Origin of the sequence: Vibrio sp. THAF190c, assembly GCF_009363355.1 — a bacterium.
Lineage (GTDB): Bacteria > Pseudomonadota > Gammaproteobacteria > Enterobacterales > Vibrionaceae > Vibrio > Vibrio fortis_A.
In genome coordinates, this window is the sequence record NZ_CP045339.1 from 403,700 (window position 1) to 461,370 (window position 57,671).

The window sequence follows — 57,671 nt, forward strand, 5'->3', positions numbered from 1 at the left end:
GAATGAGATTTTCTTCTGTTTTGGTTTGCCATGTAGCGCTTCGTGCATCATGTTTTTCGCCACAATATGACCCACGTAAACATTGCCTAATTCGTAACTCATAATAATCACCACAGATGTAATAAATTTTCTTTATGTGGTAATTTTACACCTAAAAACCCCAAAAACAAGACTTAAGTCACACTTTTTAGTAATTAATTTACATCAATAGTTAGATAGGCTCATTTATACCTACAAAAAAGCTCTACCGAAGTAGAGCTTCATTTTTAAACTATTTGCGCTGCAACTTTTATCTTGTAGCGTGGCTTGGTCTTATAACGCACTGACTCTTATAAAACAGACCAGTACAGATAATGCTGATTAGCTACGCTTAGGTTGACGATATGTTTTGCCTGCCGTTTGGTAAGTTTCTTTTTGCTTAACACCAAACATTGAGTCAAAGAACCATGCTGCGAATTTGATCAGATCATCGCCTTCGTTCATTACATGCTCAACAAACTCTTGCTCTTCACCCTGCTCATTCTCTTGCTGAGTAACATGGTAAATACGCTTTTCGTTTTCTACTTCAGCAAGCGCAAATTGACCACTCAATGACGCTGCTGCTTCTGCGACTTCAGTCTCTTCGCTGCTCTTTAGCAGTTCTAGAGCTTGAGGAAGCGTCTCAAGATCACAGATAGCCTTTACCAATGTTTCGAATTCTTTATGCTGCATGATTTATTTACCTATTAAATGAACCCGCACATTGTAAGAAACGGCGTCGTTAAACTCAATCATTACGATGCATACTGCTTCGAACGGCTACTCTCTTCGACGCCACGCTTAATTGAGGTAAACAGTACCAGCCCCATCACACTACCTGATACCAGATAGAACCAACCAAGTTGCACATGAGTCGTAACCCAAGTTTCAACTAAATAACCGCCTAACAACCCAGCCAAACACATCTGAATTGAGCCAGAGAGTGCAGATACCGCACCCGCTTGTTTTTTATGAGGTTCAAGAAGCATACTGATAGATAGTGGAAAAGAGATACCTTGTGCGATAGCCAACCAAGTAAATGCCCATACCAGATTAAAAATCGTCAGTTCACTCATTAATAACCAAGTACCAGCCGCAAAAATGATCGTTATCGCCGCTGCCATTAGTTGAGTCATTGAAAAGCGTTTATTGAAGATATTCAACAGCACACTACCCATCATCAGCCCAGCGGAAGGTACTATCATTAGTGAGCCGTAATCCGCGGCACTCAGCCCGAGTTGCTCTTGCATCAAAAACGGGAACAAAGACAATGTCACCAAACTGGCAAGATAACTCACCCAGTTATAGCTCGCACTACCAACCACTTGGCGATTTAACAGCAAACTGCCGTAATTCTTAATCACGCTTTTCCATTCAAAGCGGCTCTTACCGTAAGGTAGGGTCTCTGGCAGGACAAAGTACCCCAAGGTATAAATCGCCGACAAGTAAATCAGAACAAACAAGAACACCGATTCCCAACCTAAATGGAATGCAATCCAACCACCAAAAACCGGCGCAATGATAGGAATAATCGATGCCGTTAGTGAGATGTAAGAGAGCGCTTTGGTAAGTTGCCCGCCATCGTAGCTGTCTCTAAGTACGCTTCGTCCTAGTACCGAAGCACTACCAGCTCCCAAGCCTTGTAATAGACGACCAAACTCTAACGCGCCAACGCTATCTGAGAAGGTAAAACAGATCACTGTACCAATCAGATAAACGCCCTGACCAAGCAAAAATATTGGTCGACGACCGACCGCATCAGACATAGGACCATAAAAGAGCTGAGATGCACCAAACCCCACTAGAAAGAGTGTGACAAGAAGTTGAACATCGACCTGAGAAATACCCAGATCCGATGAAATTAGTGGCAGTGATGGTAGGTATATACTCACCCCAACCTGCCCAGTCGCAATGATCATCATCGCAAGGAGCAGTGGCGTCTTTTTAAAGTCAGATGCGTTCAATATCGTTCCTTTTGGCTTAAATTTATTCATATAATGAGTCTACATTCAAAGCTAAGCGATGATAATTAGCCAATTTGGAATTAGATTAAGTCTTACTGGGAACGAATATGGATTGGATACTGAACGTTAAGAGTTACATCAAAGTGGTTGAAGAAGGCAGTTTTAACGGTGCGGCTCGTTCGCTGAATACCACCAGCTCAGCCATCAGTAAGCGCGTTAATTGGTTAGAAGATCGCATTGGAACACAACTCCTGAAGCGCACTACTCGTTCTATCAGTCAGACTGAAGCTGGAGCCCTTTTTTATACTCGTTCAAAAGCGCAGTTAGAAAACTGGCAATCGATCGTAGATGAAACGCGCTCAGTAAATCAGACACCTGCAGGCTTACTGAAAATCGGCGCTACCATTGCGGTAGGTTCCAAGTTTCTGGTGCAATACCTTGATGACTTTTTGGAAAAATACCCGGATATCAAGGTTCAACTAATCACCACCACTCCTGGCCAAGTACCTGAGCTCAGACTAGATTTGGTCATTAGCCGTGAATTAGAACAGCTCAACTCACTTGCTTTTAAAAAGTCGCCACTGTTTGAGCACAAAGCGGGCTTTTATGCCGCACCGAACTACATAGAAAAGCATGGCACTCCACAAGATATTACAGAACTCGATCAACATAATTCGTTGGTATGGGGAGAGCGCCCTGACCGTGAAGTGAAATTGGCCACAGGCAAACGGATTACCCTTCGAGGAAACTTTGCAACCACTAACCCAGAAGCTCTCTTTCATGCAGCAAAGCGTGGTATTGGCATTCTGTTAACTAACGGCACCATCATCAAAGAAGAGCTCAAACAGGGTAACTTGGTTCGTATTCTGCCAGACGTCACTGCGGACGAACTGATGGTTTATGCCTACTACCCTAAACTCGACTATTCCCACACCTTGACCACGCTATTTCTGGATCACTTAAAAGAGCGTTTACGACAAGAAGGGAGCCCACTCTATTAATCGCTCTGTCCCCCCGAATCAGCGAGAAAAGTTCTCAACGCCATTTGAAATCTGATTAACAAACGCCATACTAACTAATATGCATATACTAAATTAGATAAGCAATGGCTAGGGGGTGCATATGGTATACGCCCATAATCGCACTGAAATTGAGCTCAAAACTGTCGGGCAACTCCTCGAATTGGATGGCTTGGATCTTCTGGAGTCTGCCGTTTTGAGCCTACATAGCGCTTACGATACCGACTACACAAGCCTCGTTGAACGTAAGTATTTTCCCGACCAGATCTCACCGATGATCATCGCCCACGATCACCACATCCATCACGATAGAATTAATCCTCTGCATCGTCAGCTCTATCAAGAAGCCGTGCGTCACCATCATCCAGATAGTCACGCTGCGAGACACGTTATTGACATTCTGCCGTCAGAGGCCTTTACCCAAGTTGTTCAGACGAACTATTTACTAGCAATCCCAACCAAAACGCCGAGCGGCGAAGTCATGGGGGTATTACTGTCATCATTTAAGACGCCTTTGGATCAAGAGATTCAGCAAGAGATGATTCAACACCATCAGATCTTCGCCAACATCATGACGCATACCCTTAGAGAAATGTGGTTCAATGATCGATCTGAGCAACTCGTTCACCAACTCAGTTACGAGGTTTCTCACGATAGCCTAACAGGCCTGCTCAATCGTTCTTGTTTGGCGGATACGTTGGAGTCAATTACTCAACAGAGCCACCCACCTTTCGCCTTGGCGATTCTCGACATAGACAGTTTTAAAGCCATCAACGACATGCACGGCAACTACATTGGCGACAAGGTATTACAGAAATTAGCCGACATTCTCAAAGCAGTGGTACCCGAGAAGAACCTAACATTCCGCACCGCAGGCAATGAATTTGCCTTTATCACCTATCATTCAGATCCATTCAGTGTTTGTGACGCCATCTTAAGAGAGCTCAAACATAGTCGTATCGGCAGCACCCTGCAACTCGACTTCAACGTCAGTATTGGGTTAGCCCGCTCCCAGGACGGAATGAAAGACATCGAACAACTCATCTTTAATACCAGCCTCGCTTTAAAGGCGTGTAAACAGGCCCCCAATACTCGTGTTAAGTGTTACGACACGCACCTCAGCGCTGCTTATCATCGTAAGGCAGAACTTGTCACTGCATTAAAAGACGAGCTTTCACTACCCATCGACCCACATTCAGAGCAAGGGTTATACGTTGCTGTTCAACCTATAGTGAGTGCTCAGTCCCAGCGCTGGGATTATTTTGAAGTCTTGGCGCGTTGGCGCACGAAAAAGCACGGAAACATCTCCCCTGTCGAGTTTATTGAAGTGGCTGAGGAGTCTGGGCTGATAGTCGAACTGGGAGAAAGAGTCATTGAACTCGCATGCCGAGCAAAAACACTTCTAGAGAAAGAAATAGGGTACTCAGTGAAGCTTGGTATCAACTGTTCAGCGCACGAGTTACATGACAGCCAACGCTACCTCAACTACTTGACCAAGATGATTAAACATTTTCACTTCGACAAGCGCGACTTTGTTATCGAGCTAACAGAGACGGTGCTGCTGTCCCCGACTGAAGGGACTAAAAATGTGCTCAGCACGATGAGACAACAAGGCTTCACTATCGCACTTGATGACTTTGGTACTGGATATTCGAGCTTGAACTATATTCATAGTTACCCCATTGATTGCATCAAGATCGATGCGACCTTCATACAAGGGTTGCTGACCAGTGATACTGCTGAGAGCGTCGTCTGGCTTATTGTACAACTAGCAAATCGCCTAGGGGTGTCGTTGGTTGCGGAGGGAGTTGAGCATAAAGAGCAGCTCGAAACATTGCACGCTATGGGATGCGATAAGATACAAGGCTTTTTCTTCTCTTGTCCCTTGCCCGCGCAAGACATGATCGCCAAAATCCAAGGGCGGCCAACTTCTGAGTTAACTTCTAACAAAGATGAGATAGAGCTGGAGTGAACAGCCAACAACAAACAAACAAAAGCCATAAACAAATAAACCGTGAATAGCTAACTATTCACGGTTTATGTTTGAGCTTCACGATGACTTAAATGTTAGCTTGCTTCTCTAACAAAGCATCAGCTTTATCGCGCAATGCAAAGAAGTCCGCTTTCTCTTTCTTAGGCACCGAGTTTGCCATCGGGATATTCGCTTTCATTGCGTCAACTGGACGACCGCGTTCGATCAACTCATAGTGAAGGTGTGGACCCGTCACTCGACCTGTCTTACCCGATAGACCAATACGCTGACCACGCGACACTTGCTGTCCTTTGCGCACCAAGATCTTGCTTAGATGCAGGTAGCGGGTTTTGTAAGTACTGCTGTGTTGAATAACCACATAGTTACCCGCGTAAGGGTGTTTGCGGGTCATAATAACCGTACCATCACCTGTCGACTGTACTGGCGTACCAATTGGTGTCGCAAAGTCAGTACCGTTATGAGGTGAAACGCGCCCCGTCACAGGGTGCAGACGCTTCGGATTGAAATGCGAGCTCAAGCGCCAGTTGCGGCTAACAGGGTATCGCTGGAAAGCTCTCTGTAGGCTGTCACCCTTCGCATCATAGTATTGACCATCGCTGTGCAGATAAGCGGAGACTAAACGCCCGCGATTAACGATCTTCACCGCTTCAATTTCACGTTTACCTGTCGCAACACCGTCAACATATTGAGCACGCTGCAATACTTCAAAGGTGTCGCCAGCACGTAGGTCACGGCTAAAGTTAAGCTTGTCTTTAAGGAGAGAAACAACTTGGTCAATCTCGACACTACTTAGACCGAGTTTATTCGCTGAGGTAGAGAAACTGCCATGTATAGCCCCCACCATTGGCTTCTGTTTCCACTCGCCAGGGATAGAGATATCTTCAAACTCATAGCTGCCATCTTCAAGGCGACGATAGACGACCTTGTCAGCAACGTTGAAGCTTAGCTCCATCTTCTCAAGATTGTTCGTCTCTTCATTGCGCCAAAAACGCAGCTGGTTACCCGGCTGAAGCGTATCAAGCGCTAGGTAGTTTAGATCCGTCTCCATAACGCTCATCATCGACTGATAAGAGAAGCCCAACTGAGTGAAAATGCCACTCAAGCTGTCGCCAGTTTGGATCTGATATTCGAATGCCGGTGGTTCAGCCACGTTATGCGATGGAGAGAGAATTGACTCAATCACGGTTGAGTCTGGCAAGTTGAGTTCAATGGTTCCAGTTAAACTCGACTGGGATGAATTGATTGCTACGCCGATTAAGGCGAATACAGGCAATCCCAAAATGGTTATCTTTTTTACGGGCGAAAGCGCAGCAAACGGAGATGAAAATAGTTTTGAATACACGGTAAACAGGTCTTTCTACGATATAAAGACCATAGGATATGCTTTTCAAACGCATAAATCATCAATACATTGTCATAATATGACGCTAATCTTACTCGATCATGCTAAGTCATTGAGTTATTGTCGCCGAACTTTCCTAATATCTATTCACTGCAGAAATAAAAAAGCAGAGGCATTACAGCCTCTGCTTTATCATCCTTTATAATCGCTAACCGCCGTTATGCATTCGCCGTTGATACTAAGCAGTTATCTTCGCCAAACTCATTCGGGATGTAGCTGTCAGCATTGGCGTCATTGACCCATTGCTGATCGTCCACTAAGTAACGGAATTGAAACTCTCCATCTTTTGGTAGACGTGTTTTAAACTTGTAGACTTTCCCTTTTGCCAACTTCTTCATTGGCGTGGCCTTCCAGTCCAGGAAATCAGCGACAATAGACACTGAGTTCGCTTCTTGAGCCTCCAGCTCAAAGGTCACTTCTACTTCATCTTTGGTTTTAAAAAAGCGTTTGTTAATCATTCGCAAGCTCCATTTGTAAAAATCGTCCAACACAAAACCGATTTTGTGTCTAAATTTCAGTCAACTATCTAAGATAATATGTAATTTAGCTCACATAAACAACAAAACAATGCACTATTAAAACCTTTAATGCACTTCAATTGATTGCTTATTTACCGTAAAGCTCAATATCACTTTCTCGTCAGGCGCCTCTGCGTAAGACTGCTGAGCACTGTGTTGGTTGAAGCTCACCAAACCCTGATAGCTATTTTGAGCTTCACCACCCGCATTTGTGATATCCAAAGTTTCTAATTGAATGCGGTCACCTAAAAGAAGCTCATCCACCAACACTACACGACTGCGTGCTTTATCAAATTTAAACAATGCTAGGTAATGAAACACGCCAGAACCTTGATTGGAAACCCACATCGGTGCGACAAACATCTGACCTTGTCCGACAGTGAGTGCAACAATCTTATCTGTAGCCACTTGCACCGTACCTCGCTCTGCACCGGAATCATATCGACCAGAGGCGATATGCTTAGAGTCCATATATTCATCAATAAATGCGAATGCTTGGGTCTCTGGCACTTTAATTGTCCAAGGGTTGGTTGCTTTTAAGTCAAACACCAACTCAACCACTGGGTCGTAACTCACCTGAGACGAGGGGAATTTGGCCAATATCTCTTCATCAGTCAAACTAAAGCGATATAGACCCGCAACAATCACAACCACCAGCATCACAATTGGGATCAACAGGATCAGGGGAATCGGTAAAATTTTCTTTTTCATGGACTTCTATTCTTTGATTTTCATCGACTTGTGCAGACCTTAAATGGCTTTAGTATAATTAGCAATATGAGCTTAATCAGAAAGCGAGTTGTGCATGAATACAAATAGTGCGAATGAAAAAGCTGTAAGAAGTTGTGAATGTCGTTGTGGTGCCACCAGTTTGGTCTGTCGTGGCGAGCCACTCAGAACCGCGGTATGCCATTGCTATGAATGCCAAAAAAGAACAGGAAGTGTGTTTGGCGTACAGGCTAGATTTGCTAGCGAACAAGTCACTCTCAGTGGAGAAGTCACCAGTTTTTCACGCATTAGCGATAGCGGCAATGAAGTCCACTATCAATTCTGCCCTAAATGCGGCACCACCATGTTGTTACAAACCACAGGAGCACCAGATGCTCTGATCGTTCCCCTTGGTCTTTTCAAAGAGCGCGACTTTCCTATCCCTAGTTTTTCCGTGTATGAAGAGCGCAAACATGGCTGGGTTAAGTTTGATTGTGAAATGGAACGCTTTAACTAAATCGCTATTGATTGCCTAAGATCAAACTCTATTAATGGACAACGCTAGCGTTAGATTTTGCTAGCGTTATAATCCGCCCCTTCTTTCATTCATCAGGCCACGCGCATGATCTCTAAACTCCCTCGTTGGATCGAATATGGTGCACTGCTGCTTGCCGGTTTGGCGGGAAGTGTTAATGCAATTGGCCTGCTTGGATTCCAACATCAAGCGATTTCACATCTATCAGGTACCCTCTCTTTATTAGGGAGTAGCCTACTCACACCCTCATTGATCTCTTGGCATCTACTGTTAATTGTTGTCAGTTTCATGCTTGGCGCCGCATTTAGTGGTTTCTTCATTGAGAATCAAGCACTCAAGCTGGGAAGACGTTATGGCGTGGCACTTTGTATTGAAGGGACGTTGCTATTCATAGCGTTATGGGCACTGCTTAATGGCTACGCTTATGGTCAATACTTCGCGTCAGCGGCGTGTGGACTGCAAAATGCGATGATCACCACCTATAGCGGCGCTATCATCCGCACCACTCACATGAGCGGCATCATTACTGACCTTGGCATTATGATTGGCGCTCGTTTAAAAGGGACGCCTTTCGATCGCCGTAAAGCAAAGCTGCTACTCTTTATCGTAGTCGGCTTCTTATCAGGCGGTTTGGTGGGTGCTTGTCTATTCCAAAAATTCGAGATCACTGCATTGGCTTTCCCTGCTTCTTTTGCATTTGTGATCGCGTTTGTCTACTGGCTATACCTCTACCGCCAAACGAATAAGCTAGATATTTTATAAAAAACTAGCAACATAACCAAAACAAAAGTAACATCTGCGAAACTTTATACTAGACTTTCTGGCAATGGCAGCATGCAGGTGGTGAATATTTACCGATCCACGATGAATAGTATTGCAAGTTAGCATAATACTATGTAGTCTTGCCGCCAATGAAAGAATACGGATGTTTAGTGCATAAAAATGCCAAGGATGTGGCTTTTTACGAGTAGATATACGAGAACTATACAATGTCTAACAACATGAACACTGCGAATACTGAAAAATCAAAAAGCAGTTTCTGGATTTTCTTAATCCCATCGCTCATCGGTTTATTCTTATTCATGGCGCCTATCAGCTATGAGGGTGATCTAACCATTCCTGTTGCAATCCTTGCAAAATCCATTCAAGCCGTTTTTGGTGATGTTTTGGTGCCTGCAATCACAGCGATTGTTGCTTTTATGGCGCTCGCGTCTATTTGCACTAAACTTTTCAAGCCTGCGTTTATTCAATCTAGCCCATTCCTAAACGGCCTATTCAACCCATCTCCATTATGGTTGGCTGTACGTGTTATCGGTGGTGCGGCTGCTGTGATGACGTTCTTCCAAGTCGGTCCAATGGCGGTATGGGAAGAAAATACTGGTGGACTAGTGCTTGAAGGCCTACTGCCAACACTGTTCTCTGTCTTCATCTTTGCTGGTCTTCTACTGCCACTGCTACTTAACTTTGGTCTACTAGAGTTGTTTGGCACACTACTAAGTAAAGTAATGCGCCCTATCTTCAACCTACCAGGCCGTAGCGCGATCGATTGTATGGCATCTTGGTTGGGTGACGGTAGTGTCGGTATCTTGCTAACTAGCAAGCAGTACGAAAACAAGTTCTACACTCAGCGTGAAGCTGCAGTTGTTGGTACTACGTTCTCTGCAGTTTCTATTACATTCAGCCTTGTGGTTATCGCACAAGTAGAGCTAGAGCACCTGTTCCTACCTTTCTACGCTGCGATCTGTTTAGCAGGTTTCGTTGCAGCAGTTGTGATTCCTCGCCTACCACCACTAAGCATGAAAAAAGACACGTTTATTGACGGCTCTAAACCACAAGAAGATGCTGACGCAATCCCTGCAGGTCACAGCACTTTCTCTTGGGGTCTTGAGCTAGCGGTAAATAAAGCATCTCAAGTGAAGTCAGCGAAAGGTGTCTTTGGTGAAGGCGTGCGTAATGCTGTAGATATGGTATTTGGCGTACTTCCTGTTGTTATGGGCTTAGGTACTATCGCTCTTATTATTGCTGAGTACACCTCCATCTTCGCTATTCTTGGTCAGCCTTTCATTCCATTCTTGGAGCTACTAGGCGTACCTGAAGCGGTAGCAGCATCTGAAACGATCGTAGTTGGTTTCGCTGATATGTTTATCCCAGCAATCCTTGCAGCTTCTATTGATAACGAGATGACACGTTTCGTGATTGCAGCGATGTCGGTAACACAGCTTATCTACATGTCTGAAGTCGGTGCACTACTACTTGGAAGTAAGATCCCAGTTAACATCTTTGAACTGTTTATCATTTTCATTCTGCGTACGTTGATTACACTTCCAGTTATTGCTGGTGTAGCACATATGATATTCTAATTACGCATTGTGCAAAGATATTCAAAGCCTCACTTAGCGTGAGGCTTTTTTATTTCCCGCCTATACTAAACCACTTGTATATTATTTGAACGACCGTTTCATTTATTGATTAAATTAAATTGATAAGCTTTAAAAATAATTAAGTAAGTAGCTCTTCCCACTAGGCATTGTAATCGCCCAAGCCTTATGCATCATGCCCGCGCAAACGATTAACAAACATGACACACAAGTCTATGAACTTAAATGAGAAATATATAAATTAACAATATATGGAATTTTGTGTTGTTTATTTTGTTGTGGTTTTGTAATCTTTTTTGTGAAAATATCTTCAAGTAAGGAATTTATTTGCCGATATATATAAAACAATAAAAACAAAAGTTAATTTGGTCTTCGCAAAGCCTGTGAGAAGGGGAATACTCAATGAAATTTAGCCATAAGGTGGTCGCAGCATCATCGGCCTTACTGCTAGTCACAGTATCACTACTGTCTATTCAGCAGCTATACACTGTTCGAGGTGCGGTTGAGAGTCACGTCAACGCCAGCCTCAAGGAGATGGTTGCAGGTGTAAAAAATACCGTTGTATCTGAAATGACGGCCAAAAAAGCACTTGCCCAATCGACAACCGAAGTTATCGAAATTGCACCGCAAGATCGTGACTACGTGAAAACTATTTTGGAAAAACCAAAACTAAAGAACAGCTTCTTGGCAGTGGGCTTCGGTTATGAAGCCAACGGATTTGTTATCGAAAATGATGACGGTTGGGATGCAGGGCCAGATTACGATCCTCGCGTTCGTCCTTGGTATATCGATGCGAAAACAAATAACTCTCTTGTTGTAACAGCTCCATACGTGGATGCATCAAGCAAGAAAGTCATCATCTCTGTGGGTACACCAGTTAAGGATAATGGCCAATTCACCGCTGGTATGTTCTACGACCTAGAGCTGACCAACTTAGCGACACTGGTAAACAAGGTGAACTTGTTTGACGCGGGTTACCTATTCCTAGTAACAGCTGACGGCACAACCATCGCGCACCCAGAAGCGAAAAATAACGGTGAGAAGCTATCAAGCTACCTACCACAAGCTTCTATTCGTGAAGGTTCACAGAGTATCGAGGTTGATGGTAAGTCTTACCTAGTAAGCTTTACGCCAATCCCAAGCGAAAACTGGTACGTGGGTGCAATCCTAGACGAAGAGATCGCTTTCCAGACAGTTTCTGAGCTGAAAAATAGCTCTATCATCTACTCTTTGATTGCTGTTGTTCTAAGTGTTATCGCACTAACCGTTCTGATTCGCGTGCTAATGCGCCCACTGGATGCTCTGAACGAAGCGATCAATGACGTTGCAAGCGGTCAAGGTGATCTGACTAAGCGTCTAGATACCAACACTGACAAAGAGTTCTCTGAACTTGCGAAAGGCTTCAACACCTTTACCGAGAACCTTCAGAAACAGATCATTCAATCAAAAGCGATTGGTGTTGAAATCAAACGCGGCACTGAAATCACCGTTCAAGGTGCTGAAGAGTCTGCACACGCGATGAGCACGCAACTTCAAGAGCTTGAACAGCTAGCAACCGCAATGAACGAGATGGCAGTTACGGCTACTGAAGTTGCTAACAACGCTCAAGGCGCAGCAGCAGCGGCTCGTGAAGCGGATGAAGCGACACTAGATGGTACGTCAGTAGTAAGCGATACAACGCAAGCGATTGACAACCTATCTTCTCGTATCGACCAAGCGGTAGCAGAAGTAGAAGTACTTGAGTCCGCGACAGCAAACATTGAAACGATCTTGAAAGTAATCAATGACATTGCTGACCAAACTAACCTACTGGCACTAAATGCGGCTATTGAAGCGGCACGTGCAGGTGAATCAGGTCGCGGCTTTGCAGTTGTAGCAGATGAAGTTCGTACTCTAGCCCAGCGCACACAAGAGTCGACTACTGAGATCCGCAACATGATCGAACAACTTCAAGCAGGTGCAAGCTCAGTATCGAACGCGATGAATCAAAGCAAAGACACAGCGACTGATGCGGTAGAGCGCGCTCAAGAAGCGAACTCGGCACTTGATCGTATCCGTGATGCAATTCAACGCATCTCTGATATGAACATTCAAATCGCATCTGCGGCTGAAGAGCAGAGCTTAGTAGCGGAAGAGATCAACAACAACACAGTTAAGATCAAAGACCTATCTACTCAGGTATCAGAGTCTGCACAGCAAGCGAACGAAGCGATGCAAGTTCAAACAGACAATGTTCGTCAACAAGATGAGCTATTGAACAAATTCATCGTGTAACTTGCGTTAGCGTGCAATGGTTTAATCACAGTTAGTTAATGAAAAAAACAAAGGCCGGTTTGATAATCAACCGGCCTTTTTAATACAACTAATATACTGTCTGAGTGTTCAGTTACGCCGATTCATCCTCAGGGGTAGCAAGCAGCATCAAACAACTGTTGGCTTCCACTTTCAGCGTTAGCGTCTTTTCATCGCTCTCAAACACTTTACCTGAAAGCGTATCCGTCACAGAGCCACACCAAGTCAGATTGGCGGTTTTACTGCGCTTAGACTTGTTAATCACCACAATGCCTTTATCGCCACGAACGAACACCAATAGATCATCATTCGCTTCTACGACACGCATTGTTTCTCCGTGCGTGCAGTTGTGGAACTGGATCATGCCGCGCATATATGGCGCTTTCCAATCGTTAAGCCAACGAGGCTGACCATCACGGTCTTTAATGCCACTGGTATCGAGCTCGCTGTAAATCAGAGGTACACCGCCATCACGTCCTAAGATGAAAGCAGTAGCCAACTTCTCAGCGTCTTCATCCATCATGTACTCAAGGAACACATCGTTATTTGGGATATCGTGTGTCACTGCAAAGGTAATTGCGCGAGTGTTCGAGAGGGCTTGTCCAAAACAGTATGGGTTAATCAACGACTTAAAGCTTCCCTTCTTATCAAACGCCTTAAAGATGGTATTGAACAACGGGAAATCGTAAGCACCTAAACGAGTATGCTTCAGGTATGGCTCCAGAAACAGCTCATACTCTTCTTCTGTTGCGCCACCATCGGTAATGATCTCGCCGAAGATATGCATTTGCTCGCAAATATCGTCCGTCCATACCTTACGTAGGTGAGCTAACGTCATGTGCTTAGCGGCATCGATACGGAAGCCTTTCACACCCATGGCTTTCAATGCCTTCAAGTAGCTACGCTGTTGCTCAACAACATTTTCATTGTCTAACAGAGTTGGTAAACCCGGATCGGTAGGGCCACCAGTAATACGACCATTCTGCACTTCCCACTTATCACGCCAGTTCTTAATGCCGAACGCTTCCACAAAGTCATTCTCATCAAATAGTGGCTGTGACAAATCACCGAACAGGCGAATCGATTCGTAATATTCAGGGTCTTGTTGGTAATCGTTGCGATCGCTTTGATTTGGGTACGTCAAGTCACTACGAATACTCGACTCATTCGCCATATGGTTAAACACCACATCAACGTAGGTTCTTAGACCATGCTGTCTTAAGGTATCGACCATTGCAGCAAAGTCTTGGGTGTCACCCAACTGGTTGTCGATGACACGATAATCTTGGGGTTGGTAGCGCTGCCACCATTGGGTTGGTTTCTGTTGTGGTTTGTTCTTGTCACTACGTAGCGACTTCATTGCTGGTGAAACCAATACCGATTTGTAGCCTAATTCTTGAATCAGTGCAGCGCTATCCGCGATGTCTGCATAACGCCAATCGAAGGCGTGTAAAATAACATCCGTGGCTGGTTGGTTTAACATTGCTGAACTCTCCATGTGGTTCTCCTACCAAACTCAGTCGCAACCTTAAACTACAGAGTAAAAGACGAAGGTTGCAGATAAATTCTCTCTAAGAATGGCGTTCATTATATTGCTATGCCTAAGTTTTCCATCCTCCTACCTAGCAAGGGCTTAGGGGGATAAAACAGGGCGTAGCCTAAAATATCGCACAACATTTGGGATGAAGAACTCCGCCATATTTGAGTAAAACTGGCTTTAGGTATCAAAAAAGGAGCGTATTTACGCTCCTTTATATTCCATTACATGCTTAATGACTAGGTACGGTACAGTACTTTGACTACATGCCAGCCAAACTTGGTTTTCACTAAGTGAGGTACCAATGTTTCTCCGGTAAAGCACACTTTATCGAACTGAGGTACCATTTGGCCCTTTTTGAACTCACCTAAGTCGCCGCCTTTTTTTCCTGATGGGCAGGTTGAATACTTCTTAGCAAGAGTCTGAAATTTAGCACCTTTTTTCAGTTGCTTAATGATGTCTTCTGCCTGTTCTTTATGCTTCACTAAAATATGAAGCGCTGCTGCGGTTCTTGCCATGATCTTTCTCATTGTGTTGCGATGCGGGGATTTTAACTCAAGACTGACCAATCTTCACTCCATTAAGCTCGGCTAAACCCAAAACAACGGTAAAATTGATTAAGTCCCTTGCCGCAGTGCGTGATTCCATTTACATTGCTTTTTATAAATAAAAAAACAACGACGAAATCAGGAGACAACAATGGCGAAAACGATCAGTAAGGCGAGCCAGTCTCAGGGGATGCTTATGTTTAAGCTATCTTTGACGCAGAGTTTTGCAATCGGCACGTTGAAAGTAAGAGAGATCGTTCCCTTTCAACCAATGACTCAACTGCCCTACTCGCACCACCATGTTATCGGCACTGTCACCATTCGTGACTTGACCGTTCCTGTCATTGATATGTCGGCCGCGGTAGGCTTCCGTCCAATTTCACCTCAAGAGTACCAAAGCTGTGTTTTGATCGTCACAGACTGCTTGAGAACCGTTGTTGCATTCTTAGTCCGTTCTATCGATAAAATCATCGAGTGTGATTGGCGCAGTATCGAATCACCACCATCAAGTGTTGGTCAAAATGTATTTGTGACTGGTATTACACGCTATGAAGATCGCATCGTACAGATGCTGGATGTCGAGCTACTGCTATCCAAAATCTACCCAGAATATGAGAATGCTCAGATCCCAATGTTGACCGACGTTGAACGTGAGCGACTCAAAGCTCTGAACATTCTTTTGGTTGATGACTCACTCATCGCCAGAAAGCAGCTCTCTGATGCGCTCGACAGTATCAATATTCCTTATAGCATCTGTAACAACGGCATGGACGCACTGAAAATGATGCGTGAACAAGCGCAACGTGGGCAAGCGATCGACCTTCTGGTAAGTGATATTGAGATGCCAGGATTAGATGGCTATGAACTAGCCTTTGAAGTGCAAAACGATGATTCGCTGCGCCATGCTTACTGCATCTTACATACCTCATTATCAAGTGAAATCTGTGTTGATAGAGCCCAGCAGGTAGGTGCACACGAAGCACTAGAAAAGTTTAATGCCGGTGAGCTGATAGAAGCGATGCTTAAAGGCGCAAAATCGTTAGAAAATACACCTAAAAAGCAGCAAATTACGATTTAACGGTGAGAATCAGCTCACCGCTATCTTAAACTTTATTTCTTCGGCATTGGGTAGCTTTTACTCACAAATTCTACCTCTTCCACACCTTCGATAAAATTGGTTAGCGACGCCAATGCATACAGAGTGTTGGCGACTAAGTTGGCGTATTTGAACAAGATATCAGCAGGTGATTTTTTGCCGCTATGTTCGATCGCCACCAGCGCTCTTACCACTTTCTTTGCTTGGCAACGCGCCAAGTGCAACTCACTGGCTACTCGACAACCTCCTGGTAATACAAAGCCTGAGAAACCACCCTCTAAGCGTTCACGTATCGCATGATAATCGGTTTTAAGTTCACTCAACTCTAACTCAGTGATCGCCAGCTTTCCTCGAACCGAACCATTCAAGTGATAAACATTCGGCTACAGGCGAGTTAATACGTCGCGTACTTGTGGTTCAAGATCCATGGTAAGAACTAAGCCTATGCGACAACAAAGCTCATCGGAAAGGATCTCAAAGTCGCACGCTGGACTCTCTTCGTAAATAAACGGATAACAGAACTCATCCCAATCTCGGCTTACTGGTTTCACTTAATGCTCCTAATAGGTATCTCGCGCACACTATTAGATAATACCTTGGCAAAAGCAAACATAAACCCAACCTTAGGTGCATAAAAAAGGCCCTCACCACAAGCGAGAGCCATTTATCAATCAAGCAAAAGCTCAGACTATTCGTTTGATACTTTTTTGTGACCTTCTTGTAGGTGAACGAAGTCTACCAGATCATCGCCAGACACTTGGTATGCTTGACCAAAGCCTTTAACGAACAGGCCGTTTTCAGCTTTAAGGTTAAACAGTGAGAAATCTTGAAGTTGGCTTAGACCATCAATGATCTCGCCAAAACGGTCCTTCATTTGTCCGATAACTTGAGTCCAAAGCTCACTCTCACGCTCAACGACTGATGCCGTTGCATCAAACGTTAGACGCTTGCGTGCATAAAGCTGCTTTGAGCTCTCTTCGTCTTCGATCATCATCAATGACACGTTCGGGTTCGCTTTCAGATTGCGAGCGTGACGTGCGATATCAGAAATTAAAACAAAATAGCCCTCTTGGTTTTGAACAAACGGCGCGTAGCTCACGTTTGGACGACCTTCTTCATCAACAGTAGCCAGTTGCAGCGTACGACGCTCTTGACGGAACTCTTTGATTTCAGGACCTAAACGACCTTGAAGACGTTCTTGTTTTACTTGCTGTTCCATGGTGATTCCTTTATTTACTTTCTCTAAATTATTATATTTTTAGCCAAGGAGAAACTCCGATGCCTCTCCTTGGTTCGCTCTAATCGTTGCTTATCTCAAGTCGTGAAACTTGAGAATTAGCCTTGCGCCTTCAACGCGTTGAAGCGTTCTACTTGGTCAGCAATAAGCTCACGTTTCTCATCACGGCCTAGGTAGATCTTAAAGATGTTTTCGCCAGTCTCACTGAAGAAACCAAAGTAGTGACTCTCACGCCCCATGAATGGTTTGCTTACTAACGCCACATGTTTAACGTTGTCTAGTTTAAGGTGACCATGAAGCTCGCCCTCTTTGCCCATTAGGTTGTAGTAACCACGCGCCACTTTGCCTTTAGGGAAAGGCGCTTTAACTTCAAAGATTGAACCGAACGAATGCACGATCGTCGTTACTGGACCCCAGCCAACAAGACCTTCAAGGATCTCTTGAGCACGAGAGCCGTCTAGCATCACAGACATATCGCCTGGAAATGCAGCGACGACTTCTGCTTCTGTCACGTTCAGCTTTTCAGCAATAGCTGTAGGAAGTAGCTTTGGTTCTTCTTCAAGAATACGAGCGACGCTTTGCTCTAATGTTTCGATCATCTCTACCGTTGTATCTGTCATTGAATTCATTTCCATTATTAATTATGCGTGTTTCTTTACAGCATGAGGGTGATGAGCAGGACGCGACGGTCTTGCTTGTGGATTCGCTTCAAAGTATTCCGCATTCAAAACTTGAATAACGCTTTGCGCTAATGTCACAGCCCAAAAGCTGCCCGCAATGGTTAAAGTTAAGTAGTCTTCAGACAATTCGACCAGTCCGTTACTTTGCCAATGCGAAAATAGAGGTTTTAAATAGTCAAACGTGTCTTGTCCCATGAAGGTCGGCAGTAAGCTTCTGCGTACCACTCCAGAATCAAAACCCGCTTTAAGTGAAGAGAAAATAGGTTCAAGCTCGCTTTGCTTAGTCATCATGGCGATTGGAAGCTCACCACGCTTAACCGAGTCCATGTAGGTCTCTAGCGTTCGATGCTGCATTATGCCGTGACCACCGACATTACCACCGGCACCACAACCAATAGGCAGTACTTCGGCGTATGTCTTAGCTAAGCTGTTGTAGATGCTGCGTTCACGATTGTCGCGAGCCCAATGGTTCACACTCAGTTTCTTAACCTTGTGTTTTTCCATAAACTCGACGCCTGCCAAATACATGCTCGCTTTATCAGGTGTTGTCGCAGGAGGCGGAATCTTACCTTTATCAACCAAGTTCAGCATTGGTGCATCACCACCCACGATCAATTGGTATAGATCAATACCGTGTGCGCCTGTCGACATGTAATCGTGTAAGTCTTGCTCGAAGACATCCATGGTTTGATGTGGCAAACCATAAAGTAAGTCAAGTACGATTGGTGCTTGCTCGGTTTTACTCAACGAGCTGATTCTCTCTAGAACCACTTCGCGATCATCTAACCTTTTTGCACTGCGACGAACTTTGGTATTGAAGCTTTGAATACCAAAAGAAAATCGGTTGAAGCCACCTTCTAGCGCTCGGTCGAACATTTCATCACTGAAACGGTTAATTCTCCCTTCGAGAGTCATTTCCACGTCGTTCGCCAATGGGAAATGCTCACGAATCGCTTTGCCCAAAAGTTCAACTTGCATTGCAGACAAATCCGTTGGAGTGCCTCCACCAATGTAAACCGCATGGAAAAGACCAGATTGAGCCCAAGGTGTTTTCGCTTTTTGCTTCAACTCACAAAGCAAGGCTTCGAAATAATCGTCAACAAGTTTGCGGCTGGCTGCGTTCTGGAAAAAATTACAAAAAGTACAACGCACTCGGCAAAAAGGAATGTGGATATACAAACAACGTTTATCCTGTTTCTTTCCTTCCGTTAGCATCAATTCGTCGAACAAATTCAACTTATTATCTTGAGCAATTGGAGTCGCACTTCCACCAGCGTGTGCCGAGTGCTTTTTTGCAAACGCAAAACGCAGCGGATCTGGCGTTGAAACACCCAAAATAGATTCGTCAAATTTATAAATATCGAGAGTCATATAAATTACCTAAACGCTTACCGAGCCAAGCTTGGAAGACTATTCGCTAAAAACTGAGAGAATCATAAATAGCCTGAAATGATAATGCAATTGATAATTGATCTTATTTAGATTCTAGGCAATAATCGGTGCCAGATTTTCGTTTAGGTGAAGGGTTAATTGTGAACGTTCCAAGGTATGTCATAGCGGGGGGAGCCTCATTGGTGATTCATGCTGCGTTGTTGTTTGTCGCGCAAGAATCAAAGGTATTTGCTATGCCAGCTGGCGCAGAATCTAAAACTGTTGCTCTGAACTTTAAGCCACAAACTCAACGATCCGTTGAACGTGAAGAAACGGTCACCGAACCCGTTGAATCAGAAGTCACTCCTGAACCTGAAATTACAGAAACGCCTGTAGAACCCACACCACCTCCAGTAGCAGAACCGAAAAAGGTTCAGCCGAAAAAAGAAGCAATTACTAACAAACCAAAACCTGAGCCAAAAAAAGAGCTCGTCAAAAAGCCTGAGCCTAAACCGCCAGTTAAAAAACAGGTAAAGAAAAAACCTGTACAGAAAAAGCCCGTCGAAAAAAAAGTGGTTGAAAAGAAACCTGAGCCGGTTAAGCCACAACCGGACAAGAAAATCGCTGAGAAAAAAGTTAAGCGTAGCGAACACAGTGAAGCGCAACTTCAACCTGTAAACCAAGGTGTATCAAACTCTCAACCGGTATTGGTTAACAAGCCACGCTTTAGTGCTCGTCCGGTGCAACCTGTTTACCCAAGGCAAGCTAGACGCAGAGGCGTAGAGGGTGTCGCAACCTATGAGATTTGGCTTGATGAAGACGGCAAGCAAGTTAAGCAAGCATTAGTGAACTCTTCAGGTGCACTACTTCTTGATAAGGCCGCACTCGACGCAATCAAAAAATGGAAATTTTCACCACACACCGTAAATGGTCGAGCGATCGCTCACCGTGTACGAGTACCTGTTCGTTTTAACTTGGACTAAGAAATGCAACAAATCAGTTATGTACAAGAGCAATTGGGCCTAATGACGTGGCCATTGCTTATCTGCTCAGCGCTTACTGCAATGATCATCGTTGAGCGTATTTTCCAAGTGATGCTGAGTATCGGTGTTGGACGCCGCGCTATTCGTAAAGAGCTTCACCAGATCTCACCAACCAACACTCATCAAATTGAAACGCTAGCGGCTGACTTATCCAACAAGCGACCACTGCTTTACAAAGGCGTTTCGATGGTACTGGCTCATCACTCTTTTTCTAAGGGGTTACGTGAAGACGCAGCTGGAATCTGGCTTCAAGAGAAACGCCACCAGTTACATGCAGGTTTACGACTGCTTGGTTTGATCGGCGTTATCAGCCCACTTATCGGCCTACTGGGTACCGTTCTTGGATTAATCGAGATGTTTAAAGGCGTTGCTGCAACAACGGGCAGTATCACACCCAATGACCTAGCCGATGGACTCGGCCTTGCGATGCGCACCACCGCAGCAGGCTTGATCATCGCTCTTCCTGCCATTTCAGGTGCACAACTGTTAGGGCTATGGGCCGACAGAGTATTGGCTAAATTGGAACACACTCTGAACTACGTCAACGTGTGGCTAGAAGGTATGTCGATGCAACCAACCACGACTCAAGTTACCGCATCACAGCAGACCGCTACAACGGAAGGTGTGCGCTAGTCATGATCAAAGTCTCTCAGAATCACAATGCATCAAGCTTAACGCCTGATCTGACACCTCTTTTGGACATCATCTTTATCGTAATGGTGTTCTTGCTTCTTACCGCTTCCGTGAAGTTGGAGTCATTGGACGTTGAGTTACCGAGTAATGACAGCAGCAATGTGTCTGAGGTGCATAAAGACTCGATCAGCGTAAACCTGCTTAACCGCGAACCCTACTGGGCAATCAACGGTAAAGAGTACATTGATTGGGAGAACTTTAAGTTGGCGCTACTTGAAGAAGTCGGTTCTGGTGATAACAAGAAGCCAATCATCATTGGTGCGGACAAAACCGCGGATGTGCAGAACCTAGTTAAGTTGCTCTCCTTCCTACAGGACAACGGTATCCCAGCAACGCAACTACTGACTGAAGGCGAATAAACAGCTGACGTTAGGCGGCAAACCTCAAAGGCGTAGGCACCAATCTACGCCTCGTAAAGATTTCAAATCATGTCGGCCATATATGCGAACCGACAAAAACAGACAATAAGAATAGAATTATGAATACAATTAAAGAGCTCAATCACAATCATTCAATTAAAAAGCCGCTTAAGAAGGGGCTACTTTCGATGGCAGCGCTTTTAGGTTTCTCCCTCGCAACTCATTCAGCGATTGCGGCCGACGATGCGCACCAACAACGCATTATCAGTGCCGGTAGTGCAGTCACGGAACTCGTATTGGCACTTGGCGCCGAAGATCAATTGGTCGCAATTGATGTTACTAGCCGTTTCCCGCAATCAGACAAACTTCCTAAAATTGGCTACCACCGTAATCTATCAGCAGAAGGGCTTATTGCTCTGCAACCGACGACTCTTATCGGCTCTGATGAAATGGGTCCAGATACAGCAATATCTCAACTGAAATCTGCAGGGGTTGATGTTGAAATCGTTAACACCGAAGCAAGCGTAGAGGGCCTACTTAAGCGTATCGACCAAATCGCTGAGATCACGCATACAGAAGAGAACTCTAAAGCGGTAAAAGAGAGCGTGAATAAGAAAATCGCTGCGCTTGAAGCTAACCAAGTTCCTCAAAATGAAGCTAAGAAAGTGCTGTTCTTATTACTCCACGAAGGTCGCCCAGCGAACGTTGCGGGCAGTGAGACCTCTCCAAACGCGATCATCGAGCTTGCGGGTGGTATTAACCCAGCGGCTGAAAGCTTAACGTCTTATAAACCACTGTCTATGGAATCTATGGTTGAGATGCAACCAGACGTTATTCTTGTTAGTGGCCGTAGCTACCAAAAAATGGGCGGAGCAGACGCTATTTTGAAATCACTACCAATGCTAGCGGCTACGCCAGCGGGTATGAACAAGCAGATCATCACCGTCAACGGTAGCGCACTAGTTGGTGGCCTTGGCTTAGCGAGTCTTGCCGAAGCAAAACGTTTAAACGCACGTATTTATCCACAATAACTTACTGATTGTGCGTTTAGTTTAAGGCTCTCATTATGCTGTTAAGAACCGTACCTTTAAAAACATCAATGCTAGGCTTTGGTATCGCCCTAGTCTTCATTGCCCTGTTTTCGATTACTGTTGGACCAATGAACATTAGCTTGAGCGACAGTGCGGCAAGCTTGTTCAATCCAAACAATGAACTCGCGCCTCACATCAACCTGGTGATCCAAGAGATTCGATTGCCACGAACCATTCTGTGCATGGTGATTGGTGCCATACTAGCGCTATGTGGCGCAGTGATGCAGGGGCTGTTCAGAAACCCATTAGCAGAGCCGGGAATCATTGGTGTTTCCGCTGGTGCTGCTTTAGGTGCTGCGTTAGCAATCGTTCTTTTTTCTGAACTGAGCCTTAACTACCCAGGTTTCATGAACTTTGCAGCAGTACCAGTGTTCGCCTTTCTTGGTGGCGCATTAACGACACTTTTAGTTTATAAGCTGGGTACAGGTAAATTCGGTACTTCCGTGACCATCATGCTGCTGGCAGGTGTCGCAATTAGTGCCCTGTCTGGTGCTGGTATCGGTTTTTTAAACTTCATCGCTGATGATCAAATGCTGAGAGATCTCTCATTGTGGTCGATGGGGTCATTGGCGGGCGCTAAATGGTCTGGAATTGCATTGGCCCTTGTCACCTTGGTTGTATTGTTTATCTTGTTCTATCGCCAAGCTATGTCGTTAAATGCACTACTCCTTGGTGAGTCAGAAGCGCAACACTTAGGTATTCCCGTTCAAAAGCTCAAACGCCAATTGATCTTACTGACTGCGGCAGGCGTCGGCATTACGGTAAGTCTCTCAGGTATGATTGGATTCATTGGGTTAGTGATTCCTCACCTGGGTCGCATGCTTGCTGGTCCTGATCACCGTGTACTACTCCCTCTATCCGCAGTCCTAGGCGCACTATTACTCACAGCCGCTGACATGTTCTCACGTGTGGTACTGGCACCAGCCGAGCTGCCCGTTGGTATCGTGACTGCCATTATCGGCGCACCGTTTTTCCTATATCTACTCTTCCAACAAAAAGGGAGAATTCTGTAATGCACTCCCCAGCCTTAAAAGCCAGCGACATTCATGTAAAGTTTGGCAGCAAAGTGATTCTAGATAATGTCTCTATCGAGATTGAAGCGGGTAAAGTAACAACACTTCTTGGCCCGAATGGTGCCGGAAAAAGCACGTTACTCAAAGCGTTATGTCAAGAGATCGAAAGCCAAGGTAACATCAATTACTTTGGCCGAGACAGAGCACTATGGTCACCGAGCACACTGGCGAAGCATTTAGCGATGCTCCCACAACACAGCACGCTCACTTTTCCATTCCTAGCCAATGAAGTGGTTGAACTTGGTGGCATTCCACTACAAGAATCCAATCGAGCACTGACTAAAATCGCACAAGAGAAAATGGATACGGCGGACGTGTCTCATCTTGCTGCTCGTCTCTACCCATCACTTTCTGGTGGTGAAAAGCAGCGTGTGCATCTAGCGCGCGTGTTGACTCAACTGCATCACTCAGGTGATCAATGTGTATTGATGCTCGACGAGCCCACTTCAGCGCTCGATCTCGCTCATCAACACAACACACTGAAAATCGCTCGTAAAATGGCAGACGAACAAAACGCGGCAGTCATTGTGGTGCTACACGACTTGAACCTGGCCGCGCAGTATTCTGATCGTTTAGTCGTATTGAAAAGCGGGCAGTTAGTGTGTGATGGAACACCATGGGAAGCACTAAAGCCAGAGATGATTGAAGATGTCTACGGGTATCGGAGTATTGTTGAAAAACACCCTACTATGAGCTTCCCTCAAGTCCACCCTGCTGGCTAATAAACAAAAAGAGCACCTTACGGTGCTCTTTTTAGTTTCTAAAGGCTTAAAACGCCATTCACGGCCATTTAAGCTATTGTCCAGATTAACAATAGGTATTATTGCTAGAGATTTACATAATACTGAACGATTCCATGTACCTAATCAGGTACCTCTAAACGTTAGTCACCTCGCTGCTTTTGAAGCCACAATGAGAGCCAAATGATTGTTGACCACAAAAACAGCAGGCACAAAAAAAGCTCCTAATAAGGAGCTTTTCTTTCAATGGATTATTTGCTCATTTGAATTAGAGACTTACCAATTAACCATTCTAGTTCTTTACCACTTGTGTCGCCAAACTGAGTTTCAGTCAGTTTGTACAGGCGGTCAATACCGTTAGCAGCGAACTCGTGTGCGCTTTCTGATGTAACGATATGGTGGAATAGCAGGCGTAAGATTGCTAGGAACTCAGCATCTTCCAGGGCTTTAATCCAGCTATCAGAAAATGCATCTAAACCATTTTCGAAATCAATGTGTTCCATGAACATTTTGAAGATACGACCATCAAGCGCTGCCGTAAAATCTGTCTTCTTTGGAAAGTGGTGGCTAATACCAGTACGAGAAACACCCGTTTGTTGACTCAACGTCGTGTATGACATCTTGTCGTAACCCAGTCTTAGTAGCTGGTCAACTACGGCATCCATGATTTTCTGGATAGTGATTTCTGTATCTTCTTTACTACGCTTTGGCATATTCAGGCTCTTCTTTTTGTAAATCCATCTAACTCATCAAATGAAGTCAGAATGAAAATCGTTATCAGCATTATGTGAGTAAGGCGATTTTTCGCAAGTATTTGCGCCCAATAACACGAGAATACTCTGTACGACCAATTTTACAGTGTTGCGTCTTTGCGCACTTTGTTTAATTAGTCTTCGGAATTCACCTTACCGTTCTAAAGCAGTGTTTTAAAATAACCGCTTAGAATATGAAATGCGAAACAATAAATTCATTATATAAATACCTATCAAGCGATAGATACTCTTATAAAATCATTCAGGGTGCAACTAACTGAATGATGTTCTGACAAATTAATGACACTAATTTTCAGAAAAATATGAGCTTGATCACACCCATATTCACATTTATAAAACGCCATGCTCATTGTTTTCCTCAACAAACAACATAGCATACCAATGCAAGATAGGCCAAAGGATTTAATTTTTGTAGATACAGATCAAATTGCTCGGTAAAATAACCTCAGATTTTGTAAGAGGATTATTTATGAACCAAGATGTTGGCACTAATGATGTATGCGAAGCTTGCGGTTGCGCAGGCGAAATGGGGTTCATCATTAAAGAAGGCGACGATGTAGCGGAAGTTGTAATCTACGGTAACTCGAAGGAAGCGATGGAAGCAGAGCTAGCTAAGTACATTGATTTAGCTAAACAAGTTTCTAGCAGTGTTGAGTTTGAATCAACAGAACTAACAGAAGAAAGCAACGAACTACGTACACGTTTCAAGTTCGAAGTGAGCGCAGAGAAAATTATCTTTGAACTGAAAACACGTTCAATCGCACGATAACGCGCCCTACTCTATTGATTAAGACGAGCCTATTGCTCGTCTTTTTTTTCGAGTGTTTTCCATGAAAGAGCGCCATTTGTCTCGAAATCATTCTGTTCTGCACACTGAATCACTACTCCTGATATTTCCAGAATAGCACCTAAACTGTAAGCCTTATCATCGTAATAACAGACCCGTGGGTGCGTATTCTTTTGCGATACAACCACCGCCTTTTTCGCCGGTACAGAAATAATATTGTCGGCATAAACGTTTGCATTATTCCCAAATAGACCTGAGATTACTGTCAAAGATATGACTTTAATTGCATTTAATCTTTTCACTTATATTTCGCCCTCTGTTTAATTGGCTAAATTTAACAATTATCGGCAATATTTCTGGGCTCGTATGCAATTTCCGATATAGTAAGCGCAACTCTGTTAGAAGATCGTCATTATGCTCAGAATTGTCACATTGCTTGCGTGCTTACTCACCATATCAAATAGTTACTCCCAGCCCCTCGATCACTATCAAATATTGAATCATCTCGACAATTACGGAAATCTTTATCTGCGTAATAAGCCTTATACCGAATTACCAACAGGGTTAGTTGTCAAAGGTAATTTAAATATAGAGAAAACGTCTATCAAACAACTACCGAAAGAGCTCGAAATTGGTGGTAGTCTACAAGCGGCGAATAGCTTGCTCAGACGTGTACCAGCAGGCACCTCTATCAAAGGTTACGCCAACTTACTTGGGAGTCAGATACAAAGTTGGCCGAAGGGCGTCAAGGTTGGTGGCTTTATCAACTTCACCGATACGCCACTGAAAAAGCTACCAAATGGCTTTCGCGTGAAAGGCGATCTGAGTTTGATTCGAACCCCCCTAACCGAACTGCCAAATGGCATTGTGGTTGAAGGGAATCTTTATATTGGTGGTTCTGCGATTACACAGTTCCCCGACGTGATGACAGTGAATGGCAATATCTATCTCGGTGGTAATGTCATTAGCAAATGGCCAACGACATTGAATCTGGGTGGCGCGGTAGCGCGCTAGCTAGGAAAGTTGGGGCATGACGAGTTGCCATGTATTGCGATCAAAAAAGGAGCATGACGCTCCTTTTTATTTTTATCTGCCGTCGTTAAATCATTAGACCGAATTTAGCCGACATTCTTTACTGGGTTAGCATAGCTATCGATCAAGTACTGATGCGCACCTTGAGGGATGCTTGATAGTTTCTCTTCAAACTCACGCTTCACCGCTTCAGTAATGCTGTCGTCTTCTTTATCTGCTGCCAGTAGGTTCACAGGGAACAGCTTGTAGTTCTCATGAATTTGGCGGTCAATCTCTTCAGCTAGTGCTTCTGGCGTTTCAAAATCTTGGTCAATCACAGAACCAAAGCCAACATGTACATGGCCTTTATTGCCCACGATACCTTGAATGATGCTTTCGATATCTTCAAATTCGCCTTTCTCATACGAACCATTGACGTCTTTTTCGAACAACTCTAGTGCTTTTGCCGTATCACACGGGTCATTTTCGTAAGAGATCGCAACCGGTACGATCTTCAATGACTTAACATACTCAGCGAAAGCAACTTTCTGTTTACGACCTTCAACATGGAACATCTTCAGGATAGCTGGATCAGTGAAGTCGTTACCGTCTTTTGCACGCCCTTCTTTCTGCGCAATCCAGATAGAGTTACCCGTATCTAGAGAGTGCTTAATATAAGAAGAGAGTTGGCCAAGCGCTTTCATCATCTCACGCGGCCCTTTAAGCGAGCGCTTAACAATAAAGCTCTTGTTCAGACGCATAAGTTCAGTCGCGCATGGCTTCTTAAGCAGGTTATCACCAATCGCAATACGGCATGTGTTGTGGTTTTGCTGATGCAGTGCATAGTTAACCAAAGCCGGATCCATAGCGATATCACGGTGGTTAGAGACAAACAAGTAAGACTGATTTTGATCTAACGATTCTAGTCCTGTGTAAGTCACACCTTTAGTGGTATTCGCTAAGGTATCACGAAGGTACTTTTTCACTTCGATCTGAATCGCTTCTACGCTCTGCAACTTGCTCCACTTCATTTTTAGGTAAACACGCAAGATTGGGCTCATGATTGCTTGGAACCAAGCTGCGTGATTCGAGAAACGATAGTTTAGGATCGCGCTGATGAATTCTTCATCATTGATTAGGCGATCGAGTGCCGCAGGAATTTCGTCGTCATTATAAGGACGGATATCAATATATGGATCAGTCTGAGAGGTCATTTTTCACTACATCTAATAAAAAGCTGGCTCATTCTACGCATTGTTTTGCTTTCTCGCAGCTACAGAGCCCATACTTTTGACAAGGTCAGACCAGAAACATCGGATTTACCTGCATTATTGTTGGCATACGTCAAAATTAACGGTAATCTTAGCGGCCGCAAAACTAAGGACCTTCTATGAACTTCGCTATCGAATACACATCGGCTTACTACTCCCACCTAGAAATCACTCCTAGAAAAAAAGTGGTAAAACATAGCCTTGTATCCGTTGAAAGCGGATTAGTTTTGATTAAGATTGGTAAACAGGAACACGCCATTGAGCCGGGTCAAAGCCTTTGGATCCCGTTTGATTGCTTAACTTCCCTCACCTACTTTCCGAACACGCGAATCGCACGCGTCGACTTTTCAGTGCGCCTAACCGATGCTTTCCCTAAGCAAGCGGGCTACGTGAACCAAACACCACTTTCACAAGCTTTGCTCGATAAGCTCGCAACCTTGGCAGTTAAAAACAAAGACACCAACAATGCGTCTTCAACATTTAAAGAGTTATTAGCGGTAGTGAAACAAGAAGTATTGACCTTTAAACCATTGCTGTGTGAAAGCGAATTGTCGCAACGCTTCAACCGTTGGAACATTGAAGACTCACCACTGTCTCAAGAACAAACCCTAGTGATGGTGATGCGTGAAGCGAAAAAACGCATGCAGTCAGGTCAGAAGAAAGAGAAGGTAATTGACGAGTTATTCTCGGGGCAAACCGAAGAATTCGAGCAGCTGTGTATGCTGGTGTTTGGCGACACGCTGTAAACTGAAATACTCTGCCCAGACAACGAAAAAGCCGCGAACTCTATGAGAGTCGCGGCTTTTTTAATTCGGTGTGTTTTTCTAAAGCTTATTCTTTGTCTGAAATGAGTTCTGTTAGAACGGAAACTCTATCTGCATCATCATGTCGGCTTCTCTAGCATCGTGCCAGCGATAATCGAATCGCATACGAGGCTCACCCACTGATTTCTCACCAAACCCAATGCTGAGCTGCAAACCATGGTTTAGGATCCACTCTTCTGTGGTCATGTCGTACTTTTTATCTTCCAGATCTTCAGGAAACCACATCCCCAAGCCAACATAGTTCGAGCTAATGCTTTGAGTAATGATTGGTGAGTCTTTGGTTTGTAGTACCCAATCAGACCAGTAGTCGTTTGAAGAGGCTTCAGGTTCGTCACTAAACCCACTCAGGCTCAGCATTCTTTGGCTGAAAGATTCAAGGCTGTCTGAAAAGTTAAGGCATGTCGTCTGTTCATCCGAATCAAACATAATTGAGTCTAAGCTGAATAGATCACACTCAGCATGCGCATGCAAGCTGAAGGTAACGACGAAGCTGGTCGTTAAAAGTGCTCTTTTTAGCATAGTGCTCTGACCTCTAAGAATTAAGGACTACATTGTCTTATACAGCCCACCGTCTTGCAAGATGTTTGTAACTGACTTTGTACTCAAATTTGCAAAGTCATCACCATTTATAATCGCATTGCGAATATCGGTGCTACGAACTTTTACTTTTTCTGGGCAAGCCATCACAGACCAGCGTTCAGTGATCTCGTTAGACTTATAAAAAGACGAGAACTTAAAGAAGTTATCCGGCCCGATGACAAAAGTTATATCGGCCGTTGGATGAGATTCTTGAAGCTTTTTTAATACTGCGTACGTTGTGACGCTTTCACCTGGGCTGTACAAACTTTGCTCTACTAAAGATAGTTCAACTTGCTCAATAGCCAAGTCATTGATAAATGCCTCAACAAGCTGACATCGAATATCATAATCCAGCATGGTTTTTCCCCACGCGTGAGCAATGCTCGGAACAAGTAAAATTCGGTCGAAGTGCACCAAAGATTCAATGACACTTTTATGCCCTAAACTTGGTGGGTTAAATGCACTACCAAAAACCGCTATTTTTTCCATCGCTTGTCGCTGCCTTCTTTTATCTCACTGTGTAAAGAGGTTTTTATCTCTCTTGATTTCGGTATGATAACACTAGATTTCAATTTGCTTGCAGGAAAGGAATACGAATGGAACAGTTAATTCGTGATGAAATGCGCGTTCTACCATCAATTGACGCTCAATTTGAAGTAGATCGTCGTGTAGAGTTCATCAAAACCAAATTACAACAATCAGGATGTAAGTCTCTTGTACTGGGTATCAGCGGTGGCGTTGACTCAACAACATGTGGCCGACTCGCTCAGCTAGCAGTAGACAGTCTTAACGAATCAAGCAACAGCAACGATTACCAGTTTATCGCCGTTCGCCTACCTTACGGTGAGCAAAAAGACGAAGATGAAGCGCAGCTTGCTCTCTCTTTCATCCAACCATCTCAATCTGTATCAGTAAACATTAAAGCGGGCGTTGATGGCCTGCATGCCGCGTCTCATGTTGCGCTTGAAGGCAAAGGTCTTCTTCCTACTGACTCAGCTAAAATTGACTTCGTAAAAGGCAACGTAAAAGCTCGAGCTCGCATGATCGCTCAATACGAAATTGCAGGTTACGTTGGTGGCTTAGTTATCGGTACTGACCACTCGGCAGAAAACATCACAGGTTTCTACACAAAGCACGGTGACGGCGCTTGTGACCTTGCACCACTGTTTGGTCTGAGCAAACGCCAAGTACGTGAACTGGCAGCAACGTTAGGTGCACCAGAGCTTCTGGTGAAAAAGGTACCTACAGCTGACCTTGAAGAGCTAGATCCTCAGAAAGCAGACGAAGATGCACTAAACCTAACTTACGACCAGATCGATGACTTCCTAGAAGGCAAAGAGGTGTCTAAAGAGGTCTCTGATCGTCTAGTAAGCATCTACCAAGCGACGCAGCACAAGCGTCAACCGATCCCAACGATCTACGACTAAGCTCAGGTTGGTTGCGCAGTAATCTGCGTGCCTACCTAGCTCAAGACTCGCTAAGCAAAAGGCCGACGGTGAAGTTCACCGTCGGCCTTTTCATTCTGTTTTATCACCAGAATCTGTTGACCTTTGGCGATTAGTCGACCACTTCGATATCGGTTTGTGGTACACAACAACACGCCAGTACTTGCCCCATATTACGCTCATGATCTTGCAGCGCTGGAACATCAGGTTGATGCACTTGCCCGGACTCTAAAGTCACCTTACATGCTCCACAGAATCCAGCTCGGCAGCTAGACGCAATCGACACACCCGCGGCTTCCGCTTGTTCTAGCAAAGTACCTTGGTTGTTGCCCTCAAACAGATAACCATTAACGCTTAACTGCAGAGTTTTCACCACTTCTTCTGTTGCTTGGTTAACACCAAACGCTTCTTGATGGTAATGCTGTGGATTTAAACCCATTTGAATCAGCATCTTTTTAGCATTGTCCATAAAGCCATCTGGGCCACAAACAAATGCTTGGCGTCGGTGCAAGTCATCGATCTTCGCGATATGAGAAACGCTCAAACGCCCTGACAAACCTTGCCAATCTTTAGCTGGCTGACTAAGTGAGTAGATCACCTTTAGGCCTGGGTGCATATCAGCAATTTCTTGAATCTCTTGTTGATAAGGGATATCCAACTCGCTGCTGCACTGATGATAGAACACCACATCTTCTACTTGGTTGTGGTCGGCAAGGTAACGCAGCATAGAAAGCATAGGTGTGACACCGCTGCCTGCAGAAAGCAGCAAGAGCGGGTGATTTGGATTCTCTTCCAAGTAGAACGCACCATCAGGGTTTTGCGCCACTAATATATCACCCACTTGGAAATGGTCATTAAGCCAGTTTGAGATTCGGCCATCATCGACACGCTTTACCGAGATCGCAAGGCGACCTGCGCGTGATGGGCTTGAAGACAGTGTATAACGACGAGAAATCTTTTCGCCATCAATGGTCATCTCAATCGGTAGGTGCTGACCTGGCTGGTAGCTAGGTAGGACGTTGTCACCTTTGGCAGGCTCCAACCAAAACGTTGTAAAGTCGCGCGCGATCTCTTCACGCTCAACACATGTAAGATGCAACGACTCAACCCAGGTATCTTCATACTGCTCTTTAGGTTTGGTCTCTAGTACTTCAATCTTATCGCCTTCCTTAATCACACCTTCGTTTTTCGCTACAAGGTTCTGGCCAAAGAAAACACCACCAGTCTTATCAGCGCGGAACTGAGAGAAGGTATTCAGTGGCTCTTTTGAAGGACGAAACTCACCTTTATCTACATCAACCGTGGTTAAAATACAGCGCTGACAAGGTTTCACCGCTTCAAACTCGACTTCGCCAATTCGAATACGCTTCCAACCATCTTCACCAAACGCTTCAGTGTTCGAAACCACTAAGTTGGTACGAAATTGATCCATGGTATGCAATTCTGGGCTGCGGCGATTAAGTTCCGCTAGCGATGCTTCACTAATAATAAGAAGTGGGTAGCCATCAGCGAAGCTCACGTTATGCCCGAGCTTCTCACGCACACGATTGGACTGCTCGCCCGTAAACAGTAACTCGACACGTTGTCCAAGCACATCACTGAACCAATCATCTGCGGCATCATTGGTGGTGTATGCGGTGAAGTTGTCTTTCCAAACCGTGGCGGGTGTTTCCTGCATCTTGAACTCGCTATATTTCACACGCAGTGCAGGCTTACCTTCACATGTGAAAATCAAGCCATCCGGTTGCAAGCTAGAAGACACTTTTACCATTTGCGGATACTTACGAGCCGTTACCATTGAGCCATCCGCCAGCGCCAACATAAAGCGTCGGTCAAAACTCAGACCTTGTTTTTCTACCCACGCACTTGATAGCGAGATCCCGCCAACTGATTTAACAGGATAAACATTCACCTGAGAGAGATAAGGACTTTGAGCTTCCGAGGACTTTGACATAACGACTCCAGTGTTATTAGATTTTTTACAATGCTAACAAATGCACCCAGTTTTAGGAACTCGCTCGCACTAAACACTTGATACTCAGCTATTATATTGAGAAGTGAGCAAAATATACCTTTAACCATTAGTCGTGTTATAAACATCAGGAGCCTTGTGGCTGTGTATTTTTTATCAAGCTGCAAGGTGAGACTTTTGAAACGTCATTGAATAAAAAGGAATTATCATGAATAAGCTTCTCGTCATCATCTTATGTGTTCTTCTTCCACCACTTGGTGTGTTCGTCGCTCGTGGCGCAGGCAAAGACCTATTGATCAACATTGTACTCACGATCTTCTTCTGGGTTCCGGGAATGATTCACGGCTTATGGGTGGCGACTCGATAATCGAGCACATTTAATACAAATCAACCCTTTGCCTGTATAGATCGAAGCTTCTACCGATGAAGTAGTAAAAATAGGATGAAATAAAACGGCTTTTCCACTATCATCCTGTCGCCTAAACGTAAGCGATTGCTTTCACAGATTTCGCACTGTTTAGGCTCCAACTACATAACATTTCAATTGGTGGGAGCTTTCAATGACACAACTTACGATTACTCGTCCTGACGACTGGCACGTTCATCTACGCGATGGCGAAGTACTGAAAGATACAGTTCGCGATATCAGCCGTTACAATGGTCGAGCGTTAATCATGCCAAACACTGTCCCACCTGTAACTGATACAGAAATGGCGCTGGCTTACCGCGAGCGCATCATGGCAGAAAAGCCAAGTGATCAGTTCGAGCCACTGATGGCACTTTACCTAACAGACAACACAACTCCTGACGAGATCCGCAAAGCGAAAGCGTCCGGTGCAGTGGTAGCAGCGAAACTTTACCCAGCGGGTGCAACAACGAACTCTGATTCTGGTGTGACGTCTGCAAAGAACATCTACCACGTACTAGAAGCAATGCAAGAAGTAGGCATGTTGCTATTAGTTCATGGTGAAGTAACCACTCACGACGTTGATATCTTCGACCGTGAGAAAGAGTTCCTAGATACCGTTCTAGCGCCTATCGTTAACGACTTCCCTAACCTTAAGATTGTTCTAGAGCACATCACAACGGCTGATGCAGCGACATTCGTTAAAAACGCTAACGAGAACGTTGCAGCAACCATCACAGCACACCACCTACTGTACAACCGTAACCACATGTTGGTTGGCGGCATCAAGCCACACTTCTACTGCCTACCGATTCTTAAGCGTAACACCCACCAGCAAGCGCTAATTGAAGCAGCAACAAGTGGTAGCAAGAAGTTTTTCCTAGGTACAGACTCTGCACCTCACGCAAAAGGCGCGAAAGAGTCGGCATGTGGCTGTGCTGGTTCATACACGGCGCATGCTGCAGTAGAACTTTACGCTGAAGTGTTTGAGCAAGAAGGTAAACTTGAGAACCTAGAAGCTTTTGCAAGCCACAACGGCCCTGACTTCTACGGTGTACCTCGCAACACCGACACTGTGACTCTTACCAAGGAAGAGTGGAACGTAGCAGAAACAATGCCATTCGGTTCAGACATTGTTGTGCCAATCCGTGGCGGTGAGACAATCGGTTGGACAGTTAAATAAGTTCTTAATTTGTCGCAAAAATAATACGCCCTGCACTATCTGTGCAGGGCTTTTTTGTTTGTGAACAAAGTCACTTGCGAATCCATTAATCGTATCTAATCTTATATAAATAGTAACCACACTTATTAAATGGTTTGCATGAATTTAGGCTTAGATATCCGCACACTCTGTTTGATCATGGTCTTTTTATCGGGCACCTATTTTGTCGGGTTATTGATCAAACAACACAGTCAGCCTCAAACCACAGGCGTGCGCACGCTTTTCTATGCCATCTTGTTATTTATGATCGGCTTTTCGCTGCTCAGCTTCGGAAACGACATCAACTTATGGGTTTCCAAGATCCTTTCCAACGCGACTATTGCTGGCGGATTTTGCTTAATCGTATTGAGCCTATGCCAACTCAGACAATCACCAAAACACTACGCCGTTAGCAGCGGGTTAGCACTACTGATAACCATTGCCGCTCTTATCTACTTCACCTTTATTGCCCCCTCAACAAACGCTCGTGTGATTGTAATGAGCCTGTACATTACGCTCTGTAGCCTGGCGAGCATTAAAGTCATTAATGTTGGTACAGCCAAAGACCCTAGTTCTGCGCTCAGACTTTTGCTCGTTGTTTTGATCCTCCATTCAGTGTTCATGATGTATCGAATCTGGTTTACTCTAAATGAGGGCAACATAGGCGATTTCTTGTACGCAGGTAGCATTCATCAATTTGCTATCATTATCACTGCGCTTTTGATTAGTACTCTCGGGTTTACTTATAGCTGGATTCTTAACACTCGGCTCATGCAGTCTCTCTATAGCTCATCACTCAAAGACAGCCTTACCCAAGTCTATAATCGCGGTGCCATGACTGAGCTGATTCCTCGCGAGATCATACGCAACACTCGTTTTAACAACTCCATCTCTTTCATTATTCTGGATATTGATCATTTCAAGGAGATCAATGATCGATATGGTCATCAAACAGGTGACAGAGTGTTAAATGGTATAGGGCGATTACTACTCAATGAATTAAGAGGCCATGATCTTGCTTTTCGCTACGGCGGAGAAGAGTTTTTGATTGTGCTCCCTGAAACCAACTTTGACGGCGCTTGCCAAGTCGCTGAAAAACTCAGATTGCTGATTGAGCGCCAAAGGTTTTGGCTCAAGCAACCAAAACCTATTACTGCTAGTTTTGGGGTAAGCCTTCACCAAAAGGAAAACAGTCTCGCTCGTACCGTTAAACAAGCGGATATTGCGCTCTATTACGCCAAAGAACATGGTCGAAATGCCGTTGGGTGCTTTGACCAAAACCACAACTCCTCTCCAATGGTAGACGAGGCTTACTTGCTCGGTACTTCATCTCATTAGAACCTAAGTACATCGATTAAACGACGTGAGTTAAATGCATCATTAATGACTTCGCCACCTCATATCACTGATTCCAATAACAGTTGCTATCCAGTTAACAGCTGACTATTCTCTCTGCTTGCAATGGATTACACAGAGAAAGAATAATGAAAGACAGCTACTCCTACCCTATCGGTGAACCTGGCAAAAAGTGGACAGACGTTGAGCGTACAGCTTGGCGTGAAAGCCAAACGATCAAGCGTGAATATCAACAAGAAGTTGTGCCAAAGATCAAAGCACTGACTGAACGTTTCGACATTGAGCAATATGGTGCACTGAGCTATGACGAGGCTCGTTTCCCTCTATTCGCAATCAAAACGAAAGCTTGGGATGAGAACAAGCCAACGGTACTCGTGACTGGTGGTGTTCATGGCTACGAAACCAGCGGTGTTCATGGCGCGCTTAAGTTTGCAGATACACAAGCAGAACGCTACAGCCAATACTTCAACATCGTTATCGCGCCTTGTGTGAGCCCTTGGGGTTACGAAGTGATCAACCGTTGGAATCCAAACGCTGTCGATCCAAACCGCTCTTTCTATGACAATACGCCTGCAGAAGAGTCAGCGAACTTACGTGCACTCGTTGCTTCACTTCCACAAGAAGTACTGATGCACATTGATCTTCATGAAACCACAGACTCTGATGAGACAGAGTTCCGCCCTGCTCTAGCTGCGCGCGATGGCCTTGAATACATCGAAGGTATGATTCCAGATGGCTTCTACACAGTCGGTGACACAGAAAACCCGCAGCCTGACTTCCAAGAGGCGGTTATCGCTTCTGTAGAGAAAGTTACTCACATCGCGCCTGCGGATGCCGACGGTAAGATCATCGGTTCAGAGGTGACTCAACACGGCGTGATCAACTACCCAATGAAAGAGCTTGGTCTATGTGGCGGCGTAACCAACTGCAAGTACGGTACAACAACCGAGGTTTACCCAGATAGTGACAAAGTGACTGACGAAGAGTGTAATGATGCTCAAGTTGCGGCAATCGTGGGTGGCTTGGAGTATGTGATTAAGCATGAGCTAAGCGCGTAACAGACCCTAAAAAAAAAGAGCGACTCGCATTGAATGCTGTCGCTCTTTTTGTATCTGCTATTCAGGATTATCCGTTATCGCTAAAGTCACCTTACAGTGCGAAACTAAACCCTAGGCTGTAATCATCGCCGTTTTTTGCTGTGTACTCTTTGTCTTCACTGCACGCAGTTGGTCGGCCTTTCTCATCACCTTGTACCAAGCTAACCCAGTGTCTGATGCCTGAAGAGTAGCTCTCTTCCGTTTGACCAAATGTGGTACATGTCTCTAGCTGAATATCTTCGATATTTACAAGTTCTAGACGACCAGTGCCGGCACGAGCACCAATGGTAACCTCTACGTGTGTGCCGCTTTCGTCACGGAACAGGATTGCTGATGGCTTAGATTTGTCGCCTGCGTAAGCCACAAAGTGCTTCGCTCTTTTCAGACCCGTGTGTTCACCATTCTTAAAGTAAACTTGAACGTGACGGTAATCGATCTCATAGCTAACTGCATCTTCATGCGAACCACTTTCTAGAGGGAAAAGCGTGTCTAGCAGTTGCTTCGCCATGCGTTGCTTTTCCATCTGTTTGTCCGCTTTAACCATTTCGACAGCAAAGACAGCTTCAGCGATAAAGGTAGAATGGTTTCTGTGAAGTTCTGTTTTATCCAATGTAAGCATGTTCATAGTCTTTCCCTCGTACGGCTTTAAATTCCATCTAGATCAAAAAGCTTAATCGACCCGTTTTTAATTGATTATTGCGTTGTGTTTTGCAGTAACTAAAGATTACATCGATTTTAGAAACAATTTCACAACAAAAACTTCACAGTGTTAATTTTACAGATTTTGTCAATTTTACAGCGCGAGATCATTCTAATCAGAGGATCCATAACTAATTCCAAACCCTTCCTATATCACTGAAATTAAAAACAAAAAAAGCCGCACTAATGAGTGCGGCACCTTGGGCTTGGTAAATAACAGGGATTTTACAGTTTCACTTTTTTTGTGAAATTCGTTTTATTAGATTTCTGTTATCTGGTCGATTCCTTTAACTTCAAGCGCATCGCGTGAAGGACAGGTTCAGTGTAACCACTCGGCTGAGCACAGCCTTCAAAAACCAACTGACAAGCAGCTGAGAACGCAATGCTGTTTTCAAAATCATCCGCCATGTTGCGGTAATTTGGATCACCTGCGTTTTGCTCATCAACCACTGCAGCCATGCGCTTCATTGTGGCCATCACTTGCGCATCATCACAGATACCGTGACGAATCCAGTTTGCAATGTGCTGACTTGAGATACGCAGTGTTGCACGGTCTTCCATCAAGCCAACATCGTTGATGTCTGGCACCTTAGAACAACCAACACCTTGGTCAATCCAGCGCACTACGTAACCCAGAATACCTTGAGTGTTGTTATCAAGTTCACTCTGGATATCTTGAGCAGTCAGCTTTTGGTTACCTAGTAATGGAATCGTTAGGATGTCATCGACATTCGCTCTTACACGTTCACGAAGCTCTTTTTGACGACTCGGTACGCTCACTTGGTGGTAATGAAGTGCATGCAGTGTTGCTGCAGTCGGTGATGGAACCCATGCTGTGTTCGCACCCGCTTTAGGATGACCTAATTTAGCTTCCATCATCTTGGCCATGTTGTCTGGCTCTGGCCACATGCCTTTACCAATTTGCGCCTTGCCTTGTAGGCCACACGCTAAACCGAGATCGACGTTTTGATCTTCGTACGCGCCAATCCAAGTCATGGTTTTCAACTGTGCTTTTGGAGCAAACGGGCCCGCTTCCATGCTGGTATGAATCTCATCACCTGTGCGGTCTAGGAAACCGGTATTGATAAATACCACACGGTCTTTCGCGGCGCGGATACACTCTTTCAAGTTAACCGAGGTACGGCGCTCCTCATCCATAATGCCCACTTTAATCGTGAAACGCTCAAGACCTAGAGCATCTTCAATTCGACCAAACAACTCATTGGTAAACGCCACCTCTTCAGGGCCATGCATCTTAGGTTTTACGATGTTAATGCTATTGGCAGTCGAGTTTTGGTATGGGCTGTTACCCTTCAAATCATGCATTGCGATAAGCGAAGTAATCATGCCATCCATGATGCCTTCTGGTACTTCATTACCGTTTTCGTCGATGATTGCTGGGTTAGTCATTAGGTGCCCAACATTACGCACAAACAGCATGCTTCGGCCTTTCAGAGAGATCTCTCCGCCGCTAACACTGGTGTACTGACGATCTGGGTTGAGGCTGCGAACAATAGTCTTACCATTCTTCTCAAGCGACTCTTGTAAGTCACCTTTCATCAAGCCTAACCAGTTTCGGTAAGCGAGTGCTTTATCTTCACCATCTACCGCAGCAACAGAGTCTTCACAGTCCATAATGGTCGTGAGTGCCGCTTCAACCAGAACGTCTTTAACCCCAGCAGCATCTACGCTGCCGATAGGTGCACTCGGGTCAATTTGGATTTCGATATGAAGGTTATTGTGTTTAAGAAGAATACAAGAAGGTGCACTTGCCTCACCTCGGTAGCCGATGAACTGGCTGTGCTCGATAAGCGTAACTTCTTCACCGTTCTCTAGCGTTGCGGTAAGAGTATTACCTTTGCTGACATTACTGATGCTGTATTTAGTGACGTCTTTGTGGGAAACACCGTTTAATGGCGCTGCTTCGTCTAGAAATTCGCGAGCATACGCAACTACCTTGGCACCACGTACTGGGTTGAAGCTACCCCCTTTCTCTGCGCCATCTTCTTCACTGATCACATCCGTGCCGTAAAGGGCATCGTATAGGCTACCCCAACGTGCGTTTGCGGCATTAAGTGCAAAACGCGCATTCATGATAGGCACTACAAGTTGCGGGCCTGCTTGAGTTGCGATCTCTGGTTCTACGCTTGCTGTGGTGACTTCGAAATCATCGCCTTCTGGTACAAGGTAACCAATCTGTTGTAGGAATTGTTTGTACTCAACCGGATCCAGCGCTTGACCAGCTCGCTCTTGGTGCCACACATCAATTTGATGCTGAAGGTCATCACGCTTAATCAATAATTCTCGGTTCTTTGGGGCAAGGTCTTTAAGGATATCAGCAAAAGATTGCCAAAAATCTTCGGCGTTAATGCCTGTTCCCGGAATGACCTGTTCATTAATTAACTGGTAGAGGGTGCTATCAATGTTCAAGCTTCCCTGTTGAATACGACTGCTCATAAAATCTCTCTCAAATTAACCGATGACTACTCAATAAACTACGTAACGGACCAAAATTTAGCTAATTTATGCCATTTATATTGAATATTCATGAAAAAAATACCCATAAATCGGGGCTATCCTGTCACGCCGCTCTCTATTTCACTAGCGACACTTTTAATCAAACGACGCATCCATTGATGGTCGGGATTACTCTGCAATAACGGACTCCATGCCATCTTCACCTCAAAAGGTTCAATAGCAAATGGCGCAGGCTTGATCAGCAAATTTGGGTTATCCCTTTGCAGTTGAGCCGCCTTTGTTGGAATCGTCAGAATCAGATTCTTCTGTTGGGCAAAAAGAATGGCCGACAAATAATGTCGCGTAAACACCGTGATGTTTCTCGTTTTACCGATACGCATTAGTGCCTCATCTATCCACCCCAATTTCTGTGCTTCACTTGGGTTGATCCCGACGCCAGTACCCATTCCCGTCTTGCTTACCCAAATATGTTGAGCTTTTAAATACGACAAAAGGCTAAAGTCATCGGCAATTGGGTTGTCGCAACTGAACAAACAAGAGAACCCGTCATGCCAAAGGCTCATCTGATGGAAGGACTGAGGGATGTTGTCAAAACGGTTGATAATAATATCAACGGTGCCCTGTTCTACGTCCTGATAACTCACGTCACTGGGCGTCATAATATCGAGACGAATCTTCGGTGCGATCTCACTAAGCCTTCTTAATAATGGCTGAATAATGGTCGATTCTGCGTAGTCACTCGCCATGATTCGGAACACGCGTTCGCTGTCCTCCGCCCGGAATTCGGTGGTTGGCTGCAATGTCTTCTCTACATTAGCCAAAATATTTCGAATCAACGGCTGAAGCTTTTGCGCGCGCTCCGTCGGTATCATCCCTTCACTGGTTCTCACCAATAATGGGTCCTCTAAAAGGTCGCGTAATCGACGAAGTCCATTACTCATGGCTGGCTGAGTAATACCCAGTTGCTTGGCTGCACGAGTCACGTTTCGCTCTCGCAATAACATGTCTAAATACACAAGTAGATTAAGGTCTATACGAGCAATATTCATATAAAAAATACCGAATATAATAACTATAAATTAACAAAATTATCACATGTGTGATTATTCTTTGTCCATAGCAAAGTTTTAATCCAAGCCAAATTTGGCAAACATACCCCACGTGAAACTAAGGAATAGTTATGTCGCAAATCACACAAGATATCGAAATGATCGAAGTTGCAAAACGTGCTGCTGGTGCTCCATGGGATGCTATCAACCCTGAATCTGCTGCTCGTATGCGTGCTCAAAATAAATTCAAAACCGGTCTAGACATTGCGCAATACACGGCAGACATTATGCGTGCAGATATGGAGGCTTATGACAAAGACAGCTCTCAATACACTCAATCTTTGGGTTGCTGGCATGGTTTTATCGGTCAACAAAAACTGATTTCAATTAAAAAGCATTTTGGCGGTAAAACAGATCGTCGTTACCTATACCTTTCTGGTTGGATGGTTGCGGCATTACGTTCAGAATTCGGTCCTCTTCCAGACCAATCAATGCACGAAAAAACAACCGTTGCTGGCCTAGTTGAAGAGCTATACACATTCCTACGTCAAGCAGATGCTCGTGAACTAGGTGGTCTATTCCGTGAACTAGACGCAGCACGTGAAGCAGGTGATGTTGACCTACAAGACTCTATTCAAGACAAAATCGACAACCACGTAACACACGTTGTACCAATCATTGCGGATATCGATGCAGGTTTCGGTAACGCAGAAGCGACTTACCTAATGGCTAAGCAGATGATTGAAGCGGGTGCATGTTGTCTACAGATTGAAAACCAAGTAGCTGATGAGAAGCAATGTGGTCACCAAGACGGTAAAGTAACGGTACCTCACGCAGACTTCCACGCGAAACTACGTGCACTTCGTTACGCTTTCCTAGAGCTAGGCATCGACAACGGCATCATCGTTGCACGTACTGACTCACAAGGTGCAGGTCTAACAAAAGAGATCGCTGTAGTGAAAGAGCCGGGTGACCAAGGCGATATCTACAACTCTTACCTAGATGTAGAAGAGATCGATGTAGCTGACATGAAGCAAGGCGACGTTTGCTTCAACCGTGACGGCAAGCTTGTTCGTCCTAAGCGTCTACCTTCAGGCCTATACCAATTCCGTCAAGGTACGGGTGAAGACCGCTGTGTATTTGACTGTATTGAAGCAATCAACGCAGGTGCTGACCTACTTTGGATTGAGACTGAGAAACCACACATTGGTCAAATCAAAGAGATGATGGATGGCGTTCGTGCAGTACACCCTAATGCGAAACTGGTATACAACAACTCACCATCATTCAACTGGACACTAAACTTCCGTCAACAAGCATACGATGCAATGGTTGAAGCTGGTGAAGACGTTTCTGCATACGACCGCGCTAGCCTAATGAGTGCTGAATACGACGAAACTGAGCTGTCTAAGCGTGCTGATGAGAAGATCCGTACCTTCCAAGCAGATGCGTCTCGTGAAGCAGGTATTTTCCACCACCTAATCACGCTACCAACGTACCACACGGCTGCGCTATCTACAGATAACCTAGCGAAAGAGTACTTCGGTGACCAAGGTATGCTGGGCTATGTTGCAAACGTTCAACGTAAAGAGATTCGCCAAGGCATTGCTTGTGTTAAACACCAAAACATGTCTGGTTCAGATATGGGTGATGATCACAAAGAGTACTTTGCAGGTGAGAACGCGCTGAAAGCTGCAGGTGAGTTGAATACTTCACACCAATTTGACTAATCGCTTAACGAGCTTCCTCTCTTCTTCTCCTGGTGAGAGGGGAAGCTCATCTTACTAAGCTTTTATCCCCCGAAAGCTTGGTATCAAATAAACAAACGCGATTTTTTCAAAAGCCAGATTTGCGTGATAAACCACTGTTCCTTCTCGCTCTTCTGGCTAAACTAATACCATTCATGTTGTTGAGAGTGCCTATGACTTCTGTACCTACCTACTTACAAGATGCAAAAGAACTGCTAACTGACGATGGCTTTGCAACCGGTGATATTTGGTATCACGGAACCTCTTCAGCCTTGCTTGCTTCCATTAAAGGTCAAGGGCTGAAACGCTCGGGAGACAAAGCACTGAATGAAGCAGCGCAGAAAACAATGGCCACGATTGGCAATAACTACACAGAATCGACTGAGCCTGTATTCCTGACTCAAAGTAAAGAGCTGGCTTACTACTGGGCGCAACAAACTGTGCGTGAACGTAGCGTGCGTTTCGAAGGTGATGAGCAACCTATCGTACTGGCGGTTAACTTATCAGAAAAACAACGAGCGAAAGTAAGACCGGACGTGGGTGCAATGAGCCTGTTAATGATGAGTATCGGCGAGAACTTCATGGCACACTTAGCTAAGGTATACCAAGAGTGTGGTATTGAAGGACCGGATATTGATCTTCGCTCCGCAGATCGTATGGACTATCAAAATAAGCTCGGCATGGCGTATATCAACGAAGACATCAGCCGCGCATGCATCAGCGAAGTGCTTGAACCAGAAATGGCTGACTGATTGATATCACATTAAGCTATATAGAATTAAAAAGAGGACTCATTGAGTCCTCTTTGTCGTTTTGGTGCTGCTAATTTTCTTAGCTGAATAGCCTAGGTCATTATCAGACCGCTATTTGCCGCCAATGCTACTTACCACCAATGCTTAGACGCGCGAAGCGAACATCTGGAGCAAAGAAGGTGCGACTATCATTGCTGAGCTGGCTATTACCTACAGCATCAATTTCTTGCAGCATCTTGTAGAAGTTACCCGCAACCGTAATACCGCGAACAGGTTGAACTCGTTCACCATCTCGGCACAAGAAACCACTCGCACCAAATGAGAAGTCACCGCTCACCGTATCTGCTCCCGAATGAACACCTTGCAGCTCTACCAGCTCTAAGTACTCTCCCGCTTTCACTTCTGCTACGCTACTTTGACCTGTTGTAATCACACGATGGTTTGCTGATACATCTAGGCTCGACTTAGCGCCACGTGCGGCACTTGCCGTCGATGTTGCACCTAGGTAGCTCGCTGTTTGGCTGTTATGAAGTAGCGTATTTAACTGACCATCGACAATAATCGCATTGTCTTGAGTCGCAAAGCCTTCGCTATCAAAGCCTGCGATCGCCATGCCGTTTAGCATATACGCTTTATCGGTGAACGACAGCAGTTCACTCGCGATACCTTGACCTAGCTTGTCGCCGAGTGGCGTAATGCCTTTCATAGCGCTCACACCAGAAAATGCACTGCCAAACGCGCCGAACAAGCTGCTAAGCGCATTAATGTGGAAAATCGCAGAATAGTTCCCAGTAGCAACTGGCGCACCATCAAGCAGATCACGTGCTAGGTTGTAACCTTCTTCAATGCAGTAGGCTGGCTTCAGATCATCGAAGCGACGGCCTACTGACATTTTGCCAGCCATCGACTGCTTGCCATCTTTCTCAAATAACGTGTAGGCATAACAGTTAAATGAACGCTCAAAGTGCTTACACAGTGAGCCTTGAGTGTTGGCGATGATCAATTGAGACTCACCATCGCTGTAACCATTGTAAGGCGAGCTCTTTGCGTGCGGTTGACTCACCACGCCTTGCTCAAGCGACAAAGAGAGCTCGATTTTTTCATCAACCGACGTTGTGTCTTGTTGAGCAATTTCAGCCACATCCGTCGTAATTGTGCTGTTTACACAACTGATGGTTTGATGCTCATCCTGCTTAGAAAAACGAGCACTCTGCAATGCATTCGTCAGCAGTAGATCAAGGCTTGGTTGCTCTAGGGATTCCGAGTAACTAGTCGCGACACGTGCATCTTTGACCACACGCACACCCAGAACTTGGCTTGAGCTCACTTTATATTCATCAAGCTGACCTTGGTTCGCTTTAAGCGAGAAACTATTACTGCTGTTAACGATAACGTCTGCTTCCGCACCTTGGCGTTTCGCTTCAGCAAGTACGTATTCAACGGCATTAAGAAGTTGTTGTTCTTGGCTCATTAGTTACCGCCTCCTACTAGGATGTTATCGACCTTCAACGTAGGTTGGCCAACCGTCGTCGGTACCGAACCACTCACCGAACCACACATACCCGGTGCTAACGCCATATCTTGCCCCACCATGCTGATCTCTTTCAGCACTTTAGGACCAGTACTAATCAAAGTCGCCGTCTTCAATGGCTTGGTGACCTTACCATTCTCAATCAAGTAAGCTTCACGGACCGCAAAGTTAAATTCACCAGTACCCGGCTGAACAGAACCACCACCCAGTTTCTTCGCGTAGATACCGCGTTCAATACCTGCGAACATCTCATCAAGAGTGTGCTCACCCTCTTCAATGAAGGTATTACGCATACGAGACGTTGGTGCGAACTTGTAGTTTTGACGGCGACCAGATCCCGTCGGCTCATAACCGGTTTTCATGCCACCCATTTTGTCGACCATAAAGCTAGTGAGCTTACCGTCTTTGATCAGCTGAGTACGCTGTGTCGGCATACCTTCGTCATCAACGTGAATGGAGCCCCACTCATTAGTCATGGTGCCATCGTCCACTGCGTTTACAGCGGTATGCGCAATCATTTCACCCATTTGGTCATGGAATACAGATGCTTTCTTAGCAACAGAAGTGGTCTCTAGTAAGTGGCCACACGCTTCATGGAAAATTACCCCACCAAAACCATTTCCAATCACCACTGGCATTTCACCAGATGGACAAACATCCGCACCCAGTTTAATTAGGGCTTGCTGGGCAATACTTTGACCAAGTTCTTTGGCATCTAACTGCTCGCTAAACTCCCAACCAGCAAGTGCGCCCGGACCTTCCATACCAGAAGACTGCTCAGTACCCTTTTGCGCAACAGTGTTACCCGAGACACGAATGTAGTGGCGAGTATCGTCAACGTGAAGGCCTTCCGAGTTGAAGATAGAGACTTGCTGCTCGCGTTGAAGCGCACTACCGATAAACTGACTGATGTACTCACTTTCCGCACGCGCCGCTTTGTCCGCTTGCAGTAAGAACGCAATTTTTGAATCAAGGTTCGCGTCTTTGCTCAATGGCATACGACAGCCATGCTGCACTGGGTAACGGTTCAGATTCAGAGCACCTGCAGAAGCAATTTGCTCACGTTTATCTTTTGCTGCAAGCAGTGATGTTACGCGTTTTAGTTCATTCTCATCGGTACTGTTGGTGTAGCCATAAAGGACTTTGTGACCGAAGAAGAGGCGAATACCGATACCAAAATCGATGCCCGAGTTAACCTTGTCCACTTCACCAGACGCAATTTGTACGCTGCTGGTTTGGTGGTGTTCAACGAATAGCTCTGCGAAATCAGCCCCTAAAAAGAGAGCGTGATCGATCACCGCTTTCGCCGTTACAGAATTAAGCATGAAATCTCCTTGCTCGTTGATATTCCTAGCCAATCTAGCCTACGCATCAGCGCCTCTTCATTATGCGATTCAATCGTTTACGGCACTGAAGACATGTTGGCAATGCGTTAAATTTTAACATTATTTGTAGTATATGCTCTAAACAAAGCCGAATTTATTAAGTTACTAAAAAGCTAAATTCTTTACACTGAGTGTAAATCTTATGAACTCCACCCCCAACGTATTCATACCTTTCGATACACATCTAGATAGACTGAATCCAAAAATAAAACGCTGACTAAGCAGCGTTTTACATGGATTACTAAAATAAGTTATGTGACTCGTTATGATTTAGCAGCTGGGGGTTTTGAAGCAGCTTTACCATAGAACTTTATAAACGACTGCTCTGAAAATACGCTCAGCATTCGATTAAAGTTCTCTCGCTCTTCCGGTTCAATCATTCGCGATTTAACTTTGAGTTCGGTTTTGATAGAGAGCTCTGTCGGTGATACAAGAGTCACTTGACGTATCAACGAGCCTAGTGGGTGGCTCAATTCTAACGTTGGCGGCACGTCAGTAATTTCCCATACATCATTAGTATCATAATTGATAGTCGAAGTGATATTTACGCCTTGGAAAAGCGCAGGATGTAGCTCATTAAACATCTTTAATTCTGACAGCTCACGCTCGATCCAAGCATCAGACTCTCCATAGCTCAGCTCTTCTCCAACAACTAGGAACGGTTCTAGAGTAGCGTCGGAATGAATCACAGAACCTTCAGTCATCGCATCAATATTCTCAACACGAAATTCTGGGTGACCTATTGATGAAATGACTTCGTGATACTCATCGGTCAATTTATTAAGACGATCGTCATCATTCAATTCAAATAAATTAGATCGCACAGCTGCAGCATACTCGCCAACATAACTGCGCTTCTGGGTCTCTTTTTGCCCACCAAACTCATCAAACACAATCTTTGTTTGAGTATGTATCTTCCAGCGATAAGGACTTTTTTGTATCTGACCAAGTTGCGTGTGCGCTGTTAATGGCAGTGAGACTTTCCCTTGTACCCATGCAGGCGTATATTGCCAGTGAGTTTGAGAGTCTGTTGGATCAACGCAATAACGTTGACCATCATATTCAAAACAGACGATGACATGATTGAATGCCAACATACTTGGTATGATAACCCTTTCAGGGTCATTTCGGTTTGTAGCTACCAATACTAATTCTGGTTCTAAATTGAGTTTCTTTAACAGACTCAAAAGCAAAGTAGATTTATCTTTGCAGTCGCCAAATCGATTTTCTATCGTCTCTGCAATATCATGAGGCGTCATTGCATGGCCAAATTCAGAGCGCGAAACATATCGAATATCTCGAGAGACAAACGCCAAAATACGCTCTATCTTTTCATCCGTACTTTTCGCTCCTACTGTTAGCCTTAAAAAGAGGTTATCCAAACCAGTTTGGTCTGTCGAAGCTGCCGCCATCCTCGTTGACGCTAAATCTGCTACATCTTGCCAAGAATTTAACGAACCCAACGAAACACGGTTGATTCCATCACGCCACAAAACTTGATAGTCCCCTTCAAAGGCAGGAATATCCTCCCCCTGACAGTCGAGGGTGTTATTCAACTGTTCACACTCAACAACTTCGGTGTCTTTGGACCAGGATATCGGAGATTCATTACTCCAACTTACATTGAGTTTATACGCAGCAATTGGGTAGTTTTGTTGAGTAAATAACTCTTCAGCCCAATCATGTTCCATCATCGAACGCTGGGTAACAACCTGATATTTCAGTATCGCAACACTTCCTTCCTCTAGGCCAGGAACAGCCAACGCGAGTTCTTTTCGACTGGAAAATGTGTTGTAGCTACCAGTGTTCAACAACTGGACTTGTAAGGGTGAGATCTGTTTTACAACACCAGCAGGAGAAACCGAAGCGGCAGCCTGAATAACCACTTGTTGATAGCTCGGGTCGAAATACAAACTCATCGTGCCATATGACTCAGTATCGACAAACCGAGGGAAATAATTGACTATAGTTCTTTGTTCAATAACTTGTTCTTTCTGAACATCGAACTCTATATCTCTGAGCAGCTGTACCATCTCAGAATATTGATTGTCTTGAGGGATCAACAATAGAGTATCTTTGAGGCCATCTTGAGAAAGATCCCATCCAACATTAGACAATTCATAAGCGTGAATGATTGAGAAATTTGACAAAGTTGCCAAGGCTAATGCCAATAACTGATTCAATCTCATTGCAGTGTAAACTCCCTGCTCATCGCTTCAAATTGAGGCTTCCTACGATTGAACGACAACTCAGGTTGGGAGAGCACACCAAGCAACTCGTATGTCTTATCTTGTGAATGAATTAATGCCAAAAAGGCAGCAGCGTTAGGCTTGAAGGTTTCTTCAACACAGATAACTTCAATCTTTACGACAAATTCATCTCCTATAAATCGACGATCCTCCCTACAGCTAGAATTACCAATTTGCTCTCCGAACCACTGACGACGCCATTGTATATGATCATTGACGTCGTTAGCCGAGAACTTCCCATTTTCAAAAACCGTAAAGTAAGCATCAAAATCTTCACTTTCAAATTCAGCTAATGCGGTGCCATCAGAATACGTACCGACTTCCACTTGTTGCCACCCTTTTCCATGGAAGGTCAACTGATAGTCATGATTTTCTTGTACGAATACACTTCCATCAGAGAAAGTATCCAACTTCTCTACCATTAATGGAGAGATAATAGAGAAAGCAAATAAACCCAAAACTGTCGGTGTCATGACTAGTACGACCACCCACTCTAATGGATTGAAACCGCGTTCCTTGCCTGTGAACTCGATTCCTTTAACCTGTTTTTTATAGGCGTTTACACGATAGGCGATAGCACCAAACGAGATGGCAGCAAGTATGTATACAACAAACTCTAGCCATGCTGGGGTTGCCCATTTGGAAGTCACAGAGAAGTACAGCGTGGTTAGTACGAAGCCTAGACAGCCCAAGTCATATATGGTTTTAACCTTCGACTCAGTACTATCATCTTCTAAATCACTCAGTGCCTTACCTAAGTTTCGAAAAGCGAAAAACTGCACGATGGCAAAGTAAGGAACGAATACCCATAACCAAGGTTTAAAATCAGCTCTAGATATAAGCTTGATTTCTTTAACGCGACGGTAAAGCCAGAAACTGGAATAGAGGCCAAAGGTGCAGAAAAACAAGAGCGCATCTACGAACGGTTTTCTTGGATAAGAAGCCTTTATTTTTCCTGGCTTTTGTTCACTAGGTGAAGAGACATTTTGTGTTTCGTCGCAAGGCATATTGGTGATTTCTTGCATTTGTAAAAATCCATGTTTTATTTTCAAGCCAACACATCACAATCAACGATTAATGACGATTCTAAAGACATTGCTTCATCTACTAGATGAATGAATTTTCATGCTAAGTAGTTATTATATTTATATTTTATAAATCGAGAATACTAACAGGGATGCATTAAAACATGAATGGAAAATAACAAATAATAATTGACAGTTGTGATAGTTTTACAAAACACACATCATGGATGTTACAAGGATAGCTAACGAAAAGAGTAAATGGCTCTCTCGATACACCTTTGACTATTTTGAGACAACCATTAGCGACAAATATAGAGACACGGTGCCATTAAGAGTAGGGATAAATCTGCTAGGAAAGACACTTCAATTTATTAAGTTACTAAAAAGCTAAATTCTTTACACCGAGTGTAAAAACCCTGAAAGGTAAGCGATAACTTGATCCGCTAAAGGGGAACACCGCCTTTAGTTCAACAGCATTTATAAGACTTCCAATGAGCGCCATCACTACGAGAGGCAAGGGCTTTGCGAATCCCAAAGCCATGTAAACGTCATCTCTTTCATAACTATCTCTCGATGTACTGAGCCAAAACTCGGAACAAAATAGGTAATGCTTTATACCGCATTTACGCCAGTAATCAGCGGTAAAATAATCATCAGAAAAACAGCGAGACCGAACCCGGAGTAGCCAGTATGAATGATGACGCCAAACACCTTCTTAACCAACTTTGCGCTGAATACGATGCCCTTTCTGAGACATGCCAGTCTCGACCATTTCCCGAGTTTTCCGAAACCATACACACCGAGTTTGGTCATTGCTTCGTGCGCTGCCCTGTGGGAAGCCAGCGCTTTAGCATTGTGTCGGTTAACTTCTCCCCCTCTGTCCGCAGTCAAGGTGTGCTGACTGAGTTCATCGACTATGTAAAACGCTCGCCTTACCACTACCGAGGCATTGAAGTCGCAATCATCGAAAACAGAAGATTGGCGCAGCATCTGTTATCACTCGGTTGGAGATACAAATCTCTGTTCACCAAACTCTTTCACTCCAAGACACCCACACTAGTACAAGATTTTTAAACTCAACCACGCGTATTTACTACAAATTTAGTTCAATGGTATGACTAATTCACTAGAGCTAACCGCCTGATACATAAGGTTACAACTTGCTCTAATAACAGTCAGCAATACTGATCTGAGTTAATAAATCGGCTGCAAAATAACCTTAACTTTAAAAAGGTTTAATAATAAAAATATAAGGAAGCAGTCATGAAAAAAGTTCTAGCCCTCGCTATAGCTACAGCAGTCTCAACACCCGTATTCGCAGACCACACCACTATCAATGGTATGGACTTTGGCCCACTGGCGAAACTTGTCGGCACATGGAAATCTATTGATGCGGCGGGCATTGATGTTTCACCCGGCCAGAAAGGCACAGAAGTTGGCGCAGGAGGCCCAGCGGTGACCCCGTTTTATGAAGTGATGACATTTGAAGTCGCAGCGGATGCAACCAATGCCAGTGACCAGTACCTTGTTGCGCTGAACTACAAGCAAGAGGTATTCAGAAAGTCGGATGATTCTAAGTTCCATGATCAGCGTGGTTACTTCATTTACGACCAGAAGAACCAGATCGTCTACAACTCATTCTGCATACCAAGAACCACCTGTGTCACAGCTGAAGGGCCTGCAGGTGACAACATGACACTGGTTTCTTCGAAGCGCGGCATCGCAGAGTCTGAATACATGACCGACAACGCGAAGACCACTGACTTCACCATGAACTTAGTGATTACGGATGAGCAAATCACATACTCTCAAACCACGGGCTTAGAGATCTATGACAATGTGTTCGCTCACACCGACTCAAGCACTTTGGTTAAGGTCGACTAGCAAGATCAAGCCCTCGAAGTAATAGTTCCAGAACAAAACTAACGCCCAATGCACATCTGCTTTGGGCGTTTTTTCATTCCCTTCTAAGCTCACTATTAGTACCAAGTTATTAATAATTCGAACTAAATCGCTCCCTTCTCTCTGTTTGTGAGCTAAGATTTTAAGTAACTCAATTTATAAGCGTTACTGCTGAAACAAGCCCCTAGGGAGAGGTGATGGAAAGGCCACTCGTCGCACTTAAACGTGCCAGTAAAAGCTTTGTCGATGGCAAAGAAAACCATCAAGTATTAGAAGGTGTCGACTTTGCACTAGAGACAGGTTCAAGTGTGGCGTTAACAGGAGCCAGTGGTAGTGGGAAAAGCACTCTACTGAATATGATTGCAGGGTTTGAGCCGCTATCTTCCGGCGAACTATGGCTAGATGGCGACAACACCAACCTCTGGAAAGACTCACACTGGAGCCTGTTCCGCCATCAAAAACTCGGCGTGATCTTCCAGCAGTTCAACCTATTAACGCCCCTGAATGTTAAACAGAACATCGCCTTCCCACTGCATTTGAATCAACAACAATGGAATGACTGGTGTGACTATTTGGTCGAAACACTTGGCATCAGCCAACTGCTCGAACGTCATGTCTCTGCGCTATCCGGCGGCCAACAGCAACGCGTAGCCATCGCACGAGCACTGGCACACCAACCCAAACTGCTGCTCGCCGATGAGCCAACAGGCAACCTCGATCAAAAAGCCGGTATCGAAGTGATGAAGCTACTGAGTGAAATCACAACCCAAGGAAACACTGCAGTTCTGTTGGTCACCCACAGCAATGACTGCGCCGAGTTTATGCAGACACGCCTGCGCCTTGAAAACAGCGAGCTGCATAAGGCTCAGCGAGTGCGTCCACAAAGCCAAAGCGACCTCTCATATGAAGCACGCTAAAGTTAACGCTTTTAAATTCAGTCATACCAAGCTTGCCCTGAATCTGTTCGCCGCCCACTATCGGCAAGCGCCCCTTCAAGCCGCCGCTATTTTGATTGGCATTGTATTAGCCGTGACTCTATTTGTTGCAGTACAAGCCATCAACCTCAACGCTAAGCGCAGCTATGCTGAATCCACCGAACAACTGAGTGCGCAAGCTCAGAACCTAATTATTCCACCAGCGGGGCAAAACTACTTACCAGAATCGCTCTACTTTACTCTCAGACAGCAAGGGTTGAGCGCTGCACTGCCCGTAATTGAAGGAAGAGTGAGAGACGAGCAAGGTCGCCGCTGGTCGATACAAGGCAGTGAACTGATCACTGCGATCACATCACGTTCGCGATACGCATCTAACAATGATTACAACGTTTCTCTGTTCGATAGCCTACTCCCGCTTCCAGAACTGTTAGCGAGCGAGCCAATCATGATGATGAGCCAGTTGCAATATCGAAATATCGGGGAGCTCGACACGCTGGTTTTGGACGACATTAAAACGCAAGTCGCGGTTTTACCCGATGAATGGCAGCTCGGTAGCCGAATGTTGATGGATATTGGATTTGCGCAGAGGTTGCTCAACAAACAAGGTCAACTCAGTTACATCGCCGTTTTCGATTTAGGGAATGACACTCAAGCCGCTTGGCAAAAATACATTAGCGACCAAGGGCAATGGATAACCAACAATCAAAGCACCGATTTAGGCTCTCTGACCGACAGCTTTCATCTCAATCTAACTGCAATGAGTTTGCTCGCATTCCTAGTCGGACTATTCATCGCCTACAACGGCGTAAAATACAGCTTACTCAAACGTAACCGACTGCTCGTGCAAATTCAGCAAGCCGGAATAGCACCCTCTCGAGTCCTCTCAGCCTTATTGGTCGAGCTCACCATTTTAGTGGCTATTGGTGCCTCAATCGGTTTTGTTCTGGGTATGCAGCTCAGCCATTGGTTACACCCAACAGTAGCGCTAACCCTAGAGCAACTTTATGGTGCGACGCTACTGCCGGGAACGTGGCAGTGGCAATGGTGGGCTCAAGCTCTACTACTCACTTTGGCAGCGACATTGCTTGCGTGTTGGCAGCACTTTAAACAGCGAGTGCAACAACCGCTCTCCTCCCATGGCGGATATTACCAAGCGCCAGATTCATCCAATGAAAACCAACTGTTTGTTGCTGGCGCGCTACTCACCATTATCGCGTTAACAGGGCTTTGGCTGAGCGAACATCATCGTTTCACTATGGCATGGTTAGGGCTTTTGGTGGTATCCATTCCCTTATACCTTCCGAAAACACTGATGGTATTAGCGATTTGGTGTGAACAGCGCACGCATTCTGGGTTAATGCAGTATCTATTTGCAGAGCTGAGAGAGCTTATCTCCCCTCTTTCTCTGGCGATGATGGCACTGCTGCTCGCCGTGACCGCCAATATGGGGATGAATACCCTAGTCGGCAGCTTTGAATCAACACTCAAACAATGGCTTGAACAGCGACTTCATGCCGACATCTATGTCAGCCCTTCTCAAGGGGAAATCGCCAATGTTGAACTAGCCTTAGAGCAATTTGAAAACGTCCAAACCGTTTATAAACAGTACTACGTTGACGACAATCTGAATGGCTTACCCATTTTGCTCGGCACCAAAGACAAAGACACTTTAGAGCAGACCATGGTGTTTCAATCTCGGATAGATGACTTTTGGTCGCGTTTCTATCAAGGTGAAGTCGTCGCCATTAGCGAGCCTACCGCCGTTAAACTTGGGTTATCACTTGCAAGTGAATTTACGCTCGACGCGATTCCAAACAGAGCACTCATCGTCGGCGCTGTTTTCCATGATTACGGCTCCCCAAATGGCGAAGTACTCTTGGCGCCGAAACTGTGGCGAGACAGCGGCTTTACCGACTTACCTACCAGTCTTGGTATTAAAGTCTCTGGCAATCCAAAGTCAGTTTATAAGCAGTTGCGTACAGAGTTGAATCTGCACCCAAGTCAGCTCTACGACCAAGCGCAGATCAAATCCATCGCTTTGTATATATTCTCGCAGACGTTTGCCATCACCCGAGCGTTAAATGGCGTTACATTGATGGTTGCTGTAATCGGCCTATTCACCGCCTGTTTTATGTTACTAGATGCACGCAAAGCTGCGATTGCAAGGTTGTATGCACTTGGTGTGAATCGTAAAAAGCTGATGACGATGGTGATTGGGCAGATTGTCGCACTAGTCAGTTTTACTCTGGTGATCGCCTTACCACTGGGTGCTTTGGTCGGTTATGTACTCACCGATATTGTTACCCTGCGCGCCTTTGGTTGGAGCTTGAACTACCTATGGGATTGGAGTGATGCACTGAGCATTTCGGCCGTAACCATTGTGGTCGGCGTAGTTGCCACCCTAATACCGCTTTGGCGCTTAGTCAGTAAACCTGTCGTCTCCAGTTTGCAAAGTGAGGTTTTGTAATGATTCACCCCATCAAACTCAGCACACTTACGCTACTCTCTCTGGCACTGGTTGGTTGCGAAGACAAGCAACCTCAAACCATGGGGACATTATTGGGAAGTGCTGGAAGCGACCAATCACAAGATGACCAGTTCACTCCCGTTACAGAAGGAGTTGAAATCAACTTCCCAGCAGACCACCAAGCCCATCCCGACTTTCGGCATGAATGGTGGTATTTAACCGCCAATTTAACCGATGAAGATGGGCAGTCACTCGGTGTACAGTGGACCCAATTTCGCTTCGCGGCCGCTCCACCATCTATTTCAAATGAAGCCAAGAAAATGCAATGGCAAAGCAGCCAGATCTACATGGCACACAGTGCTGTTACAACGAATACAAAACACTACGCAGATGAAAAATGGTCACGTGATCACGCAGCCTTGGCGGGTGTCGATGTCTCACCATTTCGTGTTTATCTTGATGATTGGCAATGGACATCGTCGACCAAAGATCTTTTCCCTGCCACGTTGAATGCAAGCTCCGAACAGTTCAGCTACTCGCTTACTCTCAACAGTAGCGCGCCTTATCAAAAACAAGGCAAGCAGGGTTACAGTGTAAAAAGTGCCGATGGGCAGGTGGCTTCGTACTACTACAGCCAACCGTTTATTGATGTTTCTGGTGAAGTCATCATTGATGGCAACACACATCAAGTTTCCGGCAAAGGTTGGATAGATAGGGAGTGGAGTTCGCAGTTCTTGCTTGATTCACAACAGGGCTGGGATTGGTTTGCATTAAGGCTTGATGATGAAACTAGCCTAGTCGTATTCCAACTGCGCGACTCTGAAACGGGGAGCGCAAGTTACTCCAACGCACGCTTAATGCATAAAGACGGTTCAGGCACAGTAATTACACAAGATGAGATTGTAATGCGTGTAAAAAAACATACGGAAATCGATAACCGAGACTACCCAACGGAGTGGACAATCGAGATTCCAAATCACGAAATTGAACTCACCGTTTCTGCACTTAACCCCAACGCAAAAATGCCGCTGTCAGTCCCATACTGGGAAGGCCCAGTCACCATCCAAGGCTCTCACTCGGGAAGTGGATATATGGAGCTGACGGGGTATTGAGTGAAAGATATTAGCTTTTGGGTAGAAACCGTTTGTAGTGAGTGCGTAGAACATTTCAGTAAAGTTAGATGCCTCGAAACTTCAGACGACTTTTGGAGAGTTTGACTTGAGGCTAGACTTTATCTTAGTTAAGTAATCAATTAACTCTTGATGTTCATTTGACGATTTATTTCCAGAGATTACAGCGGAAAACTCATCATTCCGAGAAAGACCTCTTCCAGTGAGATTTGCCGAGCCAATTATCGCACTATAGCTATCTCCTGTCGAAAAGTAATAAATTTTTGAATGTAATCTTTTCCCACGTTTTGCGTAAAAATGCTCAATGTCTGGATTGCTTTTTAATCGCATTCGAACCGCTTCCGAAACATGCATCTTTCTACCATCAGAGTAAATTTGTACTTTTGAAGCCGACTTTCTTTTTTCTACAAACGACTCAATTAGGTCTAAAGCTTCAAGATCAAGCCAACACGTACACAGAATACACTCTTCAGAGAGTTCGATTAACCTCGAGATTTCATTTAAATGACTAGTAGAACTATTGTTTGATAAGAACATGCGCTATCTCATTATCGATAAATTTACATATAATCTTTTCACATAATTATAAGAGGAATAAATACCGGATAGTTTCTTCACACAGACAACTTATTATCAATTTGATAGGTGATTAGAACTTAGTATTCGATTTCTAAACTCGAAGGAGAACACATTTTTTAGCAACGTAATTCATAGCTATTGAAGAACGACTTAATAGCTAAACCACGCGCTGCCAAACAGAATTGCATTATCCTATATGTATTTAGTCAAACAAATCTCTGTTGGTTTGTTCAAGCGCTTCCAAATGAGACACGATAAGTTTAGGGCGCTTCGCTGTCATTTGACCTTTTTCATCTGTACGGCTAACAATGCCTACTAGCTTACAGCGCAAGAATAAAAGAGGTTTATATTTGACGACACTTCCCACATCTGGATAAGCAGTAAGGATATGTCCTAAATATTTGAACCCAAGGGAGTTTGATGTTTTATTCTCTCTTGTAACCTCTCCCTCAATAACAACCGTTGTACCGTGTACTAGCTCAGGTAAAACTAACATTTCCTCGTCATCTTCGTTATCATCTTTACAGAAGATTGCCTTATCCTTTTTACCAATAGTAACTTCATCCTTAACTCCATCGTTATATGTTCCTATCTTTAATGTACGTCCTTCAGCAACATTGCGAGCTAACTCTTCCAACAACTTTGAATTTGAGTCTAAATAAAGGTCTAAAGCAGGCTTAGGAACATATATGTATTCCCCTTTCTTGTTAGGTATCCCAATGAGC

The 57,671-nt window shown here is 44.7% G+C and carries 53 protein-coding genes and 2 pseudogenes (2 of these 55 running past the window's edge); 28 read left to right on the forward strand and 27 right to left on the reverse strand.

Translation table 11 applies throughout. From position 1 onward, the window contains the following. The 3 genes from FIV04_RS27330 to FIV04_RS16860 all read right to left on the reverse strand — a co-directional run. Positions 1-102, reverse strand: partial view of a hypothetical protein gene (locus FIV04_RS27330; RefSeq protein WP_255232076.1) — the 5' portion only. Its footprint begins 33 nt before the window's first position; the window shows 102 of its 135 coding nt (coding positions 1-102); the start codon lies at positions 100-102; its stop codon lies off the left edge, out of view. A gap of 258 nt (positions 103-360) precedes the next feature. Then, entirely contained in the window at positions 361-711 is a 351-nt protein-coding gene (locus FIV04_RS16855) for a hypothetical protein (RefSeq protein ID WP_032550431.1), read from the reverse strand. Between the two features lie 62 nt (positions 712-773). Further along, complete coding sequence (locus FIV04_RS16860; protein ID WP_152470654.1) at positions 774-1,982, reverse strand: multidrug effflux MFS transporter; 1,209 nt, start codon at positions 1,980-1,982, stop codon at positions 774-776. A gap of 107 nt (positions 1,983-2,089) precedes the next feature. Here FIV04_RS16860 and FIV04_RS16865 point away from each other — a divergent pair, with 107 nt between their 5' ends. Next, entirely contained in the window at positions 2,090-2,983 is an 894-nt protein-coding gene (locus FIV04_RS16865) for a LysR family transcriptional regulator (protein WP_152469820.1), read from the forward strand. Positions 2,984-3,104: 121 nt separating this feature from the next. Further along, complete coding sequence (locus tag FIV04_RS16870) at positions 3,105-4,973, forward strand: bifunctional diguanylate cyclase/phosphodiesterase (protein ID WP_152469821.1); 1,869 nt, start codon at positions 3,105-3,107, stop codon at positions 4,971-4,973. Between the two features lie 88 nt (positions 4,974-5,061). On the opposite strand, the gene FIV04_RS16875 is transcribed toward FIV04_RS16870, so the two are convergent. The 3 genes from FIV04_RS16875 to FIV04_RS16885 form a co-directional block, all read right to left on the reverse strand. After that, on the reverse strand, positions 5,062-6,336 hold the full coding sequence (locus FIV04_RS16875) for a peptidoglycan DD-metalloendopeptidase family protein (protein WP_152469822.1): 1,275 nt from the start codon (positions 6,334-6,336) through the stop codon (positions 5,062-5,064). 218 nt (positions 6,337-6,554) lie between these two features. Continuing rightward, entirely contained in the window at positions 6,555-6,854 is a 300-nt protein-coding gene (locus tag FIV04_RS16880) for an isoamylase early set domain-containing protein (protein WP_032550435.1), read from the reverse strand. Between the two features lie 126 nt (positions 6,855-6,980). Beyond that, on the reverse strand, positions 6,981-7,625 hold the full coding sequence (locus tag FIV04_RS16885) for a hypothetical protein (RefSeq protein WP_152469823.1): 645 nt from the start codon (positions 7,623-7,625) through the stop codon (positions 6,981-6,983). Between the two features lie 94 nt (positions 7,626-7,719). Here FIV04_RS16885 and FIV04_RS16890 point away from each other — a divergent pair, with 94 nt between their 5' ends. The 4 genes from FIV04_RS16890 to FIV04_RS16905 all read left to right on the forward strand — a co-directional run bounded on the left by FIV04_RS16890 (position 7,720) and on the right by FIV04_RS16905 (position 12,809). Beyond that, complete coding sequence (locus FIV04_RS16890) at positions 7,720-8,139, forward strand: GFA family protein (protein ID WP_084181840.1); 420 nt, start codon at positions 7,720-7,722, stop codon at positions 8,137-8,139. A gap of 105 nt (positions 8,140-8,244) precedes the next feature. Then, positions 8,245-8,919: a YoaK family protein gene (locus FIV04_RS16895; RefSeq protein WP_032550437.1), complete on the forward strand. Its 675-nt coding sequence runs from the start codon at positions 8,245-8,247 to the stop codon at positions 8,917-8,919. A 227-nt stretch (positions 8,920-9,146) separates the two neighbouring features. After that, on the forward strand, positions 9,147-10,517 hold the full coding sequence (locus tag FIV04_RS16900) for a YjiH family protein (protein WP_032550438.1): 1,371 nt from the start codon (positions 9,147-9,149) through the stop codon (positions 10,515-10,517). A 420-nt stretch (positions 10,518-10,937) separates the two neighbouring features. Beyond that, positions 10,938-12,809 (forward strand): methyl-accepting chemotaxis protein, encoded by a 1,872-nt coding sequence (locus FIV04_RS16905; protein ID WP_152469824.1) that lies wholly within the window; start codon positions 10,938-10,940, stop codon positions 12,807-12,809. 112 nt (positions 12,810-12,921) lie between these two features. Here the strand turns inward: FIV04_RS16905 and FIV04_RS16910 are convergent, their stop codons facing one another. Beyond that, complete coding sequence (locus FIV04_RS16910; RefSeq protein ID WP_152469825.1) at positions 12,922-14,325, reverse strand: alpha-amylase family glycosyl hydrolase; 1,404 nt, start codon at positions 14,323-14,325, stop codon at positions 12,922-12,924. Between the two features lie 278 nt (positions 14,326-14,603). Beyond that, positions 14,604-14,882 carry a peptidylprolyl isomerase PpiC gene (gene ppiC / locus FIV04_RS16915; protein ID WP_032550441.1) on the reverse strand — a complete coding sequence of 93 codons (279 nt, stop codon included), beginning with the start codon at positions 14,880-14,882 and terminating at the stop codon, positions 14,604-14,606. Positions 14,883-15,063: 181 nt separating this feature from the next. Here ppiC and FIV04_RS16920 point away from each other — a divergent pair, with 181 nt between their 5' ends. After that, the gene (locus tag FIV04_RS16920) at positions 15,064-15,990 is read left to right on the forward strand and encodes a chemotaxis protein (protein ID WP_150896718.1); all 927 of its coding nucleotides are present in this window, start codon (positions 15,064-15,066) and stop codon (positions 15,988-15,990) included. A gap of 32 nt (positions 15,991-16,022) precedes the next feature. On the opposite strand, the pseudogene FIV04_RS16925 reads toward FIV04_RS16920, so the two are convergent. The 4 genes and pseudogenes from FIV04_RS16925 to hutW all read right to left on the reverse strand — a co-directional run bounded on the left by FIV04_RS16925 (position 16,023) and on the right by hutW (position 19,296). Next, positions 16,023-16,559 (reverse strand): annotated as a pseudogene (locus FIV04_RS16925) (ATP:cob(I)alamin adenosyltransferase). A 137-nt stretch (positions 16,560-16,696) separates the two neighbouring features. Next, positions 16,697-17,227, reverse strand: coding sequence for a heme utilization protein HutZ (gene hutZ / locus FIV04_RS16930; RefSeq protein WP_152469826.1), 531 nt, complete (start codon positions 17,225-17,227; stop codon positions 16,697-16,699). A 116-nt stretch (positions 17,228-17,343) separates the two neighbouring features. Beyond that, positions 17,344-17,865 (reverse strand): heme utilization cystosolic carrier protein HutX, encoded by a 522-nt coding sequence (hutX, locus tag FIV04_RS16935; RefSeq protein WP_152469827.1) that lies wholly within the window; start codon positions 17,863-17,865, stop codon positions 17,344-17,346. Positions 17,866-17,886: 21 nt separating this feature from the next. Next, positions 17,887-19,296, reverse strand: a complete 1,410-nt coding sequence (gene hutW / locus FIV04_RS16940; RefSeq protein ID WP_152469828.1) for a heme anaerobic degradation radical SAM methyltransferase ChuW/HutW — start codon at positions 19,294-19,296, stop codon at positions 17,887-17,889. 161 nt (positions 19,297-19,457) lie between these two features. On the opposite strand from hutW, the gene FIV04_RS16945 reads away from it, so the two are divergent. The 6 genes and pseudogenes from FIV04_RS16945 to FIV04_RS16970 all read left to right on the forward strand — a co-directional run bounded on the left by FIV04_RS16945 (position 19,458) and on the right by FIV04_RS16970 (position 24,277). After that, the gene (locus FIV04_RS16945) at positions 19,458-20,279 is read left to right on the forward strand and encodes an energy transducer TonB (protein ID WP_152470655.1); all 822 of its coding nucleotides are present in this window, start codon (positions 19,458-19,460) and stop codon (positions 20,277-20,279) included. A gap of 3 nt (positions 20,280-20,282) precedes the next feature. Next, positions 20,283-20,912 (forward strand): annotated as a pseudogene (locus tag FIV04_RS16950) (MotA/TolQ/ExbB proton channel family protein); the annotation flags it as partial. 62 nt (positions 20,913-20,974) lie between these two features. Further along, positions 20,975-21,391, forward strand: a complete 417-nt coding sequence (locus FIV04_RS16955) for a biopolymer transporter ExbD (protein ID WP_032550449.1) — start codon at positions 20,975-20,977, stop codon at positions 21,389-21,391. 119 nt (positions 21,392-21,510) lie between these two features. Next, positions 21,511-22,422: a hemin ABC transporter substrate-binding protein gene (locus tag FIV04_RS16960; protein ID WP_152469830.1), complete on the forward strand. Its 912-nt coding sequence runs from the start codon at positions 21,511-21,513 to the stop codon at positions 22,420-22,422. 35 nt (positions 22,423-22,457) lie between these two features. Then, a complete protein-coding gene (locus tag FIV04_RS16965) occupies positions 22,458-23,495 on the forward strand; it encodes an iron ABC transporter permease (RefSeq protein ID WP_152469831.1) in 1,038 nt (345 codons plus the stop codon). Beyond that, positions 23,495-24,277, forward strand: coding sequence for a heme ABC transporter ATP-binding protein (locus FIV04_RS16970; protein ID WP_152469832.1), 783 nt, complete (start codon positions 23,495-23,497; stop codon positions 24,275-24,277). The genes FIV04_RS16965 and FIV04_RS16970 overlap by 1 nt, the downstream gene beginning before the upstream one ends. Positions 24,278-24,546: 269 nt before the next feature. On the opposite strand, the gene FIV04_RS16975 is transcribed toward FIV04_RS16970, so the two are convergent. Continuing rightward, positions 24,547-25,008 carry a TetR/AcrR family transcriptional regulator gene (locus FIV04_RS16975; protein WP_032550453.1) on the reverse strand — a complete coding sequence of 154 codons (462 nt, stop codon included), beginning with the start codon at positions 25,006-25,008 and terminating at the stop codon, positions 24,547-24,549. A gap of 529 nt (positions 25,009-25,537) precedes the next feature. Here FIV04_RS16975 and FIV04_RS16980 point away from each other — a divergent pair. After that, positions 25,538-25,837, forward strand: a complete 300-nt coding sequence (locus tag FIV04_RS16980; RefSeq protein WP_032550454.1) for a YfcZ/YiiS family protein — start codon at positions 25,538-25,540, stop codon at positions 25,835-25,837. Positions 25,838-25,866: 29 nt separating this feature from the next. On the opposite strand, the gene FIV04_RS16985 is transcribed toward FIV04_RS16980, so the two are convergent. After that, on the reverse strand, positions 25,867-26,130 hold the full coding sequence (locus FIV04_RS16985) for a DUF1496 domain-containing protein (RefSeq protein ID WP_253895538.1): 264 nt from the start codon (positions 26,128-26,130) through the stop codon (positions 25,867-25,869). Between the two features lie 139 nt (positions 26,131-26,269). Between FIV04_RS16985 and FIV04_RS16990 the strand changes: the two genes are divergently transcribed. Then, on the forward strand, positions 26,270-26,869 hold the full coding sequence (locus tag FIV04_RS16990) for a hypothetical protein (protein ID WP_152469834.1): 600 nt from the start codon (positions 26,270-26,272) through the stop codon (positions 26,867-26,869). A gap of 104 nt (positions 26,870-26,973) precedes the next feature. Here the strand turns inward: FIV04_RS16990 and FIV04_RS16995 are convergent, their stop codons facing one another. Continuing rightward, positions 26,974-28,080, reverse strand: a complete 1,107-nt coding sequence (locus FIV04_RS16995; protein ID WP_152469835.1) for a 1-acyl-sn-glycerol-3-phosphate acyltransferase — start codon at positions 28,078-28,080, stop codon at positions 26,974-26,976. A 176-nt stretch (positions 28,081-28,256) separates the two neighbouring features. On the opposite strand from FIV04_RS16995, the gene FIV04_RS17000 reads away from it, so the two are divergent. After that, positions 28,257-28,883: an AraC family transcriptional regulator gene (locus tag FIV04_RS17000; RefSeq protein WP_032550458.1), complete on the forward strand. Its 627-nt coding sequence runs from the start codon at positions 28,257-28,259 to the stop codon at positions 28,881-28,883. Between the two features lie 111 nt (positions 28,884-28,994). Here the strand turns inward: FIV04_RS17000 and FIV04_RS17005 are convergent, their stop codons facing one another. Beyond that, complete coding sequence (locus FIV04_RS17005; protein ID WP_032550459.1) at positions 28,995-29,480, reverse strand: hypothetical protein; 486 nt, start codon at positions 29,478-29,480, stop codon at positions 28,995-28,997. Between the two features lie 27 nt (positions 29,481-29,507). Continuing rightward, positions 29,508-30,029, reverse strand: a complete 522-nt coding sequence (locus FIV04_RS17010) for a nicotinate-nicotinamide nucleotide adenylyltransferase (RefSeq protein WP_152469836.1) — start codon at positions 30,027-30,029, stop codon at positions 29,508-29,510. A 107-nt stretch (positions 30,030-30,136) separates the two neighbouring features. On the opposite strand from FIV04_RS17010, the gene nadE reads away from it, so the two are divergent. Next, positions 30,137-30,967 carry an ammonia-dependent NAD(+) synthetase gene (nadE, locus tag FIV04_RS17015; RefSeq protein WP_152469837.1) on the forward strand — a complete coding sequence of 277 codons (831 nt, stop codon included), beginning with the start codon at positions 30,137-30,139 and terminating at the stop codon, positions 30,965-30,967. Between the two features lie 130 nt (positions 30,968-31,097). On the opposite strand, the gene FIV04_RS17020 is transcribed toward nadE, so the two are convergent. Continuing rightward, positions 31,098-32,939, reverse strand: a complete 1,842-nt coding sequence (locus FIV04_RS17020; protein ID WP_152469838.1) for a hybrid-cluster NAD(P)-dependent oxidoreductase — start codon at positions 32,937-32,939, stop codon at positions 31,098-31,100. Between the two features lie 226 nt (positions 32,940-33,165). Between FIV04_RS17020 and FIV04_RS17025 the strand changes: the two genes are divergently transcribed. The 4 genes from FIV04_RS17025 to FIV04_RS17040 all read left to right on the forward strand — a co-directional run bounded on the left by FIV04_RS17025 (position 33,166) and on the right by FIV04_RS17040 (position 36,978). Next, entirely contained in the window at positions 33,166-33,324 is a 159-nt protein-coding gene (locus FIV04_RS17025; protein WP_032550463.1) for a YqaE/Pmp3 family membrane protein, read from the forward strand. Positions 33,325-33,517: 193 nt separating this feature from the next. Continuing rightward, entirely contained in the window at positions 33,518-34,546 is a 1,029-nt protein-coding gene (pyrC, locus tag FIV04_RS17030) for a dihydroorotase (RefSeq protein ID WP_152469839.1), read from the forward strand. Between the two features lie 138 nt (positions 34,547-34,684). Continuing rightward, positions 34,685-35,902, forward strand: coding sequence for a GGDEF domain-containing protein (locus tag FIV04_RS17035; RefSeq protein ID WP_152469840.1), 1,218 nt, complete (start codon positions 34,685-34,687; stop codon positions 35,900-35,902). 146 nt (positions 35,903-36,048) lie between these two features. Continuing rightward, the gene (locus tag FIV04_RS17040) at positions 36,049-36,978 is read left to right on the forward strand and encodes a M14 family metallocarboxypeptidase (RefSeq protein WP_152469841.1); all 930 of its coding nucleotides are present in this window, start codon (positions 36,049-36,051) and stop codon (positions 36,976-36,978) included. 91 nt (positions 36,979-37,069) lie between these two features. Here the strand turns inward: FIV04_RS17040 and FIV04_RS17045 are convergent, their stop codons facing one another. From FIV04_RS17045 to FIV04_RS17055, 3 genes are all read right to left on the reverse strand, one after another. After that, the gene (locus FIV04_RS17045; RefSeq protein WP_032550467.1) at positions 37,070-37,642 is read right to left on the reverse strand and encodes a malate synthase; all 573 of its coding nucleotides are present in this window, start codon (positions 37,640-37,642) and stop codon (positions 37,070-37,072) included. 344 nt (positions 37,643-37,986) lie between these two features. Then, on the reverse strand, positions 37,987-40,173 hold the full coding sequence (locus tag FIV04_RS17050; protein WP_152469842.1) for a malate synthase G: 2,187 nt from the start codon (positions 40,171-40,173) through the stop codon (positions 37,987-37,989). 116 nt (positions 40,174-40,289) lie between these two features. Continuing rightward, positions 40,290-41,243: a LysR family transcriptional regulator gene (locus tag FIV04_RS17055; protein WP_032550470.1), complete on the reverse strand. Its 954-nt coding sequence runs from the start codon at positions 41,241-41,243 to the stop codon at positions 40,290-40,292. A gap of 131 nt (positions 41,244-41,374) precedes the next feature. Here FIV04_RS17055 and FIV04_RS17060 point away from each other — a divergent pair, with 131 nt between their 5' ends. Together FIV04_RS17060 and FIV04_RS17065 are read left to right on the forward strand one after the other, a co-directional pair. Then, positions 41,375-42,973, forward strand: a complete 1,599-nt coding sequence (locus FIV04_RS17060; RefSeq protein WP_152469843.1) for an isocitrate lyase — start codon at positions 41,375-41,377, stop codon at positions 42,971-42,973. A 191-nt stretch (positions 42,974-43,164) separates the two neighbouring features. Further along, positions 43,165-43,743, forward strand: coding sequence for a hypothetical protein (locus FIV04_RS17065; protein WP_152469844.1), 579 nt, complete (start codon positions 43,165-43,167; stop codon positions 43,741-43,743). A gap of 127 nt (positions 43,744-43,870) precedes the next feature. On the opposite strand, the gene FIV04_RS17070 is transcribed toward FIV04_RS17065, so the two are convergent. From FIV04_RS17070 to FIV04_RS17085, 4 genes are all read right to left on the reverse strand, one after another. After that, positions 43,871-45,214: a TldD/PmbA family protein gene (locus tag FIV04_RS17070; protein WP_152469845.1), complete on the reverse strand. Its 1,344-nt coding sequence runs from the start codon at positions 45,212-45,214 to the stop codon at positions 43,871-43,873. Beyond that, a complete protein-coding gene (locus FIV04_RS17075) occupies positions 45,214-46,599 on the reverse strand; it encodes a TldD/PmbA family protein (RefSeq protein ID WP_152469846.1) in 1,386 nt (461 codons plus the stop codon). The genes FIV04_RS17070 and FIV04_RS17075 overlap by 1 nt, the downstream gene beginning before the upstream one ends. 323 nt (positions 46,600-46,922) lie before the next feature. After that, on the reverse strand, positions 46,923-48,848 hold the full coding sequence (locus tag FIV04_RS17080; protein ID WP_152469847.1) for a DUF3857 domain-containing protein: 1,926 nt from the start codon (positions 48,846-48,848) through the stop codon (positions 46,923-46,925). Further along, positions 48,845-49,933 (reverse strand): hypothetical protein, encoded by a 1,089-nt coding sequence (locus FIV04_RS17085; RefSeq protein ID WP_152469848.1) that lies wholly within the window; start codon positions 49,931-49,933, stop codon positions 48,845-48,847. Before FIV04_RS17085 ends, FIV04_RS17080 begins: the two co-directional genes overlap by 4 nt. Positions 49,934-50,623: 690 nt before the next feature. On the opposite strand from FIV04_RS17085, the gene FIV04_RS17090 reads away from it, so the two are divergent. From FIV04_RS17090 to FIV04_RS17110, 5 genes are all read left to right on the forward strand, one after another. After that, complete coding sequence (locus FIV04_RS17090) at positions 50,624-51,007, forward strand: hypothetical protein (RefSeq protein WP_152469849.1); 384 nt, start codon at positions 50,624-50,626, stop codon at positions 51,005-51,007. A 189-nt stretch (positions 51,008-51,196) separates the two neighbouring features. Next, positions 51,197-51,817, forward strand: a complete 621-nt coding sequence (locus tag FIV04_RS17095) for a heme-binding beta-barrel domain-containing protein (RefSeq protein ID WP_152469850.1) — start codon at positions 51,197-51,199, stop codon at positions 51,815-51,817. 215 nt (positions 51,818-52,032) lie between these two features. Further along, positions 52,033-52,752, forward strand: a complete 720-nt coding sequence (locus tag FIV04_RS17100) for an ABC transporter ATP-binding protein (protein WP_152469851.1) — start codon at positions 52,033-52,035, stop codon at positions 52,750-52,752. Further along, positions 52,739-55,237 carry an FtsX-like permease family protein gene (locus FIV04_RS17105; protein WP_152469852.1) on the forward strand — a complete coding sequence of 833 codons (2,499 nt, stop codon included), beginning with the start codon at positions 52,739-52,741 and terminating at the stop codon, positions 55,235-55,237. The genes FIV04_RS17100 and FIV04_RS17105 overlap by 14 nt, the downstream gene beginning before the upstream one ends. After that, entirely contained in the window at positions 55,237-56,349 is a 1,113-nt protein-coding gene (locus FIV04_RS17110; RefSeq protein ID WP_152469853.1) for a lipocalin-like domain-containing protein, read from the forward strand. The genes FIV04_RS17105 and FIV04_RS17110 overlap by 1 nt, the downstream gene beginning before the upstream one ends. A gap of 81 nt (positions 56,350-56,430) precedes the next feature. Here FIV04_RS17110 and FIV04_RS17115 read toward each other — a convergent pair whose 3' ends face one another. Next, on the reverse strand, positions 56,431-56,904 hold the full coding sequence (locus FIV04_RS17115; protein ID WP_152469854.1) for a phospholipase D family protein: 474 nt from the start codon (positions 56,902-56,904) through the stop codon (positions 56,431-56,433). Positions 56,905-57,148: 244 nt separating this feature from the next. Continuing rightward, positions 57,149-57,671: the 3' portion of a hypothetical protein gene (locus FIV04_RS17120; protein ID WP_152469855.1), read on the reverse strand. 434 nt of this gene lie beyond the right edge of the window; the window shows 523 of its 957 coding nt (coding positions 435-957); the start codon falls outside the window, past its right edge — the gene reads right to left on this strand; its stop codon occupies positions 57,149-57,151.

Bases quoted from the DNA above. Each gene is read 5' to 3' on its own strand.
- FIV04_RS16855 (WP_032550431.1), bottom strand. From the start codon at position 711: ATGCAGCATAAAGAATTCGAAACATTGGTAAAGGCTATCTGTGATCTT.
- FIV04_RS16865 (WP_152469820.1), top strand. From the start codon at position 2,090: ATGGATTGGATACTGAACGTTAAGAGTTACATCAAAGTGGTTGAAGAA.
- FIV04_RS16870 (WP_152469821.1), top strand. From the start codon at position 3,105: ATGGTATACGCCCATAATCGCACTGAAATTGAGCTCAAAACTGTCGGG.
- FIV04_RS16880 (WP_032550435.1), bottom strand. From the start codon at position 6,854: ATGATTAACAAACGCTTTTTTAAAACCAAAGATGAAGTAGAAGTGACC.
- FIV04_RS16885 (WP_152469823.1), bottom strand. From the start codon at position 7,625: ATGAAAAAGAAAATTTTACCGATTCCCCTGATCCTGTTGATCCCAATT.
- FIV04_RS16890 (WP_084181840.1), top strand. From the start codon at position 7,720: ATGAATACAAATAGTGCGAATGAAAAAGCTGTAAGAAGTTGTGAATGT.
- FIV04_RS16895 (WP_032550437.1), top strand. From the start codon at position 8,245: ATGATCTCTAAACTCCCTCGTTGGATCGAATATGGTGCACTGCTGCTT.
- FIV04_RS16900 (WP_032550438.1), top strand. From the start codon at position 9,147: ATGTCTAACAACATGAACACTGCGAATACTGAAAAATCAAAAAGCAGT.
- FIV04_RS16905 (WP_152469824.1), top strand. From the start codon at position 10,938: ATGAAATTTAGCCATAAGGTGGTCGCAGCATCATCGGCCTTACTGCTA.
- FIV04_RS16910 (WP_152469825.1), bottom strand. From the start codon at position 14,325: ATGGAGAGTTCAGCAATGTTAAACCAACCAGCCACGGATGTTATTTTA.
- ppiC (WP_032550441.1), bottom strand. From the start codon at position 14,882: ATGGCAAGAACCGCAGCAGCGCTTCATATTTTAGTGAAGCATAAAGAA.
- FIV04_RS16920 (WP_150896718.1), top strand. From the start codon at position 15,064: ATGGCGAAAACGATCAGTAAGGCGAGCCAGTCTCAGGGGATGCTTATG.
- hutZ (WP_152469826.1), bottom strand. From the start codon at position 17,227: ATGGAACAGCAAGTAAAACAAGAACGTCTTCAAGGTCGTTTAGGTCCT.
- hutX (WP_152469827.1), bottom strand. From the start codon at position 17,865: ATGACAGATACAACGGTAGAGATGATCGAAACATTAGAGCAAAGCGTC.
- hutW (WP_152469828.1), bottom strand. From the start codon at position 19,296: ATGACTCTCGATATTTATAAATTTGACGAATCTATTTTGGGTGTTTCA.
- FIV04_RS16955 (WP_032550449.1), top strand. From the start codon at position 20,975: ATGATCAAAGTCTCTCAGAATCACAATGCATCAAGCTTAACGCCTGAT.
- FIV04_RS16960 (WP_152469830.1), top strand. From the start codon at position 21,511: ATGAATACAATTAAAGAGCTCAATCACAATCATTCAATTAAAAAGCCG.
- FIV04_RS16965 (WP_152469831.1), top strand. From the start codon at position 22,458: ATGCTGTTAAGAACCGTACCTTTAAAAACATCAATGCTAGGCTTTGGT.
- FIV04_RS16970 (WP_152469832.1), top strand. From the start codon at position 23,495: ATGCACTCCCCAGCCTTAAAAGCCAGCGACATTCATGTAAAGTTTGGC.
- FIV04_RS16975 (WP_032550453.1), bottom strand. From the start codon at position 25,008: ATGCCAAAGCGTAGTAAAGAAGATACAGAAATCACTATCCAGAAAATC.
- FIV04_RS16980 (WP_032550454.1), top strand. From the start codon at position 25,538: ATGAACCAAGATGTTGGCACTAATGATGTATGCGAAGCTTGCGGTTGC.
- FIV04_RS16990 (WP_152469834.1), top strand. From the start codon at position 26,270: ATGCTCAGAATTGTCACATTGCTTGCGTGCTTACTCACCATATCAAAT.
- FIV04_RS16995 (WP_152469835.1), bottom strand. From the start codon at position 28,080: ATGACCTCTCAGACTGATCCATATATTGATATCCGTCCTTATAATGAC.
- FIV04_RS17000 (WP_032550458.1), top strand. From the start codon at position 28,257: ATGAACTTCGCTATCGAATACACATCGGCTTACTACTCCCACCTAGAA.
- FIV04_RS17005 (WP_032550459.1), bottom strand. From the start codon at position 29,480: ATGCTAAAAAGAGCACTTTTAACGACCAGCTTCGTCGTTACCTTCAGC.
- FIV04_RS17010 (WP_152469836.1), bottom strand. From the start codon at position 30,029: ATGGAAAAAATAGCGGTTTTTGGTAGTGCATTTAACCCACCAAGTTTA.
- nadE (WP_152469837.1), top strand. From the start codon at position 30,137: ATGGAACAGTTAATTCGTGATGAAATGCGCGTTCTACCATCAATTGAC.
- FIV04_RS17020 (WP_152469838.1), bottom strand. From the start codon at position 32,939: ATGTCAAAGTCCTCGGAAGCTCAAAGTCCTTATCTCTCTCAGGTGAAT.
- FIV04_RS17025 (WP_032550463.1), top strand. From the start codon at position 33,166: ATGAATAAGCTTCTCGTCATCATCTTATGTGTTCTTCTTCCACCACTT.
- pyrC (WP_152469839.1), top strand. From the start codon at position 33,518: ATGACACAACTTACGATTACTCGTCCTGACGACTGGCACGTTCATCTA.
- FIV04_RS17035 (WP_152469840.1), top strand. From the start codon at position 34,685: ATGAATTTAGGCTTAGATATCCGCACACTCTGTTTGATCATGGTCTTT.
- FIV04_RS17040 (WP_152469841.1), top strand. From the start codon at position 36,049: ATGAAAGACAGCTACTCCTACCCTATCGGTGAACCTGGCAAAAAGTGG.
- FIV04_RS17045 (WP_032550467.1), bottom strand. From the start codon at position 37,642: ATGAACATGCTTACATTGGATAAAACAGAACTTCACAGAAACCATTCT.
- FIV04_RS17050 (WP_152469842.1), bottom strand. From the start codon at position 40,173: ATGAGCAGTCGTATTCAACAGGGAAGCTTGAACATTGATAGCACCCTC.
- FIV04_RS17055 (WP_032550470.1), bottom strand. From the start codon at position 41,243: ATGAATATTGCTCGTATAGACCTTAATCTACTTGTGTATTTAGACATG.
- FIV04_RS17060 (WP_152469843.1), top strand. From the start codon at position 41,375: ATGTCGCAAATCACACAAGATATCGAAATGATCGAAGTTGCAAAACGT.
- FIV04_RS17065 (WP_152469844.1), top strand. From the start codon at position 43,165: ATGACTTCTGTACCTACCTACTTACAAGATGCAAAAGAACTGCTAACT.
- FIV04_RS17070 (WP_152469845.1), bottom strand. From the start codon at position 45,214: ATGAGCCAAGAACAACAACTTCTTAATGCCGTTGAATACGTACTTGCT.
- FIV04_RS17075 (WP_152469846.1), bottom strand. From the start codon at position 46,599: ATGCTTAATTCTGTAACGGCGAAAGCGGTGATCGATCACGCTCTCTTT.
- FIV04_RS17080 (WP_152469847.1), bottom strand. From the start codon at position 48,848: ATGAGATTGAATCAGTTATTGGCATTAGCCTTGGCAACTTTGTCAAAT.
- FIV04_RS17085 (WP_152469848.1), bottom strand. From the start codon at position 49,933: ATGCAAGAAATCACCAATATGCCTTGCGACGAAACACAAAATGTCTCT.
- FIV04_RS17090 (WP_152469849.1), top strand. From the start codon at position 50,624: ATGAATGATGACGCCAAACACCTTCTTAACCAACTTTGCGCTGAATAC.
- FIV04_RS17095 (WP_152469850.1), top strand. From the start codon at position 51,197: ATGAAAAAAGTTCTAGCCCTCGCTATAGCTACAGCAGTCTCAACACCC.
- FIV04_RS17100 (WP_152469851.1), top strand. From the start codon at position 52,033: ATGGAAAGGCCACTCGTCGCACTTAAACGTGCCAGTAAAAGCTTTGTC.
- FIV04_RS17105 (WP_152469852.1), top strand. From the start codon at position 52,739: ATGAAGCACGCTAAAGTTAACGCTTTTAAATTCAGTCATACCAAGCTT.
- FIV04_RS17110 (WP_152469853.1), top strand. From the start codon at position 55,237: ATGATTCACCCCATCAAACTCAGCACACTTACGCTACTCTCTCTGGCA.
- FIV04_RS17115 (WP_152469854.1), bottom strand. From the start codon at position 56,904: ATGTTCTTATCAAACAATAGTTCTACTAGTCATTTAAATGAAATCTCG.